Source organism: Phenylobacterium glaciei, from assembly GCF_016772415.1.
Lineage (GTDB): Bacteria > Pseudomonadota > Alphaproteobacteria > Caulobacterales > Caulobacteraceae > Phenylobacterium > Phenylobacterium glaciei.
The window spans coordinates 3,023,249-3,078,017 of the sequence record NZ_JAGSGD010000001.1 but is presented as its reverse complement, the minus strand read 5'-3'; the positions used below and the strand labels follow the sequence as shown (position 1 = coordinate 3,078,017).

58 protein-coding genes (2 of these 58 cut by a window edge) are annotated in these 54,769 nt (G+C 68.2%); 24 read left to right on the top strand and 34 right to left on the bottom strand.

Annotation, left to right across the window (positions count from 1 at the left end):
* The 3 genes from JKL49_RS15150 to JKL49_RS15140 form a co-directional block, all read right to left on the bottom strand.
* A protein-coding gene (locus JKL49_RS15150) for an ATP-dependent nuclease (protein WP_215341454.1) crosses the window boundary here: on the bottom strand, positions 1–160 show its 5' end (the start). 1,598 nt of this gene lie to the left of the window's left edge; 160 of the gene's 1,758 nt are visible here — the first part of the coding sequence; its start codon is at positions 158–160; the stop codon falls past the left edge of the window.
* A gap of 122 nt (positions 161–282) precedes the next feature.
* Positions 283–2,535, bottom strand: coding sequence for an excinuclease ABC subunit UvrB (uvrB, locus tag JKL49_RS15145; RefSeq protein ID WP_430700823.1), 2,253 nt, complete (start codon positions 2,533–2,535; stop codon positions 283–285).
* Positions 2,536–2,608: 73 nt separating this feature from the next.
* Positions 2,609–3,205 (bottom strand): thioredoxin domain-containing protein, encoded by a 597-nt coding sequence (locus tag JKL49_RS15140; RefSeq protein ID WP_215341453.1) that lies wholly within the window; start codon positions 3,203–3,205, stop codon positions 2,609–2,611.
* A 160-nt stretch (positions 3,206–3,365) separates the two neighbouring features.
* On the opposite strand from JKL49_RS15140, the gene JKL49_RS15135 reads away from it, so the two are divergent.
* The 4 genes from JKL49_RS15135 to JKL49_RS15120 all read left to right on the top strand — a co-directional run bounded on the left by JKL49_RS15135 (position 3,366) and on the right by JKL49_RS15120 (position 8,526).
* Complete coding sequence (locus JKL49_RS15135; RefSeq protein ID WP_215341452.1) at positions 3,366–4,244, top strand: alpha/beta fold hydrolase; 879 nt, start codon at positions 3,366–3,368, stop codon at positions 4,242–4,244.
* A gap of 77 nt (positions 4,245–4,321) precedes the next feature.
* Positions 4,322–5,029: a response regulator transcription factor gene (locus JKL49_RS15130; RefSeq protein WP_215341451.1), complete on the top strand. Its 708-nt coding sequence runs from the start codon at positions 4,322–4,324 to the stop codon at positions 5,027–5,029.
* Positions 5,026–6,336 carry a FecR family protein gene (locus JKL49_RS15125; protein ID WP_215341450.1) on the top strand — a complete coding sequence of 437 codons (1,311 nt, stop codon included), beginning with the start codon at positions 5,026–5,028 and terminating at the stop codon, positions 6,334–6,336. Before JKL49_RS15130 ends, JKL49_RS15125 begins: the two co-directional genes overlap by 4 nt.
* 9 nt (positions 6,337–6,345) lie before the next feature.
* On the top strand, positions 6,346–8,526 hold the full coding sequence (locus tag JKL49_RS15120; protein ID WP_215341449.1) for a CHASE2 domain-containing protein: 2,181 nt from the start codon (positions 6,346–6,348) through the stop codon (positions 8,524–8,526).
* A 176-nt stretch (positions 8,527–8,702) separates the two neighbouring features.
* On the opposite strand, the gene JKL49_RS15115 is transcribed toward JKL49_RS15120, so the two are convergent.
* The 4 genes from JKL49_RS15115 to JKL49_RS15100 all read right to left on the bottom strand — a co-directional run bounded on the left by JKL49_RS15115 (position 8,703) and on the right by JKL49_RS15100 (position 10,722).
* The gene (locus JKL49_RS15115; RefSeq protein WP_215341448.1) at positions 8,703–9,179 is read right to left on the bottom strand and encodes a hypothetical protein; all 477 of its coding nucleotides are present in this window, start codon (positions 9,177–9,179) and stop codon (positions 8,703–8,705) included.
* Positions 9,180–9,418: 239 nt separating this feature from the next.
* Positions 9,419–9,772: a hypothetical protein gene (locus JKL49_RS15110; RefSeq protein WP_215341447.1), complete on the bottom strand. Its 354-nt coding sequence runs from the start codon at positions 9,770–9,772 to the stop codon at positions 9,419–9,421.
* Positions 9,773–9,956: 184 nt separating this feature from the next.
* Positions 9,957–10,352, bottom strand: coding sequence for a hypothetical protein (locus JKL49_RS15105; RefSeq protein WP_215341446.1), 396 nt, complete (start codon positions 10,350–10,352; stop codon positions 9,957–9,959).
* A 187-nt stretch (positions 10,353–10,539) separates the two neighbouring features.
* A complete protein-coding gene (locus tag JKL49_RS15100; protein WP_215341445.1) occupies positions 10,540–10,722 on the bottom strand; it encodes a hypothetical protein in 183 nt (60 codons plus the stop codon).
* A gap of 325 nt (positions 10,723–11,047) precedes the next feature.
* Here JKL49_RS15100 and JKL49_RS15095 point away from each other — a divergent pair, with 325 nt between their 5' ends.
* Positions 11,048–12,121 (top strand): cell wall hydrolase, encoded by a 1,074-nt coding sequence (locus JKL49_RS15095; RefSeq protein ID WP_249778093.1) that lies wholly within the window; start codon positions 11,048–11,050, stop codon positions 12,119–12,121.
* A gap of 109 nt (positions 12,122–12,230) precedes the next feature.
* Positions 12,231–12,785, top strand: a complete 555-nt coding sequence (locus JKL49_RS15090) for a DUF1003 domain-containing protein (RefSeq protein ID WP_215341443.1) — start codon at positions 12,231–12,233, stop codon at positions 12,783–12,785.
* On the opposite strand, the gene JKL49_RS15085 is transcribed toward JKL49_RS15090, so the two are convergent.
* On the bottom strand, positions 12,782–13,720 hold the full coding sequence (locus JKL49_RS15085; protein WP_215341442.1) for a GlxA family transcriptional regulator: 939 nt from the start codon (positions 13,718–13,720) through the stop codon (positions 12,782–12,784). The two genes, JKL49_RS15090 and JKL49_RS15085, sit on opposite strands and share 4 nt — an antisense overlap.
* Before the next feature lie 83 nt (positions 13,721–13,803).
* Here JKL49_RS15085 and JKL49_RS15080 point away from each other — a divergent pair, with 83 nt between their 5' ends.
* On the top strand, positions 13,804–14,505 hold the full coding sequence (locus JKL49_RS15080; protein WP_215341441.1) for a DJ-1/PfpI family protein: 702 nt from the start codon (positions 13,804–13,806) through the stop codon (positions 14,503–14,505).
* Positions 14,506–14,823: 318 nt separating this feature from the next.
* Here the strand turns inward: JKL49_RS15080 and JKL49_RS15075 are convergent, their stop codons facing one another.
* The 6 genes from JKL49_RS15075 to JKL49_RS15050 form a co-directional block, all read right to left on the bottom strand.
* On the bottom strand, positions 14,824–15,390 hold the full coding sequence (locus JKL49_RS15075) for a GNAT family N-acetyltransferase (RefSeq protein WP_215341440.1): 567 nt from the start codon (positions 15,388–15,390) through the stop codon (positions 14,824–14,826).
* A gap of 151 nt (positions 15,391–15,541) precedes the next feature.
* Complete coding sequence (locus JKL49_RS15070) at positions 15,542–16,525, bottom strand: NADP-dependent oxidoreductase (RefSeq protein WP_215341439.1); 984 nt, start codon at positions 16,523–16,525, stop codon at positions 15,542–15,544.
* A gap of 85 nt (positions 16,526–16,610) precedes the next feature.
* Positions 16,611–17,456 carry a carboxylating nicotinate-nucleotide diphosphorylase gene (nadC, locus tag JKL49_RS15065; RefSeq protein WP_215341438.1) on the bottom strand — a complete coding sequence of 282 codons (846 nt, stop codon included), beginning with the start codon at positions 17,454–17,456 and terminating at the stop codon, positions 16,611–16,613.
* Entirely contained in the window at positions 17,453–18,979 is a 1,527-nt protein-coding gene (locus JKL49_RS15060) for an L-aspartate oxidase (protein WP_215341437.1), read from the bottom strand. Before JKL49_RS15060 ends, nadC begins: the two co-directional genes overlap by 4 nt.
* Position 18,980: 1 nt before the next feature.
* Positions 18,981–20,063, bottom strand: coding sequence for a quinolinate synthase NadA (gene nadA, locus JKL49_RS15055; protein ID WP_215341436.1), 1,083 nt, complete (start codon positions 20,061–20,063; stop codon positions 18,981–18,983).
* Between the two features lie 154 nt (positions 20,064–20,217).
* Positions 20,218–22,596, bottom strand: coding sequence for a hybrid sensor histidine kinase/response regulator (locus JKL49_RS15050; RefSeq protein ID WP_249778295.1), 2,379 nt, complete (start codon positions 22,594–22,596; stop codon positions 20,218–20,220).
* Positions 22,597–22,820: 224 nt separating this feature from the next.
* Between JKL49_RS15050 and JKL49_RS15045 the strand changes: the two genes are divergently transcribed.
* Entirely contained in the window at positions 22,821–23,924 is a 1,104-nt protein-coding gene (locus tag JKL49_RS15045; protein ID WP_347340393.1) for a cell wall hydrolase, read from the top strand.
* Here the strand turns inward: JKL49_RS15045 and JKL49_RS15040 are convergent.
* Complete coding sequence (locus tag JKL49_RS15040) at positions 23,921–24,409, bottom strand: GNAT family N-acetyltransferase (RefSeq protein ID WP_215341434.1); 489 nt, start codon at positions 24,407–24,409, stop codon at positions 23,921–23,923. The genes JKL49_RS15045 and JKL49_RS15040 overlap by 4 nt on opposite strands.
* A 17-nt stretch (positions 24,410–24,426) precedes the next feature.
* Positions 24,427–25,254: an AraC family transcriptional regulator gene (locus JKL49_RS15035; protein ID WP_215341433.1), complete on the bottom strand. Its 828-nt coding sequence runs from the start codon at positions 25,252–25,254 to the stop codon at positions 24,427–24,429.
* A gap of 174 nt (positions 25,255–25,428) precedes the next feature.
* Between JKL49_RS15035 and JKL49_RS15030 the strand changes: the two genes are divergently transcribed.
* A complete protein-coding gene (locus tag JKL49_RS15030) occupies positions 25,429–25,863 on the top strand; it encodes a hypothetical protein (protein WP_215341432.1) in 435 nt (144 codons plus the stop codon).
* Between the two features lie 15 nt (positions 25,864–25,878).
* Here the strand turns inward: JKL49_RS15030 and JKL49_RS15025 are convergent, their stop codons facing one another.
* Both JKL49_RS15025 and trxB read right to left on the bottom strand, forming a co-directional pair.
* On the bottom strand, positions 25,879–27,180 hold the full coding sequence (locus tag JKL49_RS15025; protein ID WP_215341431.1) for a UDP-N-acetylglucosamine 1-carboxyvinyltransferase: 1,302 nt from the start codon (positions 27,178–27,180) through the stop codon (positions 25,879–25,881).
* Between the two features lie 66 nt (positions 27,181–27,246).
* Complete coding sequence (trxB, locus tag JKL49_RS15020) at positions 27,247–28,257, bottom strand: thioredoxin-disulfide reductase (protein ID WP_215341430.1); 1,011 nt, start codon at positions 28,255–28,257, stop codon at positions 27,247–27,249.
* 199 nt (positions 28,258–28,456) lie between these two features.
* Here trxB and JKL49_RS15015 point away from each other — a divergent pair, with 199 nt between their 5' ends.
* Both JKL49_RS15015 and pseI read left to right on the top strand, forming a co-directional pair.
* Entirely contained in the window at positions 28,457–29,980 is a 1,524-nt protein-coding gene (locus JKL49_RS15015; RefSeq protein WP_215341429.1) for an MFS transporter, read from the top strand.
* Between the two features lie 167 nt (positions 29,981–30,147).
* Complete coding sequence (gene pseI, locus JKL49_RS15010) at positions 30,148–31,203, top strand: pseudaminic acid synthase (RefSeq protein ID WP_215341428.1); 1,056 nt, start codon at positions 30,148–30,150, stop codon at positions 31,201–31,203.
* On the opposite strand, the gene JKL49_RS15005 is transcribed toward pseI, so the two are convergent.
* From JKL49_RS15005 to greA, 8 genes are all read right to left on the bottom strand, one after another.
* On the bottom strand, positions 31,200–32,486 hold the full coding sequence (locus JKL49_RS15005; RefSeq protein WP_215341427.1) for an NAD(P)-binding protein: 1,287 nt from the start codon (positions 32,484–32,486) through the stop codon (positions 31,200–31,202). The two genes, pseI and JKL49_RS15005, sit on opposite strands and share 4 nt — an antisense overlap.
* 74 nt (positions 32,487–32,560) lie before the next feature.
* A complete protein-coding gene (gene pseG / locus JKL49_RS15000; protein ID WP_215341426.1) occupies positions 32,561–33,622 on the bottom strand; it encodes a UDP-2,4-diacetamido-2,4,6-trideoxy-beta-L-altropyranose hydrolase in 1,062 nt (353 codons plus the stop codon).
* A 45-nt stretch (positions 33,623–33,667) separates the two neighbouring features.
* Complete coding sequence (locus JKL49_RS21235; protein ID WP_215341425.1) at positions 33,668–33,967, bottom strand: Hpt domain-containing protein; 300 nt, start codon at positions 33,965–33,967, stop codon at positions 33,668–33,670.
* On the bottom strand, positions 33,960–34,349 hold the full coding sequence (locus JKL49_RS14990) for a response regulator (RefSeq protein ID WP_215341424.1): 390 nt from the start codon (positions 34,347–34,349) through the stop codon (positions 33,960–33,962). Before JKL49_RS14990 ends, JKL49_RS21235 begins: the two co-directional genes overlap by 8 nt.
* A gap of 68 nt (positions 34,350–34,417) precedes the next feature.
* Positions 34,418–34,816, bottom strand: a complete 399-nt coding sequence (locus JKL49_RS14985) for a response regulator (RefSeq protein ID WP_215341423.1) — start codon at positions 34,814–34,816, stop codon at positions 34,418–34,420.
* Between the two features lie 217 nt (positions 34,817–35,033).
* Positions 35,034–35,495: a GNAT family N-acetyltransferase gene (locus tag JKL49_RS14980; protein ID WP_215341422.1), complete on the bottom strand. Its 462-nt coding sequence runs from the start codon at positions 35,493–35,495 to the stop codon at positions 35,034–35,036.
* Positions 35,492–36,484, bottom strand: coding sequence for a mitochondrial fission ELM1 family protein (locus JKL49_RS14975; protein WP_249778092.1), 993 nt, complete (start codon positions 36,482–36,484; stop codon positions 35,492–35,494). The genes JKL49_RS14980 and JKL49_RS14975 overlap by 4 nt, the downstream gene beginning before the upstream one ends.
* An 87-nt stretch (positions 36,485–36,571) precedes the next feature.
* On the bottom strand, positions 36,572–37,045 hold the full coding sequence (greA, locus tag JKL49_RS14970; protein WP_215341421.1) for a transcription elongation factor GreA: 474 nt from the start codon (positions 37,043–37,045) through the stop codon (positions 36,572–36,574).
* A 247-nt stretch (positions 37,046–37,292) separates the two neighbouring features.
* Here greA and JKL49_RS14965 point away from each other — a divergent pair, with 247 nt between their 5' ends.
* Entirely contained in the window at positions 37,293–37,922 is a 630-nt protein-coding gene (locus JKL49_RS14965; protein WP_215341420.1) for a glutathione S-transferase family protein, read from the top strand.
* Here JKL49_RS14965 and JKL49_RS14960 read toward each other — a convergent pair.
* The 3 genes from JKL49_RS14960 to JKL49_RS14950 form a co-directional block, all read right to left on the bottom strand.
* The gene (locus JKL49_RS14960) at positions 37,919–38,416 is read right to left on the bottom strand and encodes a P-loop nucleotide/nucleoside kinase family protein (protein ID WP_215341419.1); all 498 of its coding nucleotides are present in this window, start codon (positions 38,414–38,416) and stop codon (positions 37,919–37,921) included. The genes JKL49_RS14965 and JKL49_RS14960 overlap by 4 nt on opposite strands.
* A gap of 10 nt (positions 38,417–38,426) precedes the next feature.
* A complete protein-coding gene (locus JKL49_RS14955; RefSeq protein ID WP_215341418.1) occupies positions 38,427–39,227 on the bottom strand; it encodes a glucose 1-dehydrogenase in 801 nt (266 codons plus the stop codon).
* A gap of 215 nt (positions 39,228–39,442) precedes the next feature.
* Positions 39,443–39,622, bottom strand: a complete 180-nt coding sequence (locus JKL49_RS14950) for a hypothetical protein (RefSeq protein WP_215341417.1) — start codon at positions 39,620–39,622, stop codon at positions 39,443–39,445.
* Between the two features lie 230 nt (positions 39,623–39,852).
* Between JKL49_RS14950 and JKL49_RS14945 the strand changes: the two genes are divergently transcribed.
* Positions 39,853–41,169, top strand: a complete 1,317-nt coding sequence (locus JKL49_RS14945; protein ID WP_215341416.1) for an NRAMP family divalent metal transporter — start codon at positions 39,853–39,855, stop codon at positions 41,167–41,169.
* Between the two features lie 98 nt (positions 41,170–41,267).
* Here JKL49_RS14945 and carB read toward each other — a convergent pair whose 3' ends face one another.
* Positions 41,268–44,555 carry a carbamoyl-phosphate synthase large subunit gene (gene carB / locus JKL49_RS14940; protein WP_215341415.1) on the bottom strand — a complete coding sequence of 1,096 codons (3,288 nt, stop codon included), beginning with the start codon at positions 44,553–44,555 and terminating at the stop codon, positions 41,268–41,270.
* A 216-nt stretch (positions 44,556–44,771) separates the two neighbouring features.
* Positions 44,772–44,978 carry a cold-shock protein gene (locus JKL49_RS14935; protein WP_215341414.1) on the bottom strand — a complete coding sequence of 69 codons (207 nt, stop codon included), beginning with the start codon at positions 44,976–44,978 and terminating at the stop codon, positions 44,772–44,774.
* Between the two features lie 249 nt (positions 44,979–45,227).
* Here JKL49_RS14935 and JKL49_RS14930 point away from each other — a divergent pair, with 249 nt between their 5' ends.
* Positions 45,228–45,647 carry a cupin domain-containing protein gene (locus JKL49_RS14930; protein WP_215341413.1) on the top strand — a complete coding sequence of 140 codons (420 nt, stop codon included), beginning with the start codon at positions 45,228–45,230 and terminating at the stop codon, positions 45,645–45,647.
* 220 nt (positions 45,648–45,867) lie between these two features.
* Entirely contained in the window at positions 45,868–47,250 is a 1,383-nt protein-coding gene (locus JKL49_RS14925) for a tetratricopeptide repeat protein (protein ID WP_215341412.1), read from the top strand.
* A 16-nt stretch (positions 47,251–47,266) separates the two neighbouring features.
* On the opposite strand, the gene JKL49_RS14920 is transcribed toward JKL49_RS14925, so the two are convergent.
* Positions 47,267–47,584 (bottom strand): hypothetical protein, encoded by a 318-nt coding sequence (locus tag JKL49_RS14920; protein ID WP_215341411.1) that lies wholly within the window; start codon positions 47,582–47,584, stop codon positions 47,267–47,269.
* A 50-nt stretch (positions 47,585–47,634) separates the two neighbouring features.
* Here JKL49_RS14920 and JKL49_RS14915 point away from each other — a divergent pair, with 50 nt between their 5' ends.
* The 3 genes from JKL49_RS14915 (at position 47,635) to JKL49_RS14905 (ending at position 49,726) form a co-directional block, all read left to right on the top strand.
* Entirely contained in the window at positions 47,635–48,348 is a 714-nt protein-coding gene (locus tag JKL49_RS14915; RefSeq protein ID WP_347340392.1) for a sigma-70 family RNA polymerase sigma factor, read from the top strand.
* Positions 48,345–49,058, top strand: a complete 714-nt coding sequence (locus JKL49_RS14910) for an anti-sigma factor (protein ID WP_215341409.1) — start codon at positions 48,345–48,347, stop codon at positions 49,056–49,058. Before JKL49_RS14915 ends, JKL49_RS14910 begins: the two co-directional genes overlap by 4 nt.
* Before the next feature lie 86 nt (positions 49,059–49,144).
* Positions 49,145–49,726: a fasciclin domain-containing protein gene (locus tag JKL49_RS14905; RefSeq protein ID WP_430700820.1), complete on the top strand. Its 582-nt coding sequence runs from the start codon at positions 49,145–49,147 to the stop codon at positions 49,724–49,726.
* Between the two features lie 36 nt (positions 49,727–49,762).
* Here the strand turns inward: JKL49_RS14905 and carA are convergent, their stop codons facing one another.
* A complete protein-coding gene (gene carA / locus JKL49_RS14900; protein ID WP_215341408.1) occupies positions 49,763–50,932 on the bottom strand; it encodes a glutamine-hydrolyzing carbamoyl-phosphate synthase small subunit in 1,170 nt (389 codons plus the stop codon).
* A gap of 128 nt (positions 50,933–51,060) precedes the next feature.
* Here carA and JKL49_RS14895 point away from each other — a divergent pair, with 128 nt between their 5' ends.
* The 3 genes from JKL49_RS14895 (at position 51,061) to JKL49_RS14885 (ending at position 52,227) form a co-directional block, all read left to right on the top strand.
* Positions 51,061–51,495 carry a DUF1330 domain-containing protein gene (locus tag JKL49_RS14895; RefSeq protein ID WP_215341407.1) on the top strand — a complete coding sequence of 145 codons (435 nt, stop codon included), beginning with the start codon at positions 51,061–51,063 and terminating at the stop codon, positions 51,493–51,495.
* Between the two features lie 77 nt (positions 51,496–51,572).
* The gene (locus tag JKL49_RS14890) at positions 51,573–51,818 is read left to right on the top strand and encodes a DUF1272 domain-containing protein (protein WP_215341406.1); all 246 of its coding nucleotides are present in this window, start codon (positions 51,573–51,575) and stop codon (positions 51,816–51,818) included.
* 79 nt (positions 51,819–51,897) lie between these two features.
* The gene (locus tag JKL49_RS14885) at positions 51,898–52,227 is read left to right on the top strand and encodes a hypothetical protein (protein ID WP_215341405.1); all 330 of its coding nucleotides are present in this window, start codon (positions 51,898–51,900) and stop codon (positions 52,225–52,227) included.
* Between the two features lie 40 nt (positions 52,228–52,267).
* Here JKL49_RS14885 and JKL49_RS14880 read toward each other — a convergent pair whose 3' ends face one another.
* Positions 52,268–53,401 carry a response regulator gene (locus tag JKL49_RS14880; protein WP_215341404.1) on the bottom strand — a complete coding sequence of 378 codons (1,134 nt, stop codon included), beginning with the start codon at positions 53,399–53,401 and terminating at the stop codon, positions 52,268–52,270.
* 192 nt (positions 53,402–53,593) lie between these two features.
* Here JKL49_RS14880 and JKL49_RS14875 point away from each other — a divergent pair, with 192 nt between their 5' ends.
* The 3 genes in view from JKL49_RS14875 to JKL49_RS14865 are tightly spaced (at most 59 nt apart) and all read left to right on the top strand, a layout consistent with a single transcriptional unit that may run on beyond the window.
* The gene (locus JKL49_RS14875) at positions 53,594–54,295 is read left to right on the top strand and encodes an HAD family hydrolase (RefSeq protein ID WP_215341403.1); all 702 of its coding nucleotides are present in this window, start codon (positions 53,594–53,596) and stop codon (positions 54,293–54,295) included.
* A gap of 59 nt (positions 54,296–54,354) precedes the next feature.
* A complete protein-coding gene (locus tag JKL49_RS14870; RefSeq protein ID WP_215341402.1) occupies positions 54,355–54,738 on the top strand; it encodes a hypothetical protein in 384 nt (127 codons plus the stop codon).
* 1 nt (position 54,739) lies between these two features.
* Positions 54,740–54,769 carry the start of a hypothetical protein gene (locus JKL49_RS14865; protein WP_215341401.1) on the top strand. The gene runs 516 nt beyond the window's last position, so the window shows 30 of its 546 coding nt (coding positions 1–30); its start codon is at positions 54,740–54,742; its stop codon lies beyond the right edge, outside the window.

The following is a 54,769-nucleotide window of genomic DNA, read 5'->3' as shown; positions in this document are numbered from 1 at the left end:
TGGCATACCGCATCGCGCCGTAGAGAACGCGGAGGGCGTCTAGAATTGAGGATTTTCCCGCGTTGTTTGGTCCAACCAGGATGTTTGATTCCCGGCAGTTCAGGGTGAACCGGTCAAATCGCTTGAAGTTGTGGAACGTGATTTGTCGGATTGTGGTCAAAATCGCCCCCGCGGCCCCGAATCAAGAACCGACAATACCGGAGGCGGTTGTCCCGCGCATTGCAACCATCGGATACCGGGGCCAACAGAACTGTTGACGTTGAGTTGGACGATGGTGTCCCCCTACCGCTTCCCCTTCCGGAACCGCTCCTGCGCCTCGGCCCGCGCCTCGGCGCGCACCTTCTTCACCGCCGTGCGGTCCACCTCTTCGCCCGGCGCGGTGAGCACGTCGTTGGCGAATTCGAGGTCCATCAGTTTCAGGCGTTTGATCTCGTCGCGCAGGCGGGCGGCGGTTTCGAATTCGAGGTCGGCGGCGGCCTGGCGCATGCGGCTTTCGAGGTCGCGCAGGGTGGTCTTGAAGTTGTCGCCCATGAAGGGCTTGGAGTCCTCGGCCACGCCCACGGGGATGGTGACGCGGTCCTTCTCGTAGGGAGAGGCGAGGATGTCCTTGATGGAGGACTTGATGCTCTCGGGCGTGATGCCGTGCTCGAGGTTGTAGGCCTCCTGCTTCTCCCGGCGGCGTGAGGTCTCGGCCATGGCGCGTTCCATGGAGCCGGTGATCCGGTCGGCATAGAGGATGCACTTGCCGTCCACGTTCCGCGCCGCCCGGCCGATGGTCTGGATCAGGCTGGTCTCGGAGCGCAGGAAGCCCTCCTTGTCGGCGTCGAGGATGGCCACCAGGCCGCACTCGGGGATGTCCAGGCCCTCGCGCAGCAGGTTGATGCCGATCAGGGCGTCGAAGGCGCCCAGGCGCAGGTCGCGGATGATCTCGATCCGCTCCATGGTGTCGATGTCGGAGTGCATGTAGCGGACCCGCAGGCCCTGCTCGTGCATGTACTCGGCCAGGTCCTCGGCCATCTTCTTGGTGAGCACGGTGATCAGCGACCGGTAGCCCTTGGCCGTGGTCTCGCGCACCTCGGCGATGACGTCGTCCACCTGGCTGTGGTTGTCCTTGGAGACCGGCCTAATCTCCACCGGCGGGTCGATTAGGCCGGTGGGGCGGATCACCTGCTCGGCGAAGACGCCGCCCGACTGCTCCATTTCCCAGGCCGCCGGGGTGGCCGACACGCAGATGGTGTCGGGCCGCATGGCGTTCCACTCCTCAAACTTGAGGGGGCGGTTGTCCAGGCAGGAGGGCAGGCGGAAGCCGTATTCGGCCAGGGTGAACTTGCGGCGGTAGTCGCCCCGGTACATGCCGCCGATCTGCGGCACGCTCTGGTGGCTCTCGTCCACGAACAGCAGGGCGTTGTCGGGGATGTATTCGAAGAAGGTAGGGGGCGGCTCGCCAGGCCTGCGCCCCGACAGGTAGCGGCTGTAGTTCTCGATGCCGGCGCAGGAGCCGGTGGCGCCGATCATCTCCAGGTCGAAGGTGGTGCGCTGCTCCAGCCGCTGGGCCTCCAGCAGCTTGCCGTTGGCGATCATCCAGTCGAGGCGCTCCTTCAGCTCAGCCTTGATGGAGATCATGGCCTGGTGGAGCGTCGGGCGCGGGGTCACGTGGTGGCTGTTGGCGTAGAGCTTGATGCTGGGCAGGTCGGCGGTCTTGCGGCCGGTGAGCGGGTCGAACTCGACGATGGCCTCGATCTCGTCGCCGAACAGGCTGACGCGCCAGGCGCGGTCCTCGTAGTGGGCGGGGAAGATCTCGAGGGTGTCGCCGCGCCGGCGGAAGGCGCCGCGCTCGAAGCTGGCGTCGTTGCGCTTGAACTGCAGGGCCACCAGGTCGGCGATCAGCTTCTTCTCGTCCACCCGCTGTCCGACCTCAAGCTGGATGGTCATGGTGGAATAGGTCTCCACCGAGCCGATGCCGTAGATGCAGGAGACCGAGGCCACGACGATGACGTCGTCGCGCTCCAGGATCGCCCGGGTCGCCGAGTGGCGCATCCGGTCGATCTGCTCGTTAATCGAGGAGTCCTTCTCGATATAGGTGTCGGTCCGCGGCACGTAGGCCTCGGGCTGGTAGTAGTCGTAATAGGAGACGAAGAACTCCACCGCGTTCTCGGGGAAGAAGCTCTTCATCTCCGAATAGAGCTGGGCGGCCAGGGTCTTGTTGGGCGCCAGGATCAGGGCCGGGCGCTGGGTCTGCTCGATGACCTTGGCCATGGTGAAGGTCTTGCCCGAGCCGGTGACGCCCAGCAGCACCTGGTCACGCTCCTTGCCCTCCAGGCCGGCCACCAGGTCGGCGATGGCGGTGGGCTGGTCGCCGGCCGGCTCGTAGTCGCTGACGAGCTTGAACCTGCGGCCGCCCTCGGACTTCTGCGGGCGGTCGGGACGGTGGGGGATCCAGGCGACGGCGCCCTTGGATTCATCGTAGTCGAACACCGCCGACATGTCGGCGACGCCGGGCGCTTCGGCCGGGGCGGACTTCGTGGGACGGGGCATGAGGTCGAATTTAGGGTGCATGACCCCGGAAGGCTAGGGCGCCCTGGTGACAGGAGGTGTCAGCAGGCTCCCGCTACTTCTTCTTCGCCTTGCCCGCCGCCCCGATGGCCCTGTCGAGATCCTCGAGGGTGACGCCGCCCACCTTCACGCCGTTGACGAAGAAGAAGGGGGTGGAGTCCACGCCGCGCGCCTCGCCGGCGGCGACGCGGGCGTCCAGGGCCTCGCCGTTGGCGGGATCGGCGACGCAGGCGGCGACCTGTTCCTCGGTCAGGCCCGCCTGCTTGGCGACGTCCAGCAGGACGGGGCGCAGCTGGCGGGTCTCGAAGATTTCGGCCTGCCGGCGGAACAGGCCGTCCACCACCTGATAGTACTTGTCGGCCCCGGCGCAGCGGGCGGTGATGAAACCGATGGCCGCCACATTGGCCGGCTCGGTGAGGAATTCGTGCAGGGTGTAACGGACCTTGCCGGTGTCGATGTAATTCTTCTTGAAGGCCGGGAAGACCTCATTGTTGAAGTGGGCGCAGTGGGTGCAGCTCAGCGACCCGTACTCCTCGACATGGATCTTCGCCGTGGGCTTGCCCAGAGACGGCTCGCCGGTGGCGTAGACCGGGGCGGAGAGGGCGCCTCCGGCGAGGAAGGCGAAGGCGAGGCTGAGCAGGACGTGACGCAAGGGGGAGCTTCCTGACGGGGGACGGTCTCAGGACACCGCCAACGCCTCGCCTGTCAACTGAGGCCGTTGGCGCCGGGGCCTGGGAGCCGTCATACTGACGTTCTGGCGGGACTCATTTCCCGCCGAGTTCATTTCCGTCGCGTAGATTCTTGGGGATTTCATGTCGGTTTCGACCGCGGCCGAACGCGCCGCACCGCCGCGCTGGCCCGACGGCTTCTTCACGGTCAGGGACGGGACCCGCCTGCACTATGTGGAGGCCGGCCAAGGCGTCCCGGTGATCCTGATCCATGGCGCGCGGGGCAGCGCCATCGGCAACTGGTTCTCCAACGGCATCGCGCCGAAGCTGGCGCAGACCAACCACGTCTACGCCCTCGACATGCGCGCCCACGGCCTGTCGGGCGGGGCGCGGCACAGCCACTTCAACATGGCCGACGACGTGCTGGAGTTCATGGATCAGATGGGGATCAGGAAGGCCCATATCGCCGGCTACTCCATGGGCGGCGGCGTCACCCTGCAACTGCTGGCCCGGGCGCCGGAACGGTTCATCACCGCCTGTTTCCAGGGCTCGGGGATCAGCGAGGTCGGCGAGTGGAAAGACAAGGTCCCGCCTGACATCACGGGCGAGGCCCCTGACGAGGCCGCCGCCAACGCCCAGGCCAAGGCGCGCCGCCAGGCCAAGGGGGAGGAGGTCGGCAACGATCTCGGCGACAGGATCCGCGCCAAGGTCCAGGCCGTGGCCGGCGAGGGCGCGGTCCGAAAGATGGAGGACATGGCCGGCCGCATGATGGCGACGCTCACCAAGCTGGACCTCTCAAGGATCAACTTCCCGGTCATGGCCATCAACGGCGAGTATGATCGGCCCAACGCCCGCACCCACCGCATGGCCCGCGAGCTCGCCGACTTCACCAACCTGGTGCTGCCAGGCAAGGGGCATCTTAGCGCCATGATGGCCGGCTTCATCCCCGATGAATATGTCGAAGGCTACGCCGCCTTCGTCGCCCGCAACGATCCGCCGGAGGCGGATCGTAAAGGAATGTAACCTGCGGACGAATCCAGGCGGCGCATGCGCGCGTGAAGGCTAAGCTTCCGGCCAGTCGAATTGGGTGGGGACCGAGCATGAACATCGCCGTGCTGGACGATGACCAGGCCCACAACGATCTGCTCGCGGCCATGCTGCGTCAGGCCGGGCATCGCTGCACCGTCTATGAGCGCCCGCCGGCCCTGCTGGCCGACCTGCGGCGCCAGACCTTCGACCTGCTGATCATGGATTGGAACATGCCGGAGATGACCGGCATCGACGTTCTGGCGCGCCTGCCGGAACTGCTCTCCACCACGCCGCCCGTCCTGCTGGTCACCAGCCGTTCGGTGGAGAGCGATGTGGTGGAGGGGCTGAACGCCGGGGCCGACGACTATCTGGTCAAGCCCTTCGAGCCCTCGATCCTGCTGGCTCGGGTCGCGGCCCTGCTGCGGCGGGCCTATCCGGCGGCCCCGCCCACCAGTGGGGAGACCCATGAGGGCTGGACCTTCGACCCCGCCGCCGAGACCGCCACCCGCGACGGCAAGACCGAGCAGCTGACCTCCAAGGAATTTCAGCTGGCGCTGATCCTATTCCGCAACATGTCCCGCGCGCTCAGCCGCGACTACTTGCTGGAACGGGTCTGGGGCCACCGCGCCGACCTGGAGACCCGCACCCTGGACGCCCACATCTCGCGCCTGCGGGGCAAGCTCGCCCTGCGGCCGGCCGGTGGCTTCCGGCTTGTGACCGTCTACGGCTTCGGTTACCGCCTGGAGCGCTGCCAAACGGTCCTGGAGGACGCCCAGTGAAGCTGCTTGCCCTGTTGCTGGCTCTCGCGATCCCGGGAATCGCTCTCGCCCAACAGGCGCCGCCGCCCGATCCGCCCGACGCCCGCTATGTCGTGAAGAAGGGCGAGAACCTCTACAATCTCGGCCAGCGCTACTTCGCTCGGCCCAGCGACTACGAGACCGTGCGGCGGCTGAACAAGATCCCCGACGGCCGCCGGCTACAGCCGGGCCGAACCGTGGTCGTGCCCTACCGGGTGATGAAGACCAACGCCATCACCGCCGAGCTGGTGGCCTTCTCCGGCGCCGTGCGGATCGAGCGCGGCGGCCAGGTCGTCGCGCCGCGCGTCGGTCTGCCCATCGTCGAGGGCATGCGCCTGACCACCTTGGCCAACGGCTTCCTCACCGTCGAGCTTTCCGACGAGAGCCGCATCACCCTGCCGTCCAATTCCAGCGCCCGGGTCCGGCAGCTGCGCGAGGCGCCGATGACCGGCGGCCTGTTGCGGGTGTTCGACCTGGAAAGCGGTCGTAGCTCCACCTCGGCGACCCCCAACGCCAATCCCAATTCCCGCTTCCTGATCCGCACCCCGCTGTCGGTCTCCGCCGTGCGTGGCACCGAGTTCCGGGTCGCGGCGCTGAGCGACGGCCAGGCCACCACCGAGGTGCTCAAGGGCCTGGTCGGCGTGGCCGGGGCCAAGGACGAGGTGGCGGTGCCCGAGACCTTCGGCGTCAGCGTCACGCCCGCCGCGGTAAGCGCGCCCACCGAACTGCCGGCCAAGCCGAAACTGGTGCGCGGCGGCAAGGCGCAGGAGGACACGGTGGTGGCCTTCGAGATCGAACCGGTCCCCCGCGCCGTCGCCTATCGCCTGCAGCTGGCCAATGACGCGGGCTTCCTTGACATCTTCAACGAGACCAAGACCGACAAGACCCTGGTCGCCTTCGAGGCCATCGCCGACGGCACCTACTTCGTCCGCGCCACCGCCATCGACGCCACCGGCCTGGAGGGCCTGCCCGCCACCTACGGCTTCGACCGCGACCTCAACGTCCTGGCGCCGGGCCAGGTCGCGCCGCAAACCTCGGGCAAACTGCACAAGTACCTGTTCAAGTGGACCTCCACCGGCCAGGGCGTGCGCACCTTCCGCTTCCAGCTGTTCGCCGACGCTGAGGGTCGGACGGCCCTGGTGGACCAGACGGGGCTGGAGACGCCGCAACTGGTGCTCACCGACCTGCCGCCTGGGACCTATCACTGGCGGGTGACGGCCACGCGCCTGGCCAAGGGCAAGATCACCGAGAAGGTCGGCGGGCTTCAAGACATCACCGTCGGGCAGTAGGCTCACCCAGTGTCAGATACGGGGCGATCGCCGGCCGGCCGACGACTGCTCCTGGAGTGGCTGCTGGTGGCCGTGCTGGCCACCGCGGCGGCGGCGCTCGCCACCGGCAGCGCCCTGCTGGCCCGGGCCGACGGCGCGGTCTACGACGCCTTGGCCGGCCTTAGCGGACGGCCCGCCGATCCCGGGGTCATCATCGTCGCCATCGACGATCGCAGCCTGGCCGAACTCGGCCGCTGGCCCTGGCCCCGCGTGCGCCACACCGCCCTGCTGAATGTGCTCGCGCCCATGAAGCCCAAGGCGGTGATCTACGACGTCCTGTTCACCGAGCCCGACCCCGCCGATTCGGGCCTGGCCAAGGCGATGGCGGCCATCGGCAATGTCTTCCTGCCGGTGCTGGTGGAGCCGGGACTGAACGGCGCGAGCCTGAACCATGTCCCGCCGGCCGGGGGGCTGGCGCCGGCCGCCGCGGGGCTGGGCCAGGTGATCATCCGGCCCGATCTGGATGGCGTGGTGCGCCACCGTGAACGTTGCGCCGCCCCGGCGCCCCGGCCCCTCGCCGAGGTGGTGCTGGGCCAGACCCGGCCTCTGCCCAGGGCGGGCGCGGAGCCCTGCGTCGCCGAACTGATCCCCTTCGCCGGACCGCCCGGCGCCTATCGCACCGTCAGCTACGGCAGCGTCCTGCGCGGCGAGGTGCCGGCCGAATTCTTCACCGGAAAGCGCGTGCTGGTGGGGGCGACCGCGTTGGGCATGACCGACCACTTCCAGAGTCCCATGGGCGGCGGCATGTCGGGGGTGGAGTTGCAGGCCAATATCCTCGACGCCCTGTCGGCCGGCGTGACCCGGGCGGAGGCCGGGACGACCTGGAAGCTGGCCCTGGCGATCCTGCCGCTCTGGGTGCTGATGGCCGGGTTCCTGACCCTCAAGCCGGCCCAGAACCTGACTCTGGCGGCCGGTCTCGGCGTCATGACCCTGGCGGTCAGCATCAGCCTGTTCGGGCTGTTCCAGGTCTGGCTGTCACCGGTGACCACGATCGCCATCCTGCTGCTGGTCTTCCCGCTCTGGGGCTGGCGTCGGCTCGCCATGGCCAGCGACTATCTGAAGGCCGAGTTCGAAAGGCTCGGCGGACGGCTCGACGCGCCGGTCGCCAACGGCCTCGTGGCGGACGTGGTGGAAAGCCAAGCCCGCGCGCTCAGCGGCGCCATCTCACGCATGGACGCCCTGCGCCGCTTCGCCGACGACATCCTGGCCAGCCTGCCCGACGCCACCCTGGTCACCGACGCCGACGGGATCGTCATCCAGGCCAACGGACCTGGCGAGGCGTTGCTGGGATCCGACCTCGTGGGCGCGCGGCTCCTCGATCTGCTGTCCCGTCTGGAGCCGATCGGCGAGGCGGGGCTGACGGGGACCCATCCCCTGGCGCTGCGCGACGGCCGCACCCTGTTGATGATGACCGCACCGCTGCGGGGGGAGGGGGGCGTCCGGGCCGGGGAGGTGATCAGCCTGGCCGACGCCACGCAACTGATGGCCACCGCCCGCCAGCGCGAGCAGGCCCTGCAGCTGCTGACCCACGACATGCGCTCGCCCCAGACCTCGATCCTGGCCATGTTGCAGCAGTCGCCGGGGTTGGAGCCGACGGTGGTGGGCCGCATCGCCGCAAACGCCCGCCGAACCCTGGCGCTGGCCGACGGCTTCGTGCAGTTCGCCCGCGCCGAGGCCTCGATCCTCAACCGCGAGCCGGTGGACCTCTCCGACGTGATCGCCGAGATGACCGACGAACTCTGGCCCCAGGCCCAGCAGAAGAAGATCGAGTTCGTGCAGCAGGGCTGCGAGGAGCCCTGCTTTGCGATGGGGGACCGCTCCCTGCTGTCGCGCGCTTTCGCCAACCTGTTCCAGAACGCGGTCAAGTATAGCCCGGCTGGGGAGGAGATCGTGGTCGCGCTGGTTCGCGAGGACGGCCGCGTGCGGGTCTCGGTAACCGACCGGGGGCCAGGCCTGACGGCCGACGAAATGGAGAGTGTCTTCGAGCCCTTCAAGCGTTTCGCGCGGCCCCAGGCTGGGGGCGATCCCGGCGCGGGGCTGGGCCTGGCCTTCGTCCGCTCGGTGGTCACCCGCCACGGCGGCCAGGTGACCTGCGACAGCGCGCCGGGCGAGGGCGCCCGGTTTGTGGTCGATCTGCCGGAGTGCGACTAGAGCTGCCGTTCGCGCCAAATAACGATCGTCATCCCCGGGCTTGTCCCGGGGACCCATGATCTCCGTTTCTCCGCAGAGGATGCGACGCCGCCGCAGGCGTTTGCTGAATCTCGGAGATCATGGGTGGCCGGCACAAGGCCGACCATGACGATCAAGTGGGGAGTGGATCAGGCGCGCTAATCCGCCAGCGCGGCGCTCACCAGCCGGTCCACGGCCTTGGCGCGATCGCCGTGGGCGGGCTCGGTGGCGGTGGCGGAGAAGGCGGCCTTGCCGGTCTTGGTCTCGATGGCGGCGATGCTGACAGCGTAGGCCGGGCTGCGCATGCCGAACCGGCGGTGGCCCTTGGGATCGGACACCCAGTCCCCGGCGCCGTCGCGCATCACGCCCACGCCCTTGGGCAGGGCGGCGAAGGACACCTGCATCAGATAGTCGGCGGCGGCCGGCTCGGCGGTCCGGCCGCCCAGCCTCTGCAGGACCAGGGCCGAGGCTTGGTCGGGCCGCGCCCGGTCCAGCGGCGTCGCCTCGGTGACGGCGAGCGCCAGGGTCTTGCCCTTGGCGAAGCCAGGATCCCCGCTCCGCACGACCTGCGGAGCGGAGGCGCATCCGGCCATCAGGGCCGCGGCGGCGAGGGGCAGAAGAAGCTTGGCTGACATGGCGCAGACTTTCCGGCGCGCCCGCGCCCGCGTCAATCGCTGACGAGGGGCAGGATCACCGTCCGCAGGATGACCAGCCAGGCTACCAGGTTCACCACCAGGGCCAGACCAAACAGCAGTCGCCGCAACATCGGGCTCATGGCGTCAGGCATGGATCAAGGCCAGGCCCATCAGGACCCCGAGACAGAAGGCGCCGCCGGCCACGGCCGAGGTCAGCTTCACCCCGAAGGGCATATAGGTCACCGGCACAGGGCGGCGCGGGTCAGGGGGTGGGGGTCCTGTTCCAAAAAGCTCTGCGCGTCCGGGGTCAGAGACCACCGGTGGGAGCCCTCGCCGAACGGCAGGCATGCCAGGGCCGGCTGGCCGGCGTTGGCCGCGCCCTCACGGTGGGTGTCAAAGGCCTCGAAGATCTCGCGCTTCAGTCCGTCGGAGATTTGCTCGTCGGTCCGGCGCATGGCAATCCGTTCGGCCACCAAATTGCGGTGGGCCGAGCCGCCGTAGATCAGCAGGATCTCGACGATCTCCGCCACCAGCGGATTGACGTTCCAGGTCTTGGCGAATTTCGTCCGCCGCGCCAGGGCGACTTCATCCATGTCCGTCATCTGCGTTCGACCGTGCGTTGAGGTTAATCCTTAACGACGTCTTAGCAGAGCTTCAGCGCGGAAAACCCTGTGCGGGCACCAATTTTACAAAGCTTTACAGTTTGCCCGAAACGGGGATTTCGAGGCTCCGCTTCGCCGGCTCCGCATTCAAAATACGACTTAGGCGGGTGTGGTTCTAACGCGCGGCCCGCCGCTCCAGAGCGGCGCACTTGGCCTCCGTGACCTCAGGCCATGGGCCATGGTCCGCGCCGATCACCCGCAGGGCTTCGTCGTGGGTGATGCGCTGGCGGCGGGCCAGCAGGTCGGCGGCCCGGTCAGCGAAAGCGCGGCCCGAGGCCATGGCGTTGGTGTAGCTCAGCCGTGCGGCCGGCTCCTCGCGCCAAGCCGAGGTGGGCGAGCGGCTGCCATAGGAGACCTGGGAGGTGTCGCGGCCCCAGGCGCCGGCGAAGGCCGGCGTGGCGCCGAGATAGCGCTTCAGGGCGCAGGACTGCTGCACGCGCCAGGCGGGCGCGGCGTGAGCTCCGGTGGCGCAGACCGCCATCAGGAGCGCGAGGGACAGTCTGCGCTTCATCGTCAGAGAGGATGCCCGCCCAGAACCGTGATCGCAATAACCGTGACCAAGGTCATGACGGCGAAGATGACATGTCCCAAGTCCGGAACTCCCAGAATCGTATTCTTGATACGATCCTAGTCGGGCCGGGGATGGGCGCATGACGCAGTTGGACTATGGCCCCGCGCGGGGCGGGGCCACGTCGTTCCTACTTGTCGACCGCCTTGGAGACGACCGTACCGACCGCCGCGCCGGCGGCGGCGCCGACCGGACCGCCGAGGACGGCGCCGGTGACCGCGCCGGTCGAGGCGCGCTGTTCGACGTTGTGGCCACAGGCCGCCAGGGTCAGGGCGACGCCAGCAATGGCAAGAAGGCTAAGGGTTTTCCGCATGACATAGCTCCGGTTCAGGATGTCTCGGCGGGAAGAACGGCGGCCAAAGGTGGAGGTTCCACGGGACTCGGATGACGAGAAATCCACAGGCTATTTTATGTTGCACCGCAATATGGGGTTGCGAATCGTAAACCATCCGTCCATAAGCACGGCAACTTCGCCATGGCCTGTCTTCCGACGTGTAAGGAACAGGCTCGCCGCGGAACGCCGCCAGCAAGTGCAGGGGCGTCGAGTGGCAACGATGTCTGGGGGCGCTTTCGCCTTCGCCACACGGGACAACCACCCTTTGCTATCCAAACCTCAGGCGCGCGCCGATTGGCGTGCGTTGACCAGTGCTGTGCTGCTGGGTTCGGGCGTTGGCCTGGGCCTTGGCGCCGCCTATCTGGCCGGCGGTATGGCGCGCGCCACCACCGACCACCAGCGTACAGCCCGTCTGGCCGAAGCCGCCGCCGGCGGCTTCTCCGAGTCTGTTCTTCAACGCGAAGCCGCCGACATGGATCCGGGAATCCTCAGCGTCGCGCGCCGCCATGACCCCTTCACCGTCGCCGGCGACGCCGAGCGCGACCGCCAGTCGTCGATCTTCGCCGCCCGCCTGGAAAAGCGCGACCGCAACCCGGCCTCCGCCGTGGTCCTGCGCGCCGCCTTCGCCGGTCCCCTGACGCCGTCGGTCAACCCGTTCCGCATGGCCGGCGTGCTGGAAGGGTCGCGCGAACTGGAGTGCCTGACCCAGGCTGTCTATTTCGAGGCCCGTGGCGAAACCGCCGTCGGCCAGCAGGCCGTGGCGCAGGTCGTCCTGAACCGCGTCCGCCATCCGGCCTATCCCAAGAGCGTCTGCGGCGTGGTGTTCCAGGGCGCGGCCCGGGCCCGCGGCTGCCAGTTCAGCTTCGCCTGCGACGGCTCCATGCGCCGGGGCCGCGAGGCCATCGCCTGGAACCGTGCCCGTAGCGTGGCCGAGCGCGCCTTGTCCGGCGGCGTGATGGCCTCGGTCGGCGACGCCACCAACTTCCACACCACCGGCGTCGCTCCCAACTGGGGTCCGCGCATGGTCCGCGTCGCCCAGGTGGGCATGCACGTCTTCTACCGCTTCGGCCGTGGCGCGGCGCCGGCGACCTATGTCGCCGACAGCCGGGCCGGTGGGCGTGAGCTCAACGCCGGCGAAACCGTCTATGCCAGCCTGGTCCCGATGCCGGCCCAGGCCAGCGCTCCGTCCCCCGACTTCCGTCTGGCCTCGGCCGTGGTGGTGTCTGGTCCGACGGAGGCCGTCGAGCACAAGGCGCCCGACGTGGCCCAGGTCCCGACCGAACCCAAGTCTGAGACCGGCAAGGCCAAGCTGACCCCGGTCAGCCAGACCAAGCCCGGCGAACCGGCGATCAAGATGGCGACGGGCGCCACGTCCTGACGTCCCCGCCCCAATCCTGACGCGCGGGCGCCGCATTGGCGCTTGCCGTCGGGGCGGGAGCTCGGTGATCCTGCTCCCTCGCCGATCCTGAGCGAGGAATGTGCCGACAATGTCCGTGACCAGCCACAACGCTGACCTGGCCCAGGCGCTGCTGGGGTGCAGCTATGACGAGCTCAACCCTGTCCAGCGCAGCGTCATCGACCTGATCGCCACCGAAGCTCCCAGCGGCCTCAACCCCCAGCTCACCACCGACGACCGCACCTTCTGGCAAAGGCTCGCCGACACCATCGCCGCGGTCGGCGGATCCTGGACCTTCATCTTCAGCTTCCTGGCGGTGCTGGTGGCCTGGGTCACCTGGAACGCCCTGGCGCACAGGTTGGCGTTCGACCCCTATCCCTTCATCTTCCTGAACCTCGTGATGTCGATGATCGCGGCCCTGCAGGCGCCGGTGATCATGATGAGCCAGAACCGGGCCGCGGCGCGAGACCGCGCCAACGCCGAGCACGACTATGTGGTCAATCTGCGCGCCGAGCTTGAGATCATGCATCTGCACGACAAGCTCGACGCCCTGCGCAATGAGGAACTGGTCAAGCTGGTGACCGCGCAGAACGAGACCCTGACCCTGCTCAAGGCGCAGATGGCGGCGCTGGCCGCCAAGGACTAGGCTCGCGCCGCCCGCCGCAGCGCCTGGGGCGGCTGGCCGAAAGCGCGAAGGAAAGCGCGGCGCATCCGCTCCGGATCGCCGAACCCGACACTCTCCGCCACCCGGTCGATGGGCTCGGAGGAGGCTTCCACCCGTTCGCGCGCCGTTTCCAGGCGCAGGCGCTCCACGGCCTTGGCGGGCGTCATGCCGGTCTCGGCGGCGAAGGCGCGGGCGAAGTGGCGCGGGCTCATGGCCGCGTGGTCGGCCAGTAGGTCGACCGTGAGCGGCTGGTCCAGGTGCTCGCGCATCCAGTCCAGCAGACTGGCGAACCGGCCGCCCTGGCCGCCCATCTCGATCAGGGCCGAGAACTGCGACTGGCCGCCCGGCCGGCGATGATAGACCACCAGGGTCTGGGCGGTCTGGCGCGCGACATCCTCCCCGAGGTCCTCGGCGATCAGCGCGAGGCTCAGGTCGATCCCCGCCGTGATCCCCGCCGAGGTCCAGATCGGCCCCTCGCGCACGAAGATGCGGTCGGCCTCCACCCGGACCTTTGGATAGCGCTTCTGCAGCTCACCGCTCCGGGCCCAATGGGTGGTGGCGCGCTTGCCGTCCAGCAGTCCCGCCTCGGCCAGCAGATAGGCGCCCGAACAGACACTTGCCGTGCGCCGCGCCCTGGCCGCCACCCGCTCGATATAGGCCTTCACCGCGGGGGTCTTGGCGGCCTTGTTGGCGCCGATCCCGCCGGCCACCACCAGGGTGTCGAGGTCCTCGTCCAGGGCTTCCGCGCCCAGGCCCGCGCCCACCGAACTGGCCACCATGCCCGGCTGTGCGGCCACGACCTTCAGGCTGTAGGCGCCGGGCACGTAGCGTCCCGCGATCTCGAACGCGCCGAGCGGCCCAGCCGCGTCCAGCAGCTGAAAGTCGGGAAAGATCAGGAAACCGATCTTGCGGGTCATGGCTGAATCTGAGGCAAGTTTGTCATTTCGGACGGACGCTAGGCCTGACACCTTGGCCACGTCAACTTGCAGGAGCCGTCGCCATGTCCGACCTCGTCATCGTCTTCCCGCTCTATCCGGGCGTGACCCACCTCGATTTCACCGGCCCGCAGCAGGTCTTGTGTCGCGTGCCCGGCGCGAAGATCATCGTCGCCTCCATGGGCGGCGCCGACATCGAGGCCGACGGCCTGACCTTCACAAATCTCGTCGACCTCGCGAAGGTCGAAGCCTGCGATGTGATCTGCATTCCCGGCGGCTTCGGGACCAGCGCGGCCATGCTGGATGAGGCCTTCATGAGCCACATCAAGCGGCTGGCCGCCGGCGCCAAGTATCTCACCAGCGTCTGCACCGGCTCGCTGATCCTGGCGGCCACTGGGATGCTGAAGGGCAAGCGCGCCACCTGCCACTGGGCCTGGAGAGATCAGCTGAAGCCCTTCGGCGTCATCGTCACCGAGGGGCGGGTTGTCCGCGACGGTAACATCATCACCGGCGGCGGTGTGACCGCGGGCCTGGACTTCGCCTTCACCATGGTGGCCGAGCTGGCCGGCGACACCCTGGCCCAGTCGCTGCAGCTGGGCCTGGAATACTCCCCGGCCCCGCCGTTCAACGCCGGAACCCCGGAAACCGCCCCGCCGGAGATCCTGGCGGCGGTGAAGTCGATGATGGCCGGCGCCATGGGCGACCGCCAGGAGGCTGCGGAGGAAGCCGCCCGCCGCGTGGAGAGCGCCGGTCTGAACGCCGTCTGACGTCCGCCTCCCGTCGCGGGCCGGGAGCCGACGCGGCTGCGGGGCCTGTGGCACGCCGCGTTCGGCGCAAGCCGACGCGGGCAATGTGACGGCGGGGTCGCTCGATGCGCCCCTTGGCAAGGGCGTTGGCGCCCACCTGTTCTGCGCCTCGCGGGCGGACTGGGATCGCGACCGACGCCCGTGCCTTCGATGAACGATCAAGTTGAAGGGATGACTCAAGAGCGGACGCTCCGATGGTCAGAGAAGGGTCGATTGCAGCGCCGGGCTCTCGGCGTGGAAGCGGACCTCTTAAAGGTCTCGGCAGAGGGCTACCGGGCCTCACCGGACCATGGCGTAAAGCCGGGTGTCCCTGAGCGTGCCGTCAGGCTCCGCGCGCTCATGGATCATAAGACCCTCATAGTTCATTCCAACTCGCTCGCAGATACGCCAACTGGCGCTGTTCTGGTCATCAGGCAGAGCGAACACGCGTCGGGCCCGCAGGTGAACGAACCCATACTCCAGGATCGCCTCCACTGCTTCGGTAACAAGGCCTCGCTTGGCGTAGGTGGAGCGGCCCCACCATCCGATCTCCAGTTTCGGAACGCTCCAGTCGGGACGGTGCAGGCCGCTTGAACCAACTATCGTTCCGCTATCGCGTAGGGTGATGAGGAGCGGGAAATCGGCTCGCCGGGAGAAGGCCTCGCTGCAGGCCCGACAGAACTCTTCCGACCCTTGAGCGGACTGGTCGCCCAACGACCAACCCATCGCGGCTGGCCAACGGCGCAGATCGGCCAAGCTATCCATGATGGCGTCGTGGAGCGCCCTCCCATCGCCCTGGCGATGCGGTCGGATCAGAAGCCTATCGGTCAAGATCTGCTCGGGAATGTCTTGGAGCCACTCGCGCATTTCGCGAGGCTACGCGACTGTCCCAGCGACTGCTACGGGTTGCAAACGGAACCCAACGCTGGGCCTAGGCGCATGATCTGAACCGCTTAGCCGCCGGGCCACCTTCTCCCCCAGCAGGAGTCGGTGACCCGCCCGGCGAGGTCTGGAAATCCTAGTCGGCGATGTGGATCAGCATCTTGCCGTTGTTCTTGCCTTCGAAGAGCCCGATCAGGCCCTCGGACGCGCGCTCGAAGCCGTCGAGGATGGTCTCCTGGTACTTGATCTTCCCCGACTTGAGCCAGTGGGTCATATCGGCCAGGAAGTCGGCGTTCAGGTGTGGGAAGTCCCCGGCCACAAAGCCCTCCATGCGGATGCGGCCATAGATCAGGGAAAACAGGTTCTTCACCCCTTCGCCGTCGCCGTTATAGGTCGAGATCATGCCGCAGACCGGGATGCGGCCGCGCAGGTTCATGCGGGGCAGGGCGGCGTCCAGGTGCGCGCCGCCGACGTTCTCGAAATAGACGTCGATGCCGTTGGGGGTGGCGGCCTTCAGGGCCTCGGCGAGGTTCTCTTTCTTGTAGTTGATCACCGCGTCGATCCCGACCTCGCCCTTCAGCCAGGCGGCCTTCTCGTCGGTCCCGGTGGAGCCCACCACGTAGCAGCCCTTGATCTTGGCGATCTGGGCCACCACGGAGCCCACGGCCCCGCCGGCGGTGGAGACGAAGACCTGCTCGCCGTCCTTCAGCGCGCCGGTGCCCAGCAGGCCGCCATAGGCGGTGACGCCGGTGCCGCCCAGGGCATGCATGTAGACGCTGAGCGGTAGCTCAGGGTCTCGGTTCAGAACCGAGACGCCGCGGCCGTCGGAGACGAAGGTCTCGCGGAAGCCCGCGCTGTGGCGGACCAGGTCGCCTTCCTTGAACTTGGGATTTTTCGACTGGGTCACCCGGCCGATGCCGCCGCCCAGAAGCGGCGCGTCCAGGGCCTGATCGGCGTCCAGGCGCGGGCGCATATAGGGGTCCACCGACATCAGCAGGGCCGTGACCTGGATCTCGCCGTCGGCGGCGTCGGCGACAGGCGCCTCCACCAGGGCGAAGTCTTCCTGCACCGGCTTACCCTTGGGGCGGCGGACGAGGTGGATCTGGCGGGCGATGGTCATGGTCGGCCTCAAATGATTTCAAACAATCGTTTGAGGTTAGTCAGGCCGGCTTCCCAGGTCATGCCAGAAAAACTCAAGCGGCCGCTCAGACCGCGTCGAGACCGATGTCCAGCACCGGGGCCGAGTGGGTGAGCGCCCCGACGCTGATCACCTGGACTCCGCTCTCGGCGATGGCGCGCACGGTCTGCAGGTTCACCCCGCCCGAGGCCTCCAGCACCACCTTGTCGCCGGCCAGGGCCACGGCCTTCTTCAGGTCGTCGGGGCTGAAATTGTCCAGCATGATGACGTCGGCGCCGTGGGGCAGGGCTTCGGCAAGCTGCTCCAGGCTGTCGACCTCCAGCTCCACCTTGGTCAGGTGGCCCGCGAAGGCGCGCGCGCGTTTCAGCGCATTGGCCACCCCACCGCAGGCCGCGACATGGTTGTCCTTGATCAGGATGGCGTCATCCAGGCCGAAGCGGTGGTTGACCCCGCCGCCGCAGCGCACGGCATACTTTTCCAGGTGGCGCAGGCCGGGCGTGGTCTTGCGGGTGTCGACGATGCGGGCCTTGGTGCCCACCGTGTGCTCGACATAGGCCCGGGTCAGGGTGGCGACGCCCGACAGGCGGCCCATCAGGTTCAGGGCCGTGCGTTCGGCCGAGAGGATGGCCCGCGCATTGCCGGTGACCTTGGCCAGGACCGCGCCGGCCTCGACGCTGGCCCCGTCCTCGACCACCGCCTCGAAGCTGGCCTTGGGGTCCAGGGCCAGGATCGCCAGACGGGCGCAGGCGAGGCCCGCGACCACGCCGTTCTGGCGGGTGGCGAAGACCACGCTCATCACCGCGTCGACGTCGATGCAGGCCTGGGCGGTGACGTCGCCGGCCCGGCCGAGGTCCTCGGCCAGCGCGGCGCGGACGGTGGGTTCGATCAGCAGGTCAGGAAGGGGCTGGATCATTCGGCCGCGAAACTGAGGGGGTCATCGGACTTGAGGTCGGCGAAGGTGACGAAGGTCCGCTTGGGCGCCAGGGGCTCGGGGAAGTCGGAGCGGTAGTGGCCGCCGCGGCTTTCCTCGCGGTCCAGGGCGCACTGGGCGACCAGGCGCGCGGCCACCAGGGGACCGGCGCGGCCATGGGCGGCCTCGAAGCGATCAATCTCGCCGAGCAGGTTGCCGAGGCCAGCGGCGTCGCGCACCACCCCGGCGTCACGGCTCATCCCGATACGCAGGGCGGCCAGCGCCTCAGGCGGCAGGTCCGGGGTCAGGATGCGGCGCAGCGGCCCGGAGGCGGCCTCGCGCTGCTCGCGGGCGGCCTTGCCGGCGCGGGTCCCGAAGACAGCGGCCTCCAGCAGGGAGTTGGACGCCAGGCGGTTGGCGCCGTGGACGCCGGTCGAGGCGCACTCCCCGGCGGCGAACAGGCCCTCCAGCGAGGTCTGCCCATTGGCGTCGGTGACGATGCCGCCCATGTGGTAGTGGCAGGCCGGCGCCACCGGGATCGGCTGCACGCGCGGATCGACCCCGCCCGACAGGCAGGCGGCGAAGACGGCGGGGAACTCCTCGGGGAAGTGGGCGCCGACGGCGGCCCGGGCGTCGAGGAAGGCGCCGCGACCGGCGGCCAGCTCTGCATGGATGGCGCGGGCCACCACGTCCCGGGGCGCCAGCTCGGCGTCCGGGTGGTAGCCGGCCATGAAGAACTCGCCCGCCGCATTGATCAGCCGGGCGCCCTCGCCACGCAGGGCCTCGGTGGCGAGCGGCGCGGGATCGCGGCCGATGTCGATGGCCGTGGGATGGAACTGCACGAACTCGGGATCGGCGATGGTGGCGCCGGCGAGGGCCGCCAGGGCCAGGCCCTCGCCCTGCAGTTCGGCGGGCGTGGTGGTGACGCTGTAGAGGCCGCCGATACCGCCGGTGGCGAACAGGGTGGCGGGCGCGGTGATCTCGATCAGCCGTCCGGCCTGCTCGGCGACGACGCCGCGCACCCGGCCGCCGGCGTCGTGCAGTACGCCGCGCAGGCGCATGCCGGCGCGGACCTCGATGTGCCGCGACGACAGAGCGGTCTGGACGACCGCCTCCATGATGGCGCGGCCGGCCTGGTCGCCCTTCACCCGGGCGACGCGGCTGCGGGAGTGGGCGGCCTCCAGGCTGGTGGCGAACTGCCCGGCCGCGTCGCGGTCGAAAGGCGCGCCGAGATCGGCCAGGTGGCGAACCGCCGCCGGGCCCTCCTTGGCCAACAGGTGGGCCATGGCGGAGTCCACCAGGCCCGCGCCCGCCGCGATGGTGTCGGCGGCGTGCAGGGCCGGGGCGTCGTCATCGCCGAGCGCAGCGGCCATGCCGCCCTGCGCCCAGGCCGACGAACAGCCCTGGTTCAGCGGCGCGCCGGTCAGCAGCAGCACGCTGCGGGGCGCGGCGGCCAGGGCCGCGCTCAGGCCAGCCAGGCCCGCGCCGACGATCAGGACGCCGTCATGGTGGATGCGGTCGGCCACCTCAGATCAGCTCCACATCCACGTGGTGGCGGGCCTTCACCAGGTCGTAGCGGGCCGGGACCAACGGCGGCGGCAGGTCGATCATCGCCTGCACCGCCACGCGGGCGCGGGCGGCGATGGCCGGGTCGACGGTCACCTCATAGCGGTCGTGGACCAGGGTCTCGTAGATATTTTCGAGCGTGATCCGCTTCATGTGCGGGCACAGGTTGCAGGGCCGCACGAACTCGGTGTCGACGGCGTCCACCGCGACGTTGTCGGCCATGGAGCATTCGGTGATCAGCACCACCTGCTTGGGTTTCCGCGTCAGGACGTAGTCGTTCATCGCCGCGGTCGAGCCCGCGAAATCGGAGACCTCCAGCACCTCGGCCGGGCACTCCGGGTGGGCCAGGATTTCAGCGTTCGGATAGGCGGCCTTGAGCTCCAGGATGTCGGCGGCGGTGAAGCGCTCGTGCACCTCGCAGCGGCCCTGCCAGGCGATGATCTTGATATCGGTCTGGCGGGCGACGTTGCGGGCAAGGAACTCGTCGGGGATCAGGATCACCCGGTCGACGCCCCACTCACGCGCCACATGCTCCACCACCTGGACGGCGTTGGCGCTGGTGCAGCAGACGTCGGTCTCGGCCTTCACGTCGGCGGTGGTGTTGACGTAGGTGACCACGGGCAGGCCCGGATAGCGCTGCTTGATCAGGCGCACGTCGGCGCCGGTGATCGAAGACGCCAGGCTGCAGCCGGCGCGCAGGTCGGGGATGAGCACGGTCTTTTCCGGCGACAGAATCTTCGAGGTCTCGGCCATGAAGTGCACCCCGGCCTGGACGATGATCTTGGCGTCCGACTTGGCGGCTTCCTTGGCCAGGCCCAGGCTGTCGCCGACATAGTCGCCGACCCCGTGGAAGATGTCGGGCGTCATGTAGTTGTGGGCCAGGATGACCGCGTTCTTCTCGCGCTTCAGGCGATTGATCTCGGCGATCAGAGGGGCCTGCAGCCGCCACTCCATGGGCGTGATGTGGCCCTTCACCTTTTCCCAGAGGGGCAGGGTGGCCTTGTCGACCTCAGGCGTGAACGCGAATTGGAACCCGTCGGCCACTTGGCCCTCCTTATGCTCACAATGAGCATTTCTTCCGCCTCAAAAAACGCCGGAGAACACTTTTGGCTCCCTCGGCGTCCTGGATATGCTCAATTAGAGCAAAACCCGTTAACAGACATATAGACCCGTGTTCGGGCGCCGACAAGGGCTGTCTTCACACTGACGTAGCGGCAGCGGCCGGGGCGTTGGCCATGACATCCTGGATGGCCTGGGCCAGCTCGTCGGCCGAATAGGGCTTGCGCAGCAGGGGCCAGGGCGCGCCGTCGGCGGAGGCCAGGGCGTCGCCGGTATAGCCAGAGGACAGGATCACCGGCAGGCCGGGCCGCGCCTTCACGGCTTCGTGCGCCAGGTCCACGCCGGTCTTGGTCCCCGGCATGATCAGGTCGGTGATCAGCAGGTCGAAGGCTTGGCCGGTGGCCATGAACGACCTGAAGGCCGGGGCGCCGTCGGCGCGGAACACCTGGTGGTTCAGCTCCTCCAGCATCATGGCCACCAGGTCGCCCACCTCCGGGTCGTCCTCCACCAGCAAGATGCGCAAGGCCGGCCCCAGGGCAACGGCGGCGGCTTCGGGCTCGGCGGCCAGGGGGGCCACCGCCGAGCGGGGCAGGTACAGCCGCACCGACGCCCCCTTGCCCAGCGCGGAGTCGATGGAGACCCCGCCGCCGCTCTGTCGCGCGAAGCCATAGACCTGGGACAGGCCCAGCCCCGTGCCCTTGCCGATCTCCTTGGTGGTGAAGAAGGGGTCGAACACCCGGGCCATGGTGGTCTGGTCCATGCCGACACCGGTGTCGTGGACGACGACGCGGACATATGGACCCGCGGGGATTTCCGACACCTCGCCCTCGGCCAGCTCACAGACCCCGGTCTCCAGGCGGATCGAGCCGCCGCTGGCCACGGCGTCGCGGGCGTTGACCACCAGGTTCATCACTGCGGCCTCGAACTGGCCGGTGTCGACCATGGCCACGGCGCCGGCCGCGCCCGGCGCGAAGGTCAGGCTGACGGCTTCGCCTACGGCCCGGCGCAGCAGGGACTCGGCGTCGACCAGCAGGGCGTCGATGACGATGGCCTCGGGCTTCAGGGCCTGGCGGCGCGAGAAGGCCAGCAGCTGGCCAGTCAGGCGCTCGCCCCGGCGGGCGGCGCCCAGGGCGGCCTCGATCATCCGCTCGCGGCGGTCGGCGTCGGCGGGATGGCGCTGGATCAGATCGAGCGCCCCGATGATCACGGTCAGCAGGTTGTTGAAGTCGTGGGCCACCCCGCCGGTCAGCTGGCCCACGGCCTCCAGCTTCTGGGCATGGCGCAGGGCGGCCTCGGCCTCGTCCCGCTCGACCAGGGCGGCCTGGACGCTCTCGGCCAGCAGGTCGTTGATATGCTTGAGGTCGGCCTGCGCCTGCTTGGCGTCGGTGACGTCGAAGGCGATGCCGATGAAGCCGATGAAGTCTCCCTCCGGCCCATAGCGGGGCTGGGAGTAGGAACGGATCCAGCGCCACTCGCCGAGGATCGTGCTGTAGCGGGCCTCCAGGTTGAAGAGTTGGCGTGAAGCCTCGCCCGCCACCTGCTCTGTCATGATCCGCTGCAGGTCGTCGGGATGCAGCCGGTCGCGCCAGTCGAAGTGTAACGCCTCGTTGTAGGTCGCGCCCAGGAAGGCGACATAGGCCTGGTTGACGAACTCCCGCTGGCCGTCGGTCTTGGAGACCCACAACAGCACCGGGGCGGAGTCGGCCAGGGCCCGGAACCGCGCCTCGCTCTCGCGCACCTGTTCGAAGGCCATCCGCCGTTCGGTGACGTCGATGTTCACGCCCACGGCGCGCACGATCACCCCGTCGTCGTCGCGCAGCATCTCGCCTCGCGACAGCAGCCAGTGGATCGAGCCGTCGGGCCAGACCACCCGGTACTCGATCGGGTCCATGCGGCCTCCCTTTACCGCGACGATGTTGACCTGGCGGACCTTCTCCCGATCTTCGGGGTGGACGATGTCCAACAGGCTGCGGACATTGGCGTCGCGCACCGGATCGAGACCCAGGTTGCGATACAGGGTGGGGGACCAGACGCCGTCGCCGGTCACCACGTCCCAGTCCCAAAGGCCGACACTCCCAGCGTCCTGGGCCAGGCGCAGGCGCGCCTCGCTGCGGTCCAGGGCCGTCTGGGTGATCTCTTGAGACCGTCGGGCCTCCTCCAGCCGCAGCAGGGTATCGCGCAGGGCGCCGGCCACCACCACCGTGGCCACGCCGGAGGCCGCGAACAGGATGTAGATGCCCTGTTCGGAGACCCCCTGCGGGAAGGCCATCCGGTTGCTCAGGCCGAGCAGAAGCGACACCCCAAGCGTCACCCAGCCCCAGCGGCGGCCGCCATACAGGCTCGCCACGATATAGACCGGGAAATAGGTGGCCGAGAGGCTGAACACGTTGGTCCAGCCGAGGAACGCCCCGCGCGCCAGGCTCGCCAGGACCATGGCGGCGCTGCTGACCGCGAGGGCTTCCAGGAATGAAGGCGCGCGGCGGGGTATGAAACGCAGCGGCCACTCGACGGGCGTCATCGCCAAAGGATCGGCTCCCCGTGGTCCTGAATTTTAATGTGTGGAGAGTGGGACCGCTGGCCGAGACGCGCAACCGGCGATAAACGCAGCCTTCCTGGGTTTCGCCGGTTGCGGTCGAACCTTCGCCGCCTTCCTGGCTAGACTGACCGACCCGGAAATCACCGAAAGCCCCGACGCTGAGCCTCCGCCTTCCTCACCACCGCCGCGCCGGCCTGATCCTGGCCGTGGCCGGGAGTCTGCTGGCGGCGTGCGCGACCACCTACTACGTCCCACGCGGCGCCGGGCGGTTGCAGGGGATGGCGAGCGTCAGCGAGAACCTTTCCGACAAGGGCCTGGCGCGCCTGACCGCCGACATGGACCCGGCCATGCTGGCGCTCGCTCGACGTCACGATCCCCATCATGGCCCCGACCTGTGGGGCCGGCCGGAGGGGTGGGCAAGCCTCGACCTCCGCACGCCGCCCGACCTGGGCTTTGGTACGGCGGTGGACGCTGTCGCCGAGGACATCAACGCCCTGCGGCCGTTCTCCACCCTGCCGATCCGGCCGATGAAGCCCTTCAAGCTGGCGGTCGACACCCAGGACGGGAGCCGGGCGCTGAAGTGCCTAGCCCAGGCGGTCTACTACGAGTCGGCCCGGGAGCCGGAGCTGGGCCAGGAGGCCGTGGCCCAGGTGGTGCTGAACCGTCTGCGTCATCCGGCCTATCCGAAGTCGGTCTGCGGCGTAGTCTATCAGGGGGCGGCGCGGGCCACCGGCTGCCAGTTCACCTTCACCTGCGACGGATCCCTGGCCCGCGCGCCGCAGCCCGACCTGTGGCTGCGGGCGCAGGATGTCGCCCGTCATGCTCTCAATGGCTTCGTGGCCAAGGGGGTCGGCTCGGCGACCCACTATCACGCCCAGTATGTCGCGCCCTACTGGGCCCCGACCCTGGTGAAGATGAAGCAGATCGGGGCGCACATCTTCTATCGCTGGACCGGTCCCTGGGGCGAGCCGCCGGCCTTCACCGGCCGCTATGCGGGCGGCGAGGCCTATCTCTCGGCGGCCATACTCGGCAGCCTGGACGAACGGACCCAGGGGTTGCTCGATCCAGAGGGGCAGGGCGTGCCGGCCGGCCGCAAGATCACCTTGTCGGTGGGAGGCGAGGTGCGCACCTACAATGTCGTCGATCCCCTGGCGGTCGGCGGCGAGCGCACCCGCGTGCTGGGCACCATCTTCGCCCCGCGCCGCAAGCCGACCCCGGAAGAGATCAAGAAGATCAACGAGTCCCTGGCGGCCATGGACGCCCCGGTGGCGACGGAGACCGCGCCGCTGGCCGTGCCGGCGCCGGACTAGGTGGGATTGAAGGCGTCCGGATAGGCCACAAGCACCGGCTCGGCCAGCGCCCCGTCCTCGATCTCCAGGGCCATGAAGGCCGGGCTGCCGGAGTAGGGGGCCTTCACCTTGGCCGCAGCCTCGGGCGTAAATCCGAACTTCGGATAGTAGGCCGGGTGGCCCAGGACGATGACCGCGTGGGTTCCGAACTCCCGGGCGGTGTCGATGGAGGCCTTCACCAGCTTCGACCCGATCCCGGACTTCTGCAGGTCGGGGCGCACGGCCATGGGCGCCAACGCCGCATAGAGGTGGACACTGTCGGCCCAGAGCCGGCTGTAGAAGATGTGACCGACCACGGCGCCGTCCTCCTCGGCCACCAGCTCGAAGACCTTGTCCCCGTCGGCCCGCAGGCGCTCCACCAGGTCGGCCTCGGCGGGCTGTCCGAAGGCGGCGATATTGATCTCGCGGATCGCGGCGTGGTCGGCGGGCTTGGCATGTCGGATCATGCCGCCAGCTTACCCCCTCAGGATTTCAGGGGAAGGCACAGCTCGGTCAGCAGATCGGCAGGCGCGGTCTTGCGCGGGTCGTTGAGGTTGATCTCGACGCAGGGGGCGTGGGCCGGCTCCTCGCCGCTGGTGGGCAGCCAGCCGAACAGTTCCTCGTAGCCCTTGCCGATCTGGGCGTAGGCGCCGCGGTAGAGCAGTACGGCATAGCGGCCTGCGGCGACCTCATGGATTGTCACGACATCGTCGCTCTCGACCTCCGGCCCGACGGTGATCCCGGCCAGGGCCCGCTGTTCGGTGGCCGGAACCACCGACATGTCGTCCAGATAGACCGCCACCCCCACGGCCGGCGGCATCACCACGCCCTTGGGTCCGGCCCAGGCCATCAGCCGGTCGAAGGCCTTGCCGATCAGCTGCGGCGGTCCCCGGTGCGGCACGGTGGCGATGCGCAGAGCGGGGCGGTCCTGGATTTCGACGGGCATGGGGCTGACTCCGGGTGTGGCGCGCCGCGCGGCCCGGAAGGCGGCGGGGGCAAGGTCATAGACGGTGCGGAAGGCGCGGGTGAAAGCGGGGTTCGAGGCGTATCCGGCGCGCCGGGCGATCTCTGAGATCGGCGTGGTGCTCCGCGCCAGCTCCATGGAGGCCCGCTGCAGCCGCAGCCGGCTCACGGTCTCGGTGACGGTCTCGCCGATCAGCACGCGGTAGATGCGATGGAAGTGGAACGGCGACAGGCAGGCCACCTCGGCCAGCGCCGCCAAGTCCAGCGGTTCATCCAGATGCGCCCAGATATGCTCGGCCACCCGGTTCAGGCGGCGGGCATAGCTCTCGCGGGTGACGGGCCGGTTCATGGAGAGAGGTTAGCGCAGGCGCCGTTGATCGCGCTTGCGGAGTTGGCGCGGCCTTGACCGGGCTCAAGGCACGGGGCCTGCTGTGGGTTAAGTGTGCCGTGAAGGGACCAAGACCATGCACTCAAGCCGCACCCCTGTCCTCGCCGCCGGAACCCTGCAGCTCGCGATGGTCGCGTGACCGGCCGGGGTAAGCCCGCGGCCGGTGGCGGGGTCTGGGCGGGGGTGGCCTATGTCGCGATCGTATTCGCGGTGGCTTTCGCCTTGGGAACCGTGCGCACCCTGCTGGTGGCGCCGCGCCTGGGCGACACCCTGGCCGTGACGATAGAGGCGCCGTTGATCCTGGCGGTAAGCTGGTTGGCCTCGGCCTGGTGCGTCAGGGTCTTCCAGATCCCGCCGGCGGTTGCCCCACGCCTGACGATGGGCGGAGTCGGGTTCGGCCTGCTGATGCTGCTGGAACTGGGGATGTCGGTCCTGCTGTTCGGGCGCACGCCAGGGGACTATCTTGCGGCCTTCCTGTCGCGTCCGGGGGCCATCGGCCTGGCCGCTCAGCTTGGATTCGCCCTCGTGCCCTTGCTGCAGATCAAGCGCGCGATCCCCGGACGGCGGTAATCCAGCGTCTCGCGCTCAGTCCCCCGCCACCCACGACACATCGGCGCCCAGAGCATTGAGGTTCTCGACGAACTTCGGGTGGGCGCGCTGGATGGGGGTGGCGTTGAGGATGGTGCTCTCGCCCTCAATGCTGGCGGCCAGCATGAACAGCGCGATGGCCACGCGGATGATGTAGGGGCTTTCGACCTCTGCCGGGACCAGGGGCTTGCCGCCGAAGGTGATCAGGCGGTGCGGGTCGCACAGCAGGGAGTGGGCGCCGAACTTGCCCAGTTCCGAGGACCAGCCGAGCGCGCCCTCATAGACCTTGTTCCAGAACATGCACTGGCCCTCGGAGCGCACGCCCAGCGCCACGAAGATCGGCAGCAGGTCGGCCGGCACATAGGGCCAGGGCGCGGCCTCCACCTTCTGCAGGATGTTGGCGGTGAAGGGCTGGCGCACCCGCATGCCGCCGGCGTCGACCTTGGCGCGGCTCCAGCCGTCCTTGTGGGTGATCTCCACGCCGAACTTGGCGAAGGTGCGGTCCAGCAGGGGGAACTGGTCCACCGAGCCGTTCTTCACCGCGATGTCGCCGCCGGTCATGGCGCCCATGGCCAGGAAGGTCGCCACCTCGTGGAAGTCGTCGGCGAAGGTGAACTCGGCGCCCGACAGGCTGTTGACGCCCTCCACGATGACCCGCGAGCCGCCGACGCCCTCGAGCCTCGCGCCCATCATGGTCAGGAAGCTGCAGAACTCCTGCACATGGGGTTCACAGGCGGCGTTGGTGATCTGCGAGCGGCCCTTGGCGGTGGCGGCGCAGAGGATGAAGTTCTCGGTGGTGGTGACCGAGGCGTAGTCCAGCCAATGGTCGGTGGTGGCGAAGCCCTTGGGGGTCTTGATGAAGATCGCCTCGGGCTTGCGGTCGATGTCCGCGCCGAAGCTTTCGAAAACCTCGATGTGCGGGTCGATCTCGCGGACGCCCAGGGTGCAGCCGGTGACGTCCTCCTCGATGCTCGCCGCGCCGAACCGGTAGAGCAGGGCGGGGATCAGCATCAGGGTCGAGCGCATGCCCAGCGGCAGGTGCGCGGCCTTGGGATCCAGCCCCTCGCCGTGGCGCAGCTTCAGGGTGCCGGTGGCGTAGTCCATGTCTACGGAAGAGCCCAGGTTCCCGAAGAAATCCAGGATCTTGCGGACATCTGTTATGTCCGGCACCCGGTGCAGGACGATCGGCTGATCGGTCAGCAGGGTGGCGCACAGAACCGGCAGCACCGCGTTCTTGTTGGCCGAGGGCGTGATGGTTCCGCGCAGGGCGCGTCCGCCTCTCACGATCAGGTTCGTCATGGCGCGCGGCCTCGTCTCTTCGGGGCGGAAATGGAAGTCTTCGAGTAGATCAGGGCGGCGCGCCCGTCACCAGGTTCCGATCTTCTCGGCCTCGTGGTGGCTGATCGGATGGTGGGCGCGGGCATGGTCTTCCTCGGCCAGCAGCCGCACGGCTTCCAGGGCGGCCATGCAGCCCATGCCCGCCGCCGTCACCGCCTGGCGATAGACGTCGTCGGTGACGTCGCCGGCGGCGTAGACGCCCGCCACGGCCGTCGAGGTCGTGCCGGCCTTGACCTTCAGATAACCGGCGGCGTCCATGTCCAGCTGACCCTTGAAGAGCTCGGAGGCGGGCGCGTGGCCGATGGCGATGAACACCCCATCGCAGGCGACCTCCTGGGTGGCGCCGGTCTTGACGTTCTTCAGCCGCACGCCGGTGACGCCCATGGGATCGACAGCCCCCTGGACCTCATCGATCGAGCTGTCCCAGATCACCTCGACCTTGGGATTGGCGAACAGCCGCTCCTGAAGAATCTTCTCGGCGCGGAACTCATCCTTGCGGTGGACCACGGTGACCTTGGCGGCGAAGTTGGTGAGGAACAGGGCCTCTTCGACCGCGGTGTTGCCGCCGCCCACCACCACCACGTCCTTGCCGCGATAGAAGAAGCCGTCGCAGGTGGCGCAGGCCGAGACGCCGAAGCCCTGGTATTTCTGCTCGCTCTCCAGGCCCAGCCACTTGGCCTGGGCGCCGGTGGCGATGATCAGGGTCTCGGCCAGCCAGACCTCGCCTGAGTCCGTCGTCAGCCGGAACGGCCGCTGCGACAGGTCGGCGGTCAGCACGATGTCGTTGATGATCTCGGCGCCCACGTGCTGCGCCTGGGCCTGCATCTGTTCCATCAGCCAGGGTCCCTGGATGACGTCGGCGAAGCCCGGATAGTTCTCCACCTCGGTGGTGATGGTCAGCTGGCCGCCGGGCTGGATGCCCTGGATCAGCACGGGCTTCAGCAGGGCGCGGGCGGCATAGATCGCGGCGGTGTAGCCGGCCGGGCCGGACCCGACGATCAGGCAGCGGGCGGAGCGGGGGGCTTTGGTCTCGGACATAGGGCCTATGTAGGTGAGATTCCGCGTTCGCGCACCCTGGGGGCGGCGATCAGCGTACGCCAGAAACATCGCCGCAACATGATGCCGCGACAACTTCGGCAAAACACCCCTGGCCACAAGGCCTGGGGGCGCCAGAACGTGACTTGGTCGGGTCGCGAAATTCGGGCGAGGTTCGGCCAAATATAAGGAGGAACGCCCTGTGAGCGACGTCGCGGCCCAACGGCCCAAGCTGACGCTGCCGATCAAGCTGGCCTACGGCTTCGGCACCGTGGCGTTCGGGGTGAAGACCCAGCTGATGGGGCTGCTGCTGCTCTACTACAACCAGATTGTCGGCCTGCCGCCGCACTGGGTCAGTATCGGCCTGGCGGTGACCATCTTCTTCGACGCGCTCTGGGACCCCTTCATCGGGCAGATCTCCGACAACTGGCGCTCCCGCTGGGGACGCCGCCATCCCTTCATGTATTTCGCCGCCCTGCCGGCCGCGATCACCCTGGTGGCCCTGTTCAACCCGCCGCTGGGCTGGTCCGACGGCGCGATCACCGCCTATATGATCATCATGGTCATCGCGGCCAAGGCGACCATCAGCCTCTATGAGGTGCCCGCCACGGCCCTGACGCCCGAACTGGCGCCGGCCTACCACGACCGCACCCAGCTGCTGACCTTCCGCTACTTCTTCGCCATCTTCGCCAGCAGCGCCGCCGCCGTGATGGGCTGGCTGGTGTTCCTCAAGGACACCGTCGGCCCCGATGGGGAGAAGGTGCGGGGTCAGCTCAATCCGGAGGGCTACGGCCCCTACGCCCTGGTGGTCGGCGGCCTGATGATCTTCTCGATCCTGGTGGCCTGCCTGGCGACCCAGAGGTTCATACCGTTCCTGCATCAGCCGGCGGCGCGCAGCATCGGCATCCTGGGCGTGGTCCGGGAGATGCTGGCGACCATGTCCAACCGCAACTTCCTGGTGGTCTCCCTCTCGGCCCTGTTCGTCGGGGTCGGGGCGGGCCTCAGCAGCGGCCTGAACATCTATTTCCAGACCTACCTCTGGGGCATGGGCTCGGCGAACCTGGCCTTCATCGTCGCCGGGACCATGCTGGGCAGCCTGCTCGCCTTGGTCTTCGCGCCCCTGCTGTCGCGCTGGTACGGCAAGAAGCGGGCCTGCATGATTCTGATGGGCCTGGCCCTGGCGACGACCCTGACCCCCATCAGCCTGCGTCTCCTGGGGATCATTCCCCATGAGATGAACGGCACCAGCGAGCTGACCGCCATCCTGCTGCTGGACAGGACCCTTTACGGCGCCTTCGCCACCGCCGCGGCCATCCTCACCGCCTCGATGATCGCCGACGTGGTGGAGGAGTCCCAGCTCGCCACCGGCCGCCGCTCCGAGGGCCTGCTGCTCTCGGCCGACAATGTCCTGCAGAAGGTCGCGGGCTCGGTGGCCAGCATCATCCCGGGCTTCCTGCTGCTGTGGGTGGGCATGCCCGAGAAGGCCAAGCCCGAGAGTCTCGATCCCTCGATCATGACCAACCTGGCCCTGATGTACCTGCCGGCGACGGCGCTGTTCGCCCTGATGGCCATGGGCGCCATCATGTTCTACCGCCTGGACCGGGCGGGGCACGAGGCCAACCTCGCCAAGCTGGCCGACGCCGCGGCTCTCGGAGCGGTGGTGGTGGAGACCGAGGGCGGTGTCGACGCCTCCGACCTCGCGGCTCCGGGGGCCAGACCTGCCTAGAGCCTGATGGCTTCTCTCGAAGCCTGAATCAGGCTCTAGACTCTTGAAGTTAAAGCACGATTCAACGATCAGACGATCCCGTCTGATCGCATCGTGCTCTAGGGGTTTGGTTAACGCCTGCTTCAGCGCGGGCGGCTAGGGTGGCGCATCAAGCTGCTCGGTCGCCCATGTCTGATCTCCCCCATATCGAAATCGCCGGCCGCAGGATCGGCGCCGACCACGAGCCCTATGTGATCTGCGAGCTGTCGGGGAACCACAACGGCAGCCTGGACCGGGCCCTGACCATGATCGATGCCGCCGCCGACACCGGCTGCGACGCTATCAAGATCCAGACCTATACCGCCGACACCATCACCATGGATGTCGACCGGCCGGAGTTCAAAATCCACGGTGGGCTGTGGGACGGCCGCAGCCTGTACGAGCTCTATCAAGAGGCCCAGACTCCCTACGCGTGGCACGCGGCCCTGTTCGAACGGGCGGCCAGGCGGGGTGTGACCCTGTTCTCCAGCCCCTTCGACGAGAGCGCCGTGGACCTGCTGGACGGGCTGGGGGCGCCGGCCTTCAAGATCGCGTCCTTCGAGGCCGTGGACTTGCCGCTGATCGCCTATGCGGCGGCCAAGGGCAAACCGCTGATCATCTCCACCGGCATGGCCAACCTGGCCGAGATGGCCGCCGCCCGCGACACCGCCCTGGCCGCCGGCGCGCCGGGTGTGGTGATGCTCCACTGCGTGTCCAGCTACCCAGCCGCCCTGGAGGACGCCAATGTCCGTACCGTCGCGGACATGGCCACGCGCTTCGACAGCCCTATCGGCCTTTCGGACCACACCCACGGCACGGCGGCCTCGGTGGCGGCCATCGCGCTCGGCGCCTGCATGATCGAGAAGCACTTCACCCTGGCCCGTGCCGACGGCGGCCCGGACGCCGCCTTCAGCCTGGAGCCGGCGGAGTTCACGGCCCTGGTTCGCGACTGCAAGGACGCCTGGAAAAGCCTGGGCCGCGCCCATTACGACCTGCTGGGGTCGGAAAAGGCCAACCGCCAGTTCCGCCGCTCGCTCTATGTCAGCGCCGACGTGAAGGCCGGCGAGATCCTGACCCGCGAAAATGTCCGCTCGATCCGGCCGGGCAACGGCCTGCCGCCGGCCGACATGGCCAAGGTGCTGGGCAAACGCGCCAGCCGCGACCTCGCCCGGGGCGAGCCGCTGGCCTGGGATATGCTGGGCTAGGCGGCGATCGCCTCGGCCGGTTCGATCTCCAGGGCCTGGGTCAGCGACTTGGAGATTTCCGACAGCGAGGCCGTCTGCGTCTGGGCTTCCCAGGCGCCGGCGATGAAGTTGGCGCCTTGGTGTTTGGCGAGCGCGGCGTGCAGGCCCGCGAGTTTGCGGGCGGCGTCCAGGGAGTGCTGGGCCCAGCGGGGCTCGACCTGGATGGAGACTGTCTCATCGAGGTGCAGCGAGGCGCCGCCGAAACCGCCCATCAGCTTGTGGATTTGCCGGCGCAGGTCGCAGTCGGAAATCTCGGAGACGCACTCGGCGCTCAGCAGGGCCTGGCCGCGGCACTCGTAGAGGTGCACCCGGAAGACGGAGCCCTCGGCAGTGAAGTTGCGCACGTGGAACGGCAGGGGGCCGGCGTAGCGGGCCTTGAAGATGTAGCTGGTGAGGCTCTTGGCCAGGCGCTTGGGCGGCTCTAGCTCCAGCGGCGCGAACAGCGGGGCCGGATCGGCGGCCCAGACCACGACATCGCCGGCCTCGCGAGCCCGGAAAGCCTGCTGTGGCGACAGGAAGGAGGCGGTCTGGATGGTGACCCCCAGCCGCTCCAGGGCGCTCTGGCAGCGCATGAAGAAGGTCTGGTAGCCGTCGGCCGGCAGGCTGGCCGTCTGGTTCTGCAGCCGGCCCCACAGGGCGCGGGGAATGCCGTAGAGGCCGTCATAGACCGGGTCGGCCTTCTTGGCGCGGGCCAGGTCGCAGGTGTCGATGTCGGTGGCGTAGACGCGCTTGATGCCCAACGGGATGGCCGCACCGGCGTCCACCTCGTCCAGCCAGGAGCCCAGGGCCCACTGGCAATAGCGAGTCAGATGGCCAGAGATATCATGGGGATAGGCGCGGATCCTGTCGGCCAGGCTGTCGCCGGTGATGTGGTCCAGGTCCAGCTTGCGGGTCCGCAGGGCCGGGCCTTCGAAATCGTGGGTGAAGGCGAGATCGCCGCCTGGGGCGGGGCTGACCGAGCCGAAGCGGTTCTCGAAGTCGTCGAAGGCCAGGCCGTTGGCTTCCAGCAGGGTCCGCGTCGGATCACCCTGTGGACCGAAATAGCGGTGGTCGGCGCGCAGTTCCAGACCATGGTCGCGCCGCGGCCAGGCGGTCCCGCCCAGTTGGTCGAAGCGCTCATGAAGTTCGATGTCGCGGCAGCCGAGGCGGTGGGCCTCGAGGGCGGCCAGGATACCGGTGAGCCCGCCGCCGATGATGCGGACTGTCGGAGCTTTGGAGCTCCGGATTACGCCAAGCTGTCGCATGCCGACTGTCTTTTGAGCGCGTTTGGCGCTCTCCCCGTTTCGCCAAGGCTAAGCCCTGGGATGCGAAAAGAGCGTTAAGGCTGCGGGGGTTGCGGGTGAGGCAGGCTGTCGCGGGCAGCGATGAGCTTCAGGAAGGCCTCCGCGGCGCGGCCCGCGCCCAGGCCGTCGCAGATCGCCGCGCTGGCCGCCGACAGCTTCTGGCGCAGGGGGGCGTCGGTCAGCAGGCGGACGATGGCGCGGTCCAGCCGGGCATCCAGGTTGTCGGCGCCGGCATCGACGACCAGGGCGGCCTCGCGCTCGGCCAGGGCCGCGGCGGCCCCCTGCTGGTTCTGGGCGAGCACCAGGATGGCGGACGGTAGGCCCAGGACGCAGCGCTCCCAGACACTCGACCCCGCCGCCCCTATGGCGATGTCGGCGGTCAGGATCAGGTTGGCCATGTCCTGGCTGTCGACGTGGATCGTCAGGCGCGGATCGCGGCCGGCGACCTTGGTCAGACCCGGCAGGCTCGGGGCGCCGGCGCCCAGCACCACATCAAGGGCCACGTCGGAGAGCCGCATTCGCAGCCGCTCGACAACCCGTGCGGTGATGCCGCCCAGGTCGGTGAGGCCAAGGCTCACCAGCACCCGGCGCACCTGTCCGGTCCGGCGCGAGAGGGCGGCGCTGCGCACGTGGGCGAACTCCGGACGCACCGGGGCGAACTCCGGGCCCAGTAGCAACTGGGCGTCGGTGAAGAGGGCATAGTCGCTGGCCTGCCGCCCCGGTCCGGAGTCCAGCACCAGGTTGGCGGCCAGCGGCCGGTCGGCCAGGTCGTCGATCACCAGGGTGGTGCGGCCCTTGGCCAGGGCCTCGTGATGTTCGCGGGCGAGGCCGTAGTGGTCGAACACCACGGCGTCGAAGCGCACCCCGGTCAGGGCGTCGGCGATGTGGTCGGGGTCGAGGCCGGTGGCCTCCTCGCGCACGATCTCCGGCCCGAACACGTCCAGCAGGGCGGCGACCTCCGGCGTGCAGGCGAAGGCGCAGTCGGCGCCACGCTCGCCCAGGGCGCGGGCCAGGGTGATGCAGCGCATGACGTGGCCCCCACCGACCTCGGGGCCGGCGTTGGCGACAAACAGGATGCGGGGGCGCTGGGGAATCATCTCCCGCGCATGGAAGGCCGAAAGCGGGGCGCTGGGAAGGCGGCTCTAGCGCGCAGATAGATCGCCGGGCGGTTCGGCGACCTCCGCCAACGCAATCTCAAGCCGTTGAAGCCCCGCCAAGCTTATCTCTGCATCCCTGGAGAAGTCACGATCGACCTCCACAGCCGCGGCTCCGAGCTCCGGGAAACCGAGCGTGCCCGCGATGCCGGAAATCCGGTGAACCATGGTCTGGAAGGAGGTAGCTGCGATCCCACGTGGCTCTCGCATGGCGCTCCGCAACGCACGCAGGTCACCGCTGCAGCGCTGCCGGAACTGCCGACGGACCTCCACCAGGGCGTCATCCACCAGGAAGTGCTCCCACCATTGCGCGGATATCACGGGACAGGGAGATCGGATCAAAGGGTTTCATGATCACCCCCACGGCGCCGAGCGCCATCAGGCGTTGGCGCTCGTCGGTCAAGGCGCGAGCGGTCATGAAGATCACCGGCGTGCGACTGTGCCCCGAAACCAGGCGCAGTCTTCTGAGCACTTCGGGGCCATCCATCTCGGGCATGCTGACGTCAAGCAGAACAACATCCGGGACGAACGTTTCAAGGCAGGCCAGGGCCGCCTCGCCCGAGGCCGCCATATGGCTTTGGAAGCCGGGGTCGCGGTTCAAGAATATGCCAACCAGATCCCGGATAAGGTCGTCGTCATCAACGTATAGAATTCGCATGTCGAACTTCATGCTCCCGATCTCGGGCGCCAAGGGAGCCGTCATTCCCCAAACCCCTCATGTCCGAGGGCATCCGAAACCTAGGCCGGGCGCCGGACGCGGGTATAGTCGTCGAGCCAAACGATATCTGGCTGGTGCAGGATGTCGTTCACCATCGCCACAAGCGTATCGGGTTGGACCGGCTTGCAGATATAGCCTCGGGCGCCTTCACGCCGCGCTCGGATGATGTTCTCGATCTCGTTTTCGGCGGTGAGCATTAGGATCGGCGTGCGCGCCCAGCCCCGGGACTTCAGCAAGCGGGGGAGAAGATCAAAGCCCGATACATCCGGCATCGAGACGTCGAGGAGAACCAGGTCGGGTGGAGGCGACGCGGCGCAGACCAACCCGTCCATACCGTTCTCCACGCTGGTGACCTTCTGGGTGTCGGTGGTCAGGACGGCCGTCACCATCATCCGAATAAGCGGGTCGTCATCGATCACAAGGATATGCATCTCGAAACCCTTATGCAGCGGGCGCGCCGTATTCGAGTGACGCGGCGCCCCGCCAGCCAGCGCAATCGGCTTCTTATCGAAAGTTGTTCGCAGCCCAAGTCAACCGGTGATAGTTTTCGAAGGTGCGACTACTTGTCTCCCGTTAGGATGAGGCCGCCATCGTTTTAGGTACCGCGCCGCTTGTTCTTTGGATTGTGGGCGGCGCTCAACTGGCGGCCTCGATGGCGGCGTCCAGGGCGTCGCGGAAGATCACGAAGAACAGCTCGGGATCGCCGGGGTCGAGGTTCTCCACCATGCCTGAGACCTTGTAGCCGCGGGCCACCAACAGGGTGCGCATGGCCTGGTTGGACTCGTTGCAGGAGACGAACATCCGGTCGCCCTCGAACTGGCCCTCGATATTGGCCATCAGGGCCCCGGCCACGCCCCGGCGCAGGAAATTCTCGCCGGTGTAGATGCGTTCCAGGAAGGGGTGGCCGAAGAACTCCGCCATCACCGCATGGCCGGCGATCTGGTCGTCCAGCACGAGGACGCGGACGTCCATGCCGCGATCGCCGGCGATGGCCTTGCTCATATAGTCGTGGCGGCGCTCCTCGCGCCGGGCGACGGGGTCGAGGGCCAGGATGGCGGAGAGGTCGTCGGGGTTTGCTGGGCGGATGGCGACGCTCATAAGGGCTTCCGTTCGTCGTAGCGGCGCAGCACCTCGGCGGCGGCCCGGTCGGTCTCGGCCAGGGGCGGATACTTCCATTTGTGGAAGGCGCCGCCAAAGGGCCGGGCGGCGCCCAGGCGTTCCAGGTCCTCGTGGAACAGGCGGAACTTCAGGCTGTCGCCGTCCATCTTGAGGATGAAGACCGGCTTGCCCGTGCTGGCCGCGTCGGTGGCCATGTTGGTGGAGTCCTCGGTCACCAGGATGTAGTCGGCGGCCGCCAGGAAGGCGAAATAGGGGTTGTCGCCCTCGCCATCCCAGATGATCCCCGGCATGTGCCGCAGCCGCGCGGTGAGCAGCGCGCGGGCCGGCTCGGGCGTGCGGCGCGAGAAGCTCACCATCACCGAGCCACCCTCCTGGACGATCGGCAACTCGATCTCGTGGGCCAGGGCTGCGGCGCGTTCCACCGACATGTTGTGGGCCTTGGACTTGCCGCCGATCACCACGGCGACGCGGGGGCGGGGCAGGGCGTCGATCTGCTTCTTGAAGCGGCCCAGTTCGGCCTTCAGCCGCTTGGCGTTGACGCCGTTGGGGGAGCCGGTGATCGAAAACACATTGTCGCCCTGCAGCCGGTCGTGCTTGGGCGGGATCACCAGATCAAACAGGCTGGTGGGCATGCGGGGGTCCTGGGTCTGGACCACGAACGTGGTGTTCCTGGTCCAGGCCTTCAGGCGGATGGAGAGCGGCAGGGTGGCGCGGCCGGCGGCCAGCCAGATGTCGGGCCAGGGCGGGCCGATGCCCGTATCGGGCTTCAGGGACCGCAGCGGGAAAGGGTTCAGCCACCAGGGCAGGCGGCCGACGCGGCCCTTCCAGGCCACCCGCTTGACCACGACCTCGGCCCGGCGCTTGGCCGCGATGGCGTTGGCCAGACCCACGACCTGGCTCTCCATCCCGGCGCGCCCGTCGGAAACGGCCCAGATCACGAGCGGTGGCGTATCGAGGGATTTCGGCAAGCTGAGGGCATTCCGTCTGCAGGCGTGAGTCAGGGAGCCGACTCTCGCCGGCTACCATAACGACCTTTTGGCGTCGCTAGGAGCTAGCTAGACCCACTCGACCTTGAGGATCTCGTAGGCCTTGGTGCCGCCGGGGGTGGGGACCTCGACGACGTCGCCCATCTCCTTGCCGATCATCGCGCGCGCGATCGGCGAGGCGATGGAGATCTTGCCCAGCTTCACGTCGGCTTCGTGCTCGCCAACGATCTGGTAGCGGGCTTGATCCTCAGTGTCCTCGTCGACCACGGAGACCGTGGCGCCGAACTTTACCTGACTACCGGAAAGTTTGGACACGTCGATGACCTGTGCGCGGGCCATCCGATCTTCGATGTCGGCGATCTGGCCTTCGATCCAGCCTTGGCGCTCCTTCGCAGCGTGGTACTCGGCGTTTTCCGAAAGGTCGCCGTGCTCGCGAGCTTCCGAAATGGCCGCGATCACTGCTGGTCGCTCCAGGGTTTTCAAACGCTTCAGGTCTTCGTCGAGGGCGTGATAGCCCTCGGCGGTCATTGGGACTTTTTCCATGGCAGTAAGGTGACTCGGGTTCGCCCTTGGGTTTGTGTTCCGGCCGCGGGCGCAGGCGACCGGGGGGATAGAGGATAGAAGCCAGACTGTGAAAACTCAAGGGGTGCAATGCAGCAATGACATTGCCGGCCGCGGCCGGGGCCGCAATTAGGTCCCAAACTCTCGGCTCATGAGGCCGTTCCCTCGGCCGCTGGTGGCGCCCGGGTCCCGGGGCGCCTAGATTGCCGCTTCAACGAAAGACGACACCATGGCCGCCAAGCGGGGCATCACCCTCTACCATTCCCCCGCCAGCCGGGCCTTCACGGCCTACTGGCTGCTGGAGGAACTGGGCGTCCCCTTCGATGTGCAGACCGTCGACATCGCCAAGGGCGAGCAGAAGAAAGCCGAATACCTGAAGCTCAATCCGTCCGGGAAGGTGCCCACCATCACCGACGGCAAGGTGGTGGTGAGCGAGAATCCGGCCATCTGCATCTATCTGGCCGATCGCTATGGCTATGGCTCGCTGGCGCCCAAGATCGATGAGACCGAGCGCGGCGCGTACCTGAAGTGGATGGTCTATTCGACCGCGGTGCTGGAGCCGCTGCTGGTGCTGCACGGCAAGCACATCGACCTGCCCGGCGGCGAGACCGGTTTTGGCGCCTATGACGACGTGATCCGCGTCCTGACCGAGAGCCTGAAGGGCCGCAAGTGGCTGCTGGGGGACCGGTTCTCAGCCGCCGATGTCATGCTGGGCTCTGTGATCTCCCGGTCGCTCTATCGAAAGGAGCTGCCGGAGCATCCGGTGCTGACGGATTACAATGCCCGCCTGACCCATCGCGAGGCCTATCACCGGGCCGCCGACGCCACCTGGCCGGTGCACCTGTTCCCGCAGTCCTAGCTCTCGGAGATGATCGCGCCCCGGAGTTCCTCGGCTTCGGGGGCCTCGTAGACGCCCTCGATGAAGTCGAACATGTCGGGATTGACCTCGATGGCGAAGGTCTCGCCGCGCACCTCGTTGCGTTCCAGCACCCGCGCACGGCGGACCTCGGAGCTGGCGGTGACGAAGTGGAACTGGATCGGCAGCTCGCAGGCCTGCGCGATCTCCGCCACCCGGGCCCGGTCGGACTTGCGCATCAGGCCGAGGTCCAGGACCACCGAGGTCCCGGCCGCCATCGTCGCGGCGGCGACGGACCAGATCTGCGCCTCGCAGCGCTCGACCCGGGCCATCATCCACTCGAACTCCAGCGGCTCGGGCATGTCGGCGGCGAACAGCCGCGCCATCCAGTCGTCGATGGCGAAATGCACCGCGGGCTCGCTGCGGGCGAGCTCTCGGGCGTAGGTCGACTTGCCGGCGCCCGAGGGGCCGAAGATCACGTGCAGGGTGGCGGTCATGGGCCGCCGGTTACTTCACCGAGAGGCCGCCGTCGATGACCAATTCGGCGCCCGTGACATAGCGGCTCTCCTCCGAGGCCAGCCACAGGACGCCGTTGGCGATGTCGAGGGGATAGCCCTTGCCGCCCAGCGGCACGGCCTCGGCGCTCATGGCGTCCAGCACCTGCGCCCGCGGCGGCCTAGCGTTGTCGCCGGCCTCGCCGGTGCCGATGATGTCGTCCCAGATCGGGGTCTCGATGATGCCGGGATGGACGGAATTGACCCGAATGCCGTCCTTGGCGTTCCCGCACTCCATGGCCACAGCCTTGGTGAAGAGGCGCACCCCGCCCTTGGTGGCGCAGTAGCCGGCCAGGATGGCCGAGCCCTTCAGGCCGGCCACCGAGGACATGTTGATGATCGAACCGCCCTCGCCGGAGGCGCGCATCAGCGGGATCGAGTGCTTCACCCCCAGGAACACGCCGTCAAGATTGATCGCCACCTGCCGCTGGAAGTCGCTGAGCGCCATGTCCAGCACCGAGCCGGAGATGCCGATGCCGGCGTTATTGACCAGGATGTCGAGGCGGCCGTGATCGGCCTTGATGGCGGCGACGGTGTCGATCCATTCCTGTTCGGAGGTGACGTCCTGGTGGCGGTACTGGGCCTTGCCGCCATTGGCCTCGATCTCGGCGGCGAGAGCCTGACCCTTTTCGTCCTGCAGGTCGGTGAGGACGACGATCGCGCCTTCCTGCGCCAGCCGCTCGGCGCAGGCGCGCCCGATGCCGCTCGACCCGCCGGTGACCAGAGCCACCTTGCCTTGAACCCGTCCCGCCATGTCGTTTCCCCGTGGCTCTCTTGTCCGTTGTTGCAAGAGGCCTAGCCCAGGCTCGACGGCTTGCCCAGCATCACGCAGCGTCAGTCCTTTGGAGCGGGGACAATACCACCCAGGCCCGCCGGGACCTTTTCGAGGCGGGGGAGGTCAGGCCGGCCGACAACGACCCGGCGCTGGCCCGCGTTTGACGCGTCGGGCCAGCCCAGGCCGCCGGGGCTTCAGCGCATCCAGGCGGGCGTCGAGTCACCGGTGGTGACGACGCCGTAGATCAGGCCGATGGCCAGCACCACGATGGCGGCGACCATGAGGACGCCCAGCAGCCCTTCGAAGCGTTCGTAGAGATGCCGGTTCTTGTGGTGGCGGACGGCCGTTTCGCCGGTCTTCAGCTCTTCTGACATGGCGTTTCCCTCGCGTTCTGTTGGGGGAACAAGTCCCCACGCCAGGCTGCGATAGGCGCCCGTCAGGGCTCGTCCGGTCAGTCTTCAGGGGCCGCCGGAGACACGCCCACTTGCGCCTGCATCAGCAAGGCGACAACTGGAGGGTGAGCCGAAAACGCGGTTCGGTCAATCCGCCGCCTGCTGTGGCCAACCTGTTGTGCGCGGACGGCGGCGCATGACATGTTTGACGCATGACGAAGCCCGAAGCTCAGCGTCCGCCCCGCGACCTGCCGGCGGTCCGGCGTCGGTTCAATCCCTTCACCGCCCTTGGGCCTGGCCTGATCACCGGCGCGGCGGACGAAGACCCCGGCGGCATCGCCACACACAGCCAGGCCGGCGCCCAGTTCGGCCTGGGCATGCTCTGGACCGCCTTCGTCACCTATCCCTTCATGGCCGCGTTCCAGTCGGTCTGCGGGCGCATCGGCCGGGTCACGGGACGCGGCCTGGCGGCCAATATCGGAAGGACCTTCCCGCGCTGGGTGGTGCTCGGTGTGGTGGGCCTGTTGCTGCTCGCCAACGTGCTCAACATCGCCGCCGATGTGGCGGCCATGGGCGAGGCCGCCCAGCTGGTGTTTGGGGGCAGCCGCCACGTCTTCACCCTGGGTCTGGCGTTCTTCTCCCTGCTGCTGCAGGTCTTCGTGCCCTACCACCGCTATGTGGGCCTGTTGAAGTGGATGACCCTGGCGCTCTTTTCCTATGTGGCGGTGGCCTTCGCCACCCACATCCCTTGGACTGAGGTCGTCGCCCAGACCCTGACCCCCCAGATACACCTGGACCTGGCGACGGCCACGGTGGTGGTCGCGGTGTTCGGCACCACCATCAGCCCCTACCTTTTCTTCTGGCAGACCGCCGAGGAGGTGGAGGACGTCACCCTCCATCCCGATGAGCACCCTCTCACCGAGCACCCGGAGGAGGCCGAGTATGAGCTGAAGCGGATCGGCTGGGACACCTACCTGGGCATGGCCTACGGCAATGGCATCGGCTTCTTCGTGATGCTGGCCACGGCCGCCACCCTGCATGCGGCCGGGATCACCCAGATCCAGACGGCGGCTCAGGCGGCGATGGCTCTGAGGCCGATGGCCGGCGACCTGGCCTTCATCCTCTTCGCCCTGGGGATCGTCGCCACCGGACTGCTGGCGGTGCCGGTCCTGGCGGCCTCCGCCGCCTACGCCCTCTCCGAAGCGATGGGCTGGAAGGCAAGCCTGGAGAGCCGCTTCAGCGAGGCCCATGGCTTCTACGGCGTCATCGGGGTGGCCATCCTGGCCGGGGTGATCCTCGACTACTCGCCCCTTGACCCCATCCGTGCCCTGTTCTGGAGCGCCGTGATCAACGGGGTGATCGCCGTGCCCCTGATGGCGGTCATCATGCTGGTGGCGACCCGGAAGTCGATCATGGGCGCCTTCACCGCCACCCCGCTCCAGCGGGTCGTGGGCTGGGCGGCGGTGGCGATCATGGCCGCGGCGTCGGGCGTGATGTTCGTCCAGATGGCGGGCGGGCTTCCGAGCTAGAGCCAGATGGCCTCTCTCGAAGCCTCATTCAGGCTCTAAACTCTTGAATCTAGAGCACGATTCAACGATCAGACGATTCCTCCTGATCGCATCGTGCTCTAGGCGTAGCTCTGCAGGGGCCGGACTTCGAGGGGCGCCTTGGCGGTCTCGGCGATGGCCTGGGCGGCGGCCAGGGCGCCGGCGGCGGTGGTGAAGTAGGGGGTCTTCATCATCAGGGCCGTGCGGCGGATCTCGAAGCTGTCGGCCACCGCCTGCTTGCCCTCGGTGGTGTTGAACACCAGCTGGACCTCGCCGTTCTTCATGGCGTCGACGATGTGCGGGCGGCCTTCGAGAACCTTCTTCACATGCTCAACGGCCAGGCCTTCGCCGGCCAGGTAGCTGGCGGTGCCCCCGGTGGCCAGCACGCGGAAGCCCTGATCCAGCAGCAGGCGGATCGGCTCGACAATCCACGGCTTGTCGGCTTCACGAACTGAAACAAATACGCAACCGGTCTTGGGCAGGGTGACCCCGCCGCCCAGCTGGGCCTTGGCGAAGGCGCGCGCGAAGGCCGGGGCGAAGCCCTCGCCCTCACGACGCCAGTCCAGGCCCATGACCTCGCCGGTGGAGCGCATTTCCGGACCCAGGATGGTGTCGACCCCTGCGAAGCGGGCGAAGGGGAAGACGGCTTCCTTGACCGCGATGTGGTCGTAGGGCGGCTCGCTGGTGTCGAAGGACGACAGGGGCTCGCCGGCCATCACCTTGGCGGCGATGGCGGCCAGGGGCTTGCCGATGGTCTTGGCCACGAAGGGCACGGTGCGGCTGGCGCGCGGGTTCACTTCCAGGACGAAGATCCGCGGGTTGTCGGAGTGCGGCTCCTCGATGGCGAACTGCACGTTCATCAGGCCCTTCACGTTCAGGGCCAGCGCCATGCGCACGGTCTGGGCCTTCAGCTCGGCGATGGTCTCCGGCTTCAGGGAGAAGGGAGGCAGGGAGCAGGCGCTATCGCCCGAGTGCACGCCCGCCTCCTCGATGTGCTCCATGACGCCGGCCACGAAGACGTCCTTGCCGTCGCAAATGGCGTCGACGTCCACCTCTGTGGCGCGGCTCAGGTACTGGTCGATCAGCACCGGGCTGTCGCCGGACACCTGAACGGCGGTGTTGACGTAGCGCTCGAGCTGCTCGTCGTCGCGGATGATCTCCATGGCCCGGCCGCCCAGCACGTAGGAGGGGCGGATCACGATGGGGTAGCCCACCGCGTGGGCGCCGGCGAAGGCCTCGTCGCGGCTGCGGGCGATGGCGTTGATCGGCTGGGCGATCTCCAGCCTGTGCAGCAGCTGCTGGAAGCGCTCGCGGTCCTCGGCCAGGTCGATGGCGTCGGGGCTGGTGCCCAGGATCGGGATGCCGGCGTCTTCCAGAGCCTGGGCCAGCTTCAGCGGGGTCTGGCCGCCGAACTGGACGATGACCCCCAGCAGAGTCCCGCTGCGCTGCTCGACGGCGATCAGCTCCAGCACGTCCTCTGCGGTCAGCGGCTCGAAGTACAGGCGGTCGGAGGTGTCGTAGTCGGTCGACACGGTCTCCGGGTTGCAGTTGACCATGATCGACTCGATGCCGAGGTCAGCCAGGGCGAAGGCCGCATGGCAGCAGCAGTAGTCGAACTCGATCCCCTGGCCGATCCGGTTGGGACCGCCGCCGAGGATGATGGCCTTGCGGGCGTTTGTGGGCGCGCTCTCGCACTGCGGTTCCTGGCCCACCGAGCCGGTCTCGTAGGTGGAGTACATATAGGGCGTGGCGGCGCGGAACTCGCCGGCGCAGCTGTCGATGCGCTTATAGACCGGCCGCACGGCCAGTTCCTGGCGCAGGGCGCGGACCTTGGCCTCCGGGGTGTTGGAGAGCTTGGCCAGACGGGCGTCGGAGAAGCCCTGGGCCTTCAGGGCGCGGAAGCCCTGGGCGGTGACGGGGAGGCCTGCGGCGCGAACATGGCCCTCTGTGCGGACCAGGGTCTCCAGCTGGCGCAGGAACCAGGGCTCATACGAGCAGGCGCCGTGGATCTCGTCCACGCTCAGGCCGTGGCGGAAAGCCTGAGCGATCACCCGCAGGCGGTCGGGAGTGGGCATGGCCAGCGCGCGCAGGACGGCGGCGCGGCCGGTGTCGGGATCCTCAGCGCCCTCGACGTCGATCTCGTCCAGGCCGGTCAGGCCGGTCTCCAGGCCGCGCAGCGCCTTCTGCAGGCTCTCGGCGAAGGTGCGGCCGATGGCCATGACCTCGCCCACCGACTTCATGGCGGTGGTCAGGTGAGGCTCGGAGCCCGGATATTTTTCGAAGGCGAAGCGGGGGATCTTGGTGACGACATAGTCGATGCTGGGTTCGAACGAGGCCGGGGTCGCGCCGGTGATGTCGTTCATCAGCTCGTCGAGGGTGTAGCCCACGGCCAGGCGGGCGGCGACCTTGGCGATGGGGAAGCCGGTGGCCTTCGACGCCAGGGCCGAGGACCGCGACACCCGCGGGTTCATCTCGATCACCACCATCCGGCCGTCGGCGGGATTGACCGCGAACTGCACGTTGGAGCCGCCGGTCTCGACGCCGATCTCGCGCAGCACGGCGATCGAGGCCGCGCGCATGATCTGGTATTCCTTGTCGGTCAGCGTCAGGGCCGGGGCGACGGTGATGGAGTCGCCGGTGTGGACCCCCATCGGGTCGATATTCTCGATGGAGCAGACGATGATGCAGTTGTCGGCCTTATCGCGGACGACCTCCATCTCGTACTCTTTCCATCCGAGCACGCTCTCCTCGATCAGCACCTCGGTGGTGGGGGAGAGATCCAGGCCGCGCTCCACGATCTCGCGGAATTCCTCGACATTGTAGGCGATGCCGCCGCCGGTGCCGGCCAGGGTGAAGGAAGGCCGGATGATGGCCGGCAGGCCCACGAACTCCAGGCCCTCCAGGGCCTCGTCCATGGTGTGGGCGGCCTTGGACTTGGGGCTCTCGAGACCCAGCTTGTCCATGGCGTTGCGGAATTTCTGACGGTCCTCGGCCTTGTCGATGACGTCGGCCTTGGCCCCGATCATCTCCACGCCGTACTTGGCCAGCACGCCCGACGCTTCCAGGGCGAGCGCGGTGTTCAGCGCGGTCTGGCCGCCCATGGTGGGCAGCAGGGCGTCGGGGCGCTCCTTGGCGATGATCTTCTCGACCATCTCCGGCGTGATCGGCTCGATATAGGTGGCGTCGGCCACATCGGGGTCGGTCATGATCGTGGCCGGGTTCGAATTGACCAGCACGATGCGGTAGCCCTCGGCGCGCAGGGCCTTGCAGGCCTGGACGCCGGAATAGTCGAATTCGCAGGCCTGGCCGATGATGATGGGGCCGGCGCCGATGATCAGGATCGAGGAGATGTCTGTGCGTTTGGGCATCGTTGCGTCCGCGCGTAAGGGCGGCGCCGCGTTACCGCGCGCCGTTCCCGTTCAATCTGTAGGTCAAGGCGCCCGTTTAGAGAGGGAGTCGATGGGGCGCAAGCGGGCAGGGGCCTCCAGGGACGGATGCGGCGCAGCTCCCCCAATGAAAATGGGCCGGCATGCGAACGCCGGCCCATTCCTGGTTTCCGTCGGGGCCGAGGGCCCGCAGCGAAACTAGACCTGCAGGTTGCCCGCAGACATCTTGCCGCTGCGCTTGTCGCGCTCGAGTTCGAAGGTGACCTTCTGGCCTTCGTCCAGCGAACGCAGGCCGGCGCGCTCGACGGCGGAGATGTGCACGAACACGTCCGCGCCGCCTTCATCGGGTTGGATGAAGCCATAACCCTTGGTGCCGTTGAACCATTTCACGGTGCCGGTAGACATAGAGATATTCGTCCTTGGATAGATATTTCCCACGCCCGAAACGCTCGGACGTAGGATCAAAAATCGGGGGGATCGGAAGGCAGGTCCGGTGCGTCCAGGGATGCGTCGAAAGTCAGCCGAACCTACGAATTTGACCCTTCTATCTTGGCCTAAAACCCGGCTGAAAGCAAGATGTCGGGCCGTTGCTGTCTAGGCCCGATCCCAGAGAGCAACGCGCCGTCGCGCGAAACCAAACGGAGTCACCAGCACATGAAGTTCCTTCCGCTCGCCGCCGCGCTTGTTCTGATCGCCGCGCCGGCCGCCGCCCAGGCGCCGCCCGGTTCGGTCGCCAAACCGGTGGGGCAGTTCAACACCACCATGTCGGGCCAGCCGATCCTGCTGCCGCAAGGTCCGGTGCAGGTCACCGTCACTGAGACCAGCGTGCCCGCCGGCGGGCTGATCGCCCCCCACAAGCACCCGTTCCCGCGCTACGCCTACATCATGGAAGGCGCGCTCAAGGTGACCAACCTGGACACCGGAACCGTGACGATGCTGAAGGCCGGCGACTTCTCGGTCGAAGCCCTCGACCAATGGCACAAGGCCGAGCCCCAGGACGGCAAGGGCGCCAAGCTGCTGGTGATCGACCAGACCACGCCCGGCATCGTGAACATGATCCGCAAGGCGCCGTAAGGGTTTCCCCGCCCTGAAATTCCATGGGCCGCGCAGCGATCAGCCAAGTGAACGCCCTGATCGCGTTAACCATGATTTCATAGCCAAGCCCCAGCCTGGAGCCAGGACAACTCCAGCTGGGGGATTCGCCATTTCTGCTTTTGCACGCGCGCTCGGGCTTCCGCCGACAGACGCCGCGTCCCTAAAGGGGGATGGCGGCAGCGGGGCTCCCACATCCCTGGTGGCCCTCACCCGCTACGGGCTGGAACGGCAGGCCAGGGGGGACTTCCAGGCGGCCGTGGAGGCCTTCCGGGCAGTGGCCGCCGCCGCGCCCCGGCAGGCCCTGGTCTGGAACAACCTGGCCCTGGCCCTTGGCGGTCTCGGCGATCACGAAGAGGCCGCGCAGGCCCTGCGCAAGTCGCTGGATATCGACGCAAGTCAGGTCGCGGCCTGGGTCAGCTTGGCGGCGTCCTGCCTGCAACTGGATCGTCCCGACGAGGCCGCCAGCGCCTGCGACGGCGCCATCGCCCGCGATCCGGATAACGGCGACGCCTGGCAGATCCGCGCCATGGTCCTGGCCGGCCGCGACGACTTCGCCGGCGCCGCGGCGGCCTTCGCCCGAACCCTCGAGATCGCCGGCGAGACCGGCGCCCTGCGCGCCAATCTCGGCGTCACCCTGTTCAAGTCCGGGGCCTTCCATGAGGCCCAGCGCAACTTCGACGCCGCCCTGACTCTGGAGGCCGACGCCACCGAGATTGTCGAAATGGCCCGGCTGTGCCGCTTCGTCGTGGCCGGCCTCGATGGCGACATGACCCGCGTCACCACCATCAGCCGCGAGCTCACCGGCGGGGCTGAAACCGACACCCTGTTCAAGACCGCGCTGCTCTGCCTGGACTGGGCGGGGCACAAGGGGCCTGCCGCCCTGATCGGCCAGACCTGGACTTCCCTGCGGCCCGGCAATCTGGAAGCCCGCCACATGGCCGACGCGGCGATGGGCCGGCCGGTGGAACGGCAGCCCGCGACCTTCGTGGCCCAGCACTTTGACGGCATGGCCGAGCAGTTCGACGAGAAGCTGGTGGGCCGCCTGGGCTATCGAGGTCCCGAAGAAATCCGCAGCCTGATGGCGGCGTGGATCGAGGCCGACGGGTCCCTGGAAATTCTCGACGTCGGCTGCGGCACCGGGCTCTGCGGCCCGGTCTTGCGTCCCTACGCGTTGCGGTTGACCGGGGTCGATCTGTCGGAGGGCATGCTGGGCAAGGCCCGCGACGGTGGCCTCTATGACGAACTGCGCGTCGCCGACCTGACCGACACCCTTCGTCAGCCCGGCGCGCGGTGGGACATGATCGCCGCGGGCGACACCTTCCCCTATGTCGGAACCCTGGGTGATGTGTTCGACGGCGCGGCGGCGACCTTGAAGCCCGGTGGCTGGTTCGTCTTCTCCACCGAGGCGGCGGAGGGGGACGGCGTCACCCTGCGCGGCAACGGCCGCTACGCCCACGGGCGCGGCTATATCGCCGACCTGGCGGCCGGCCGGTTCGAAATCGTCGAGCGCAAGTCCACCATGCTCCGCCGCGAGGCCGGCGTGGCGCTGGAGGGTGACTACTTCCTGATGCGCAAGATCTGACCCGGCCGGCTGGCCGTCAGCGGCTGCCGAGTTCGCGCGCTGTGCGCACGGAGTCCTTGAATTCGACGGCCGGCTTCGGGTCGGCCGTCTTGCCCGCCGTATCCGAGCCTTCGTCATCGGTGGCCTTGCTCAGCTTGACCTCGACGCGTCGGTTCTGCGCCTTGCCGATGGGTGGCGGCGTGGGCTTGTCGGCGGCGTCGGTGACATCCCCGACGGCGACCCTCACGCCTGAGGCCGCGGGCGCGGGGGCGGGGCTGACGCTCGGGGCCTGGGCCTGGGCGGTCCCGGCCAGCAGCAGGGCGGTGGCCAGGGGCAGGAAGATGATGAGGCGCATCGGGCAGTTCCTTGTTGGGGGAGCCGCGAGCCGCGGCCGTGGAGCGCCATATGCGTTTGGGGCGGCCGATGCGGTCAGATGCATCGGGCGTCGTTTCGATGCGTCGCCGGTTGCATGGGCCGTCACGGAGCCCGGCCATAACCCTTGCCATGGACCCACGGCTTGAGGCAGCTTCGCCGCCTGCCCAACGCCGGAAAAAGACCGCCAACTTGCCCGCGACCTCCACCATCGATCCGCTGACCGACTTGATGCCGAGGATCGCCGCGGGCGATCGCGCGGCCCTGCGACAACTTTACCAGGCCACGTCCGCGAAGCTATTTGGCGTCTGCCTTCGTATCCTCTCCAACAGAGATGAAAGCGAAGACGTGCTGCAAGAGGTCTACATCACGATTTGGCGTCGCGCCGACCGCTTCGAGGCGGGCCGGGCCAGCGTCATGACGTGGATTTCGACCATCGCCCGTAACCGCGCCATCGACCGGCTGCGGGCTCGCGGGCCTCTGGCCTATGCCGAGCAGGTCGAGGAGCTGGAGATCGACGACGGTCAGCCCCGCGCCGACACCTTGCTGGAGGCCGCCCAGGATGGTGAGGCCCTTGGCAAGTGCCTGTCGGAGCTGGACGACCGCACCGAGAAGGTCATCCGCACCGCCTTCTTCGAAGGGGTGACCTACGAGGCCCTGGCCGCGCGCATGGACGCGCCGCTGGGGACGGTGAAGAGTTGGATCCGCCGAGGACTGGCCAAGCTCAAGGGGTGCCTTGAGTCATGAGCGAGCCCCTGATCCCCGACCTGCCCGAGGACGAAGCCTTCGCCGCCGAGCATGCCTTGGGCGTGCTGAACGCCGCCGAGCGCGCGACCGCCGAGCTGCGCATCGCCAGAGAGCCGGCCTTCGCCGCCCATGTGGACGCCTGGCGCGAGCGCCTGGCGCCGATGCTGGCCGCGATCGCGCCCGTGGAGCCGTCCTCCCAAGTCTGGCCCCGCATCGAGCGCGGCCTGCCGGCCAACGACAATGATGGCCATGGCGTGAAATTCTGGCGCGGCTGGGCCATGGGCGGCATGGGGCTGGCGGCCGCCAGCATGGCCGCGGTCGTGGTGCTCGCCACCCGTCCGCCGACCGTTATTGCGCCGCCGAGCCCCGGTGAACTGCTCAACGCTCGCCTCGACACCAGCGGCGGCCAGCACCTGTTCGTCGCCGCCTACGATCCGGTGCGCGAGAAGCTGATCGTCACCTCGCTGGTGACGCCGGGGACCGACCCCGTTCACGTTCACGAACTGTGGCTGATCCCCGCCGACGGCAAGCCTCGCTCGCTGGGCCTCATCGCGCCCGGCACGTCCAAGACCCTGCCCATGCCGCAGGGCCTGCCCGCGCTCGCCACGGAGGGCGCGTCCATCGCCGTGTCCGTCGAACCGCTGGGCGGCTCCAGGCAGGACGGCCCGTCGGGTCCCGTCGCTGCGATCGGCAAGCTCGCTCGGATTTAATTTCCAGGTCCCGCGTCTGGATGAGTTTTCGGACCGTATTCCTGTCACCGCCACGCAGTGGCCGACAGAAGACAAGGGACCGAAATATGAAGATCAACACTATTGTCGCGTTCGCGACCGGCGTCGCCATCTCGTTTGCTGGCGTCAACATGGCGTCTGCTCAGATGATGGGCCACCAGATGTCCTCGAAGACTGTCATGGTCGGGGGCGCGGCCATGTATCCCTCGAAGAACATTGTCGAGAACGCCGTCAATTCGAAGGATCATACGACCCTGGTCGCCGCCGTGAAGGCCGCGGGCCTGGTGGAGACCCTGTCGGGCCCTGGCCCCTTCACCGTCTTCGCCCCCACCAACGCCGCCTTCGCCAAGCTGCCGGCCGGCACAGTGGACACCCTGGTGAAGCCGGAGAACAAGGCCACGCTCACAAAGATCCTGACCTATCACGTGGTCCCCGGCCGCCTGACGGCCATGGACCTCACCTCCAAGATCAAGGCCGGCGGCGGCAAGGCCATGCTGAAGACCGTGCAGGGTGAAGACCTCACCGTCACCGCCAAAGGCGGCATGGTCCTGCTGACCGACGCCAAGGGCGGCAAGTCGACGGTCACCATCGCCGACGTCATGCAGTCCAACGGCGTGATCCACGTCGTCGACACGGTCCTGATGCCGTAACTTGAAGCGGGGCCGGCGAAAGCCGGCCCTTCGAACCTAGGCCTTGGCCTTGTCCATCAGTCCGGCAAAGCGCTCGAACAGGTAGAGGCTGTCGGTGGGCCCAGGCGAGGCCTCGGGGTGGTGCTGCACGGAAAAGACCGGGCGGCCCTCCAGTTCCAGGCCGGCGTTGGTGCCGTCGAACAGCGAGATGTGGCTCTCCTTCACCGGGGTCGGCAGGCTGTCGCGGTCGACGGTGAAGCCGTGGTTCATGGAAACGATCTCCACCTTGCCAGTGGTGAGGTCCTTCACGGGATGGTTCGCGCCATGGTGGCCCTGGTCCATCTTCACGGTCTGGGCGCCGAGCGCGAGGGCCATCATCTGGTGGCCCAGGCAGATGCCGAAGATCGGCGTTCCGCTGTCCACCAGCTTGCGGATTTCCGGCACGGCGTACGCGCCGGTGGCCGCCGGGTCGCCGGGGCCGTTGGAGAGCAGGACGCCGTCCGGCTTGCGGGCCAGGACGTCCTCGGCGGAGGTGGAGGCCGGCACCACGGTGACGCGGGCGCCGATGGAGACCAGGGAGCGCAGGATGTTGCGCTTCACGCCGTAGTCCATGACCACCACGTCGTACTTCGGCGTCGCCGACGGCTTGGCGTAGCCCTCGGGCCAGGAATAGAGGCCTTCCTCAAAGACGAAGGGCTGCAGGCACGAGGCGTCCTTGGCCAGGTCCAGGCCCTCGATGCCGCCCCACTCGCGGGCCTTGGCCTTCAGGGCGGGGAGGTCGAACTTGCCGTCCGGGGCGTGGGCGATGACGCCGTTGGGCATGCCCTTCTCGCGGATGGTGAGCGTCAGGGCCCGGGTGTCGATGCCGGCCAGGCCGACGACGCCGCGCCGCGTCATCCAGCCGTCCAGGTCGCTGTCGGCGCGCCAGTTGGCGGGCGGAGTGGGGACATCGCGGAAGATCGCGCCGCGGGCTGCGGTGCTGGCGCCCCCCGACATCTGTTCCAGGTCTTCCACATTGGCGCCGACATTGCCCATGTGCGGGAAGGTGAAGGCGACGATCTGGGCCATATAGGAGGGGTCCGTCAGGATCTCCTGGTAGCCGGTCATGGCGGTGTTGAAGCAGACCTCGCCCACGGCGTCACCGGCCGCGCCGACCCCGACACCCTGGAAGACGGTCCCATCGGCGAGGACGAGGACCCCGGTGACGCCAGGCAGCAGCTCGCTCATGTTCCGGATTCCATCATCTTGTCGCAAGGGGTCGGCGTCCCCGGCTATAACATGCGCGCCGGGTAAACGGGCGCGTAGGTAGTGAGTCCCGCCCGCTGGGTCAATCCGATCCGACCAAGGGAGGTCCTGTGAGCGCTTACATCGATCCTGACCGTCAGGCCTGGGACCTGTTCAAGGGCCTGCCGCGCGACGAGCCGATCCAGATGCTGAACCTGGTGCGGGTGAAGGCCAAGGCGGAGTATCCGCAGGACCACCCCGACCATGGCAAGGACATCAGCGGCCTGGAGGCCTACCGCGCCTATGGCCGGACGACGGCGCCCATCTTCAAGCGGCTGGGTGGCCGCCAGATCTGGGCCGGCAAGCCGCAGGTGATGGTCACCGGCCCGCAGGATGAGGTCTGGGACCTGGCTTTCATCGCGGAATATCCCAGCTCCGAGGCCTTCATGGCCATGGTCCGCGATCCCGACTACCGGGAGTTCGTGGAGCACCGCACGGCCGGCGTCGCCGACTCTCGTTTGCTGCGCCTGTCGCCCGTCGAGCCGGGGGAGGGGTTCGGCGAGTAGGCGGAAAACGCGGCAATTCTGTCATTTCGGCCGGTGCGTCCGGCTGGCAGTCTCGCCGGGACATCCTGGAGGCTTCGATGCTCGCCCTTCGTCCCAACTGCGAATGTTGTGACCGCGACCTGTCCGCAGACAGCCCCGACGCCCGCATCTGCACCTTTGAGTGCACCTTCTGCGCCGACTGCGTGGACACCAGGCTCGGCGGCGTCTGCCCCAACTGCGGCGGCAATTTCAGCGTGCGGCCGGTGCGGCCGGCGGCGTTGCTGGTGAAGTACCCGGCGTCGACTGAGCGCGTCGTGGGCAAGCACAAGGCGTGCGCGGCCTAAGCGGGTCTTCAGCCTGGCGCCATTGGCCCCGCCGTGGGAACGGGGTGGCTTGGGCGCGCAGGGCGGGCTAACTCCGCGCATGCCCCGCATCAAGCAACCTTCCGAGTTTGAGATCGCCGTCGATGGCGAGACCTATGTCTGGCGGTTCCACCGCCGGCCACAGTGGTCTGGCCCCGCCGCGGAATGGCGCGGCAAGGTGGTGGCGGTGCGCCACAAGCACGGCCAGCGCGAAGCCATGCTGGAATTTCCGCCAGGCCCGCCGCCGCGGCACGGCGCCCCGCAACCGCAGGCCTCGTTGATCGCGCCGGAACTGGTGGCCAAGGCCATCGCCTCGGCCATCGCCGCGGGGTGGGATCCGCACTCGCGCGGGAAAACCGTCGCCATCGTGGTGGATGAGGACGGCGGCTGAGGCGGAAGACGAGGCCAGCTAACGGCCGTCCCGCGCGGCCCTAATCCAGCACTCCCGAGATCGCCTCGAACAATTGCTCGGCCCGCAGGGGTTTGCCGATGTGGCGGTCAGCGCCGGCGGCGGCGGAGGCTTCCACATCGGTCTCCGAGGTATTGGCGCTGATCACGATGATCGGCGCACGGGGCAGGCCGGCGCCCTCGGCCTTGCGAATGGCGCGGATGGCGTCGAGGCCGTCCATCACCGGCATGCGCAGGTCCATCAGCACCACGTCGAAGGCGCCGGCGCGCCAGGCGTCCACCGCCTGCTGGCCGTTCTCGACGCTGATCACCTGGGCGCCCGCGGCGCCCAGCATCAGCTCAACGACTTTGCGGTTGGTGGGGTTGTCGTCGGCGGCCAGCACGCGCAGGGCCGGCACGTCAGAGGGTGTGACGCCGCCGCCGGGCGCGGCGTCGGCGGCGCGCGCGCGGTCGCCGTAGTCCAACAGGCCGTTGACCAGTCCGTCCAGGTCCTGGGCGGACCCCACCATGTCGGTCAGCAGGACGCGCTGGCTGTCGGACAGTTCGGTCGCCGCCAGCGCCTGGCCCAGGCCCAGCACACCGTTCAGCGGGGTGCGCAGTTCGTGGCTCATGTCGGCAAGGAATTCGGTCTTGGCGCGGCTGGCGGCCTCGGCCCGGTGCAGGGCTTCCTCCAGCGCCTCGGCCTGCTGTTTCATGGCGGTGATGTCGACCCGCAGGCCGATGACCCCGCCGTCCAGGGTGCGCCGCTCCTCGATCATCAACCAGCGGCCGTCGGAGATGCGCTGCTCGTGGCGTTCCCCCGAGGGGTTCATCAACCTGTGCATCCGCTCGGCCAGCCATTCCTCCTCGCGGCCGATGGCCTCGGGATAGTCGCCGCGCGCGACGCCGATCTTCAGGGTCTCGGAGAAGGGCGCGCCGGGGCGGAACAGGTCGGCGGAGCGGTGGTAGATCTCGGCGTAGCGCTTGTTCCACAGGATGTAGCGGCCCTCGGCGTCCAGGAAGACGACGCCCTCGGGCAGCAGGTCGATGGCCTCGCGCAGACGGTCCTGGGCGGTGGCGGCGTCCGCCTCGGCGGCGGCGACCGCATGGTCGCCCAGTCTTCGGCCCAGGCCGCGAAGCAGCCGTCCGATCCAGCCGGAAATTCCAGCCTCTGCCATGTACGCGCCCCGGGGGAGGAATGACCAAAAGAACAGAGGCCACGACAGCTCAAATTGGTTGCGAAAGTGCGACGTTCGCCATCCCTGGTCGCGCGGCAAATGGAGCGCCCGGGGTTTAGGCAGACAAACCCTTGCGGCGCCCGCTGGCTGGCCGGCTTTCACTCCTGGGCCGAAGCGACGTATTGAGACGCAATGTCCACGACCATCACCACCGTCGGCCTCGATGCCGACGACACCCTTTGGCACAACGAGACCCTGTTTCGCCTGACCCACGATCGGTTCAGCGCCCTGTTGGCCGGCCGGGCCGATCCCGAGGTGATCGAGCAGCGCCTTGCCGAGGTGGAGAAGCGCAACCTGCGGCTCTACGGCTACGGGGTGAAGGGCTTCACGCTCTCCATGATCGAGACCGCCATGGAGCTCTGCGACGGCGAGGCGCCGTCCTCGGTGATCCGCGAAATCCTGGCCGCCGGCCGTGAGATGCTGAACGAGCCCGTGGAGCCGCTGCCCGGTGTCGAACGCTGCCTGGCCGAACTCTCCGAACGCTACCGCCTGGTGCTGATCACCAAGGGGGATCTGCTGCACCAGGAGCAGAAGCTGGCGGCGTCGGGCATGGGCGACCTGTTCGCCGCCGTGGAGATCGTCAGCGAGAAGGACGCCGGCACCTATGCCCGAGTCTTCGCCCGTCATGGCACCGGGGCGGCGCAGGCGGTGATGTGCGGCAACTCCATGCGCTCGGATATCCTGCCGGCCCTGGAGGCCGGCGCCTATGCCGCTCACGTGCCCTATCCCTTGACCTGGGCGCACGAGCTGGCCGACGCCCCCAGCGGCGAGGACCGCTTCATAGAGCTGGCCTCCATCGAGGACCTGCCGGCCTGGATTTCGAAAATCGTCTGAGCTGATGTCACAGCCGCCCGATCCCGCCCGTCCTTGGGGTGTTGATCGGGAGGGTTTCGATGACACGCACCATCGCCGTGGTTCTGGCCGTGATCCTGGGCGCCAATGCGCTCTTCCAGTTGGGAGCGCCGCTCGCCTGGTACGACGCCGTGCCGGGGGTTCCCAGCACCGGCGCCTTCAACCCCCACTTTGTCCGCGACATCGGGGCGGCCTATCTGGTGACGGCGCTGGGCCTGGCCTGGTTCGCGTGGCGGCCGGCGCAGGGCTGGCCGGCCCTGGTGGCGGGCGCGGTGTTCCTGGCCCTGCACTCAGGCATCCACCTGTTCGACGCCAGCTGCTCGGCGAGCCCGCTGGCCAACCTGATCCGCGATCTCCCGGGCGTCTTCCTGCCGACCCTGCTGGCGGCCTGGATCGCTCTTGTCCGCAGACCCAAGGAGAGTTGAGATGCTGCACGCCCTGCTGAAAGGCCAGATC

Excerpts from the sequence above, each read along its gene's own strand:
- uvrB (WP_430700823.1), bottom strand. The coding sequence starts at position 2,535 with ATGCCCCGTCCCACGAAGTCCGCCCCGGCCGAAGCGCCCGGCGTCGCC.
- JKL49_RS15135 (WP_215341452.1), top strand. The coding sequence starts at position 3,366 with ATGTCGGTTTCGACCGCGGCCGAACGCGCCGCACCGCCGCGCTGGCCC.
- JKL49_RS15130 (WP_215341451.1), top strand. The coding sequence starts at position 4,322 with ATGAACATCGCCGTGCTGGACGATGACCAGGCCCACAACGATCTGCTC.
- JKL49_RS15115 (WP_215341448.1), bottom strand. The coding sequence starts at position 9,179 with ATGTCAGCCAAGCTTCTTCTGCCCCTCGCCGCCGCGGCCCTGATGGCC.
- JKL49_RS15110 (WP_215341447.1), bottom strand. The coding sequence starts at position 9,772 with ATGGATGAAGTCGCCCTGGCGCGGCGGACGAAATTCGCCAAGACCTGG.
- JKL49_RS15105 (WP_215341446.1), bottom strand. The coding sequence starts at position 10,352 with ATGAAGCGCAGACTGTCCCTCGCGCTCCTGATGGCGGTCTGCGCCACC.
- JKL49_RS15100 (WP_215341445.1), bottom strand. The coding sequence starts at position 10,722 with ATGCGGAAAACCCTTAGCCTTCTTGCCATTGCTGGCGTCGCCCTGACC.
- JKL49_RS15090 (WP_215341443.1), top strand. The coding sequence starts at position 12,231 with ATGTCCGTGACCAGCCACAACGCTGACCTGGCCCAGGCGCTGCTGGGG.
- JKL49_RS15085 (WP_215341442.1), bottom strand. The coding sequence starts at position 13,720 with ATGACCCGCAAGATCGGTTTCCTGATCTTTCCCGACTTTCAGCTGCTG.
- JKL49_RS15080 (WP_215341441.1), top strand. The coding sequence starts at position 13,804 with ATGTCCGACCTCGTCATCGTCTTCCCGCTCTATCCGGGCGTGACCCAC.
- JKL49_RS15075 (WP_215341440.1), bottom strand. The coding sequence starts at position 15,390 with ATGCGCGAGTGGCTCCAAGACATTCCCGAGCAGATCTTGACCGATAGG.
- JKL49_RS15070 (WP_215341439.1), bottom strand. The coding sequence starts at position 16,525 with ATGACCATCGCCCGCCAGATCCACCTCGTCCGCCGCCCCAAGGGTAAG.
- nadC (WP_215341438.1), bottom strand. The coding sequence starts at position 17,456 with ATGATCCAGCCCCTTCCTGACCTGCTGATCGAACCCACCGTCCGCGCC.
- JKL49_RS15050 (WP_249778295.1), bottom strand. The coding sequence starts at position 22,596 with ATGACGCCCGTCGAGTGGCCGCTGCGTTTCATACCCCGCCGCGCGCCT.
- JKL49_RS15040 (WP_215341434.1), bottom strand. The coding sequence starts at position 24,409 with ATGATCCGACATGCCAAGCCCGCCGACCACGCCGCGATCCGCGAGATC.
- JKL49_RS15035 (WP_215341433.1), bottom strand. The coding sequence starts at position 25,254 with ATGAACCGGCCCGTCACCCGCGAGAGCTATGCCCGCCGCCTGAACCGG.
- JKL49_RS15025 (WP_215341431.1), bottom strand. The coding sequence starts at position 27,180 with ATGACGAACCTGATCGTGAGAGGCGGACGCGCCCTGCGCGGAACCATC.
- trxB (WP_215341430.1), bottom strand. The coding sequence starts at position 28,257 with ATGTCCGAGACCAAAGCCCCCCGCTCCGCCCGCTGCCTGATCGTCGGG.
- pseI (WP_215341428.1), top strand. The coding sequence starts at position 30,148 with ATGTCTGATCTCCCCCATATCGAAATCGCCGGCCGCAGGATCGGCGCC.
- JKL49_RS15005 (WP_215341427.1), bottom strand. The coding sequence starts at position 32,486 with ATGCGACAGCTTGGCGTAATCCGGAGCTCCAAAGCTCCGACAGTCCGC.
- pseG (WP_215341426.1), bottom strand. The coding sequence starts at position 33,622 with ATGATTCCCCAGCGCCCCCGCATCCTGTTTGTCGCCAACGCCGGCCCC.
- JKL49_RS14990 (WP_215341424.1), bottom strand. The coding sequence starts at position 34,349 with ATGAAGTTCGACATGCGAATTCTATACGTTGATGACGACGACCTTATC.
- JKL49_RS14980 (WP_215341422.1), bottom strand. The coding sequence starts at position 35,495 with ATGAGCGTCGCCATCCGCCCAGCAAACCCCGACGACCTCTCCGCCATC.
- greA (WP_215341421.1), bottom strand. The coding sequence starts at position 37,045 with ATGGAAAAAGTCCCAATGACCGCCGAGGGCTATCACGCCCTCGACGAA.
- JKL49_RS14965 (WP_215341420.1), top strand. The coding sequence starts at position 37,293 with ATGGCCGCCAAGCGGGGCATCACCCTCTACCATTCCCCCGCCAGCCGG.
- JKL49_RS14960 (WP_215341419.1), bottom strand. The coding sequence starts at position 38,416 with ATGACCGCCACCCTGCACGTGATCTTCGGCCCCTCGGGCGCCGGCAAG.
- JKL49_RS14955 (WP_215341418.1), bottom strand. The coding sequence starts at position 39,227 with ATGGCGGGACGGGTTCAAGGCAAGGTGGCTCTGGTCACCGGCGGGTCG.
- JKL49_RS14950 (WP_215341417.1), bottom strand. The coding sequence starts at position 39,622 with ATGTCAGAAGAGCTGAAGACCGGCGAAACGGCCGTCCGCCACCACAAG.
- JKL49_RS14945 (WP_215341416.1), top strand. The coding sequence starts at position 39,853 with ATGACGAAGCCCGAAGCTCAGCGTCCGCCCCGCGACCTGCCGGCGGTC.
- carB (WP_215341415.1), bottom strand. The coding sequence starts at position 44,555 with ATGCCCAAACGCACAGACATCTCCTCGATCCTGATCATCGGCGCCGGC.
- JKL49_RS14935 (WP_215341414.1), bottom strand. The coding sequence starts at position 44,978 with ATGTCTACCGGCACCGTGAAATGGTTCAACGGCACCAAGGGTTATGGC.
- JKL49_RS14930 (WP_215341413.1), top strand. The coding sequence starts at position 45,228 with ATGAAGTTCCTTCCGCTCGCCGCCGCGCTTGTTCTGATCGCCGCGCCG.
- JKL49_RS14920 (WP_215341411.1), bottom strand. The coding sequence starts at position 47,584 with ATGCGCCTCATCATCTTCCTGCCCCTGGCCACCGCCCTGCTGCTGGCC.
- JKL49_RS14915 (WP_347340392.1), top strand. The coding sequence starts at position 47,635 with ATGCGTTTGGGGCGGCCGATGCGGTCAGATGCATCGGGCGTCGTTTCG.
- JKL49_RS14910 (WP_215341409.1), top strand. The coding sequence starts at position 48,345 with ATGAGCGAGCCCCTGATCCCCGACCTGCCCGAGGACGAAGCCTTCGCC.
- JKL49_RS14905 (WP_430700820.1), top strand. The coding sequence starts at position 49,145 with ATGAAGATCAACACTATTGTCGCGTTCGCGACCGGCGTCGCCATCTCG.
- carA (WP_215341408.1), bottom strand. The coding sequence starts at position 50,932 with ATGAGCGAGCTGCTGCCTGGCGTCACCGGGGTCCTCGTCCTCGCCGAT.
- JKL49_RS14890 (WP_215341406.1), top strand. The coding sequence starts at position 51,573 with ATGCTCGCCCTTCGTCCCAACTGCGAATGTTGTGACCGCGACCTGTCC.
- JKL49_RS14885 (WP_215341405.1), top strand. The coding sequence starts at position 51,898 with ATGCCCCGCATCAAGCAACCTTCCGAGTTTGAGATCGCCGTCGATGGC.
- JKL49_RS14880 (WP_215341404.1), bottom strand. The coding sequence starts at position 53,401 with ATGGCAGAGGCTGGAATTTCCGGCTGGATCGGACGGCTGCTTCGCGGC.
- JKL49_RS14875 (WP_215341403.1), top strand. The coding sequence starts at position 53,594 with ATGTCCACGACCATCACCACCGTCGGCCTCGATGCCGACGACACCCTT.
- JKL49_RS14870 (WP_215341402.1), top strand. The coding sequence starts at position 54,355 with ATGACACGCACCATCGCCGTGGTTCTGGCCGTGATCCTGGGCGCCAAT.